Annotated in this window: 40 protein-coding genes and 1 tRNA gene (1 of these 41 cut by a window edge); 20 read left to right on the forward strand and 21 right to left on the reverse strand. The window is 39.0% G+C overall.

Features of this window, described 5'->3' with window-relative positions; all coding sequences use genetic code 11:
- Positions 1-414: 414 nt before the first annotated feature.
- The 3 genes from DXB63_RS14390 to rsmA form a co-directional block, all read right to left on the reverse strand.
- Entirely contained in the window at positions 415-2,271 is a 1,857-nt protein-coding gene (locus DXB63_RS14390) for a DUF349 domain-containing protein (RefSeq protein ID WP_122127104.1), read from the reverse strand.
- A 136-nt stretch (positions 2,272-2,407) separates the two neighbouring features.
- Positions 2,408-3,748 carry a magnesium transporter gene (gene mgtE, locus DXB63_RS14395; protein WP_122127105.1) on the reverse strand — a complete coding sequence of 447 codons (1,341 nt, stop codon included), beginning with the start codon at positions 3,746-3,748 and terminating at the stop codon, positions 2,408-2,410.
- Positions 3,749-3,751: 3 nt separating this feature from the next.
- Positions 3,752-4,561, reverse strand: a complete 810-nt coding sequence (gene rsmA, locus DXB63_RS14400) for a 16S rRNA (adenine(1518)-N(6)/adenine(1519)-N(6))-dimethyltransferase RsmA (protein WP_122127106.1) — start codon at positions 4,559-4,561, stop codon at positions 3,752-3,754.
- 104 nt (positions 4,562-4,665) lie between these two features.
- Here rsmA and DXB63_RS14405 point away from each other — a divergent pair, with 104 nt between their 5' ends.
- From DXB63_RS14405 to meaB, 5 genes are all read left to right on the forward strand, one after another.
- A complete protein-coding gene (locus DXB63_RS14405; protein WP_122127107.1) occupies positions 4,666-5,655 on the forward strand; it encodes a lysylphosphatidylglycerol synthase transmembrane domain-containing protein in 990 nt (329 codons plus the stop codon).
- Positions 5,652-7,112 (forward strand): aminoacyl-histidine dipeptidase, encoded by a 1,461-nt coding sequence (locus tag DXB63_RS14410; protein WP_122127108.1) that lies wholly within the window; start codon positions 5,652-5,654, stop codon positions 7,110-7,112. The genes DXB63_RS14405 and DXB63_RS14410 overlap by 4 nt, the downstream gene beginning before the upstream one ends.
- A gap of 435 nt (positions 7,113-7,547) precedes the next feature.
- Positions 7,548-13,406 (forward strand): alpha-2-macroglobulin family protein, encoded by a 5,859-nt coding sequence (locus DXB63_RS14415; RefSeq protein WP_122127109.1) that lies wholly within the window; start codon positions 7,548-7,550, stop codon positions 13,404-13,406.
- Positions 13,407-13,512: 106 nt separating this feature from the next.
- On the forward strand, positions 13,513-14,583 hold the full coding sequence (locus DXB63_RS14420; RefSeq protein ID WP_369869633.1) for a DUF1573 domain-containing protein: 1,071 nt from the start codon (positions 13,513-13,515) through the stop codon (positions 14,581-14,583).
- Positions 14,584-14,596: 13 nt separating this feature from the next.
- Positions 14,597-15,697 carry a methylmalonyl Co-A mutase-associated GTPase MeaB gene (meaB, locus tag DXB63_RS14425; protein WP_122127111.1) on the forward strand — a complete coding sequence of 367 codons (1,101 nt, stop codon included), beginning with the start codon at positions 14,597-14,599 and terminating at the stop codon, positions 15,695-15,697.
- Positions 15,698-15,977: 280 nt separating this feature from the next.
- Here meaB and pfkA read toward each other — a convergent pair whose 3' ends face one another.
- The 4 genes from pfkA to porQ form a co-directional block, all read right to left on the reverse strand.
- Positions 15,978-16,958: a 6-phosphofructokinase gene (gene pfkA, locus DXB63_RS14430; protein WP_122127112.1), complete on the reverse strand. Its 981-nt coding sequence runs from the start codon at positions 16,956-16,958 to the stop codon at positions 15,978-15,980.
- Between the two features lie 100 nt (positions 16,959-17,058).
- On the reverse strand, positions 17,059-17,949 hold the full coding sequence (locus tag DXB63_RS14435; protein ID WP_122127113.1) for a 4-hydroxy-3-methylbut-2-enyl diphosphate reductase: 891 nt from the start codon (positions 17,947-17,949) through the stop codon (positions 17,059-17,061).
- A gap of 3 nt (positions 17,950-17,952) precedes the next feature.
- The gene (gene cmk / locus DXB63_RS14440; protein ID WP_122127114.1) at positions 17,953-18,648 is read right to left on the reverse strand and encodes a (d)CMP kinase; all 696 of its coding nucleotides are present in this window, start codon (positions 18,646-18,648) and stop codon (positions 17,953-17,955) included.
- Positions 18,649-18,668: 20 nt separating this feature from the next.
- Entirely contained in the window at positions 18,669-19,640 is a 972-nt protein-coding gene (gene porQ, locus DXB63_RS14445) for a type IX secretion system protein PorQ (protein WP_122127115.1), read from the reverse strand.
- A gap of 256 nt (positions 19,641-19,896) precedes the next feature.
- Between porQ and DXB63_RS14450 the strand changes: the two genes are divergently transcribed.
- The 9 genes from DXB63_RS14450 to DXB63_RS14490 all read left to right on the forward strand — a co-directional run bounded on the left by DXB63_RS14450 (position 19,897) and on the right by DXB63_RS14490 (position 25,854).
- Positions 19,897-20,580 (forward strand): energy transducer TonB, encoded by a 684-nt coding sequence (locus DXB63_RS14450; RefSeq protein ID WP_122127116.1) that lies wholly within the window; start codon positions 19,897-19,899, stop codon positions 20,578-20,580.
- An 87-nt stretch (positions 20,581-20,667) separates the two neighbouring features.
- Positions 20,668-21,642, forward strand: coding sequence for a polyprenyl synthetase family protein (locus DXB63_RS14455; RefSeq protein WP_122127117.1), 975 nt, complete (start codon positions 20,668-20,670; stop codon positions 21,640-21,642).
- 8 nt (positions 21,643-21,650) lie between these two features.
- A complete protein-coding gene (locus DXB63_RS14460; RefSeq protein WP_122127118.1) occupies positions 21,651-22,340 on the forward strand; it encodes a hypothetical protein in 690 nt (229 codons plus the stop codon).
- Between the two features lie 6 nt (positions 22,341-22,346).
- Positions 22,347-23,129: a TatD family hydrolase gene (locus DXB63_RS14465; protein WP_122127119.1), complete on the forward strand. Its 783-nt coding sequence runs from the start codon at positions 22,347-22,349 to the stop codon at positions 23,127-23,129.
- A 170-nt stretch (positions 23,130-23,299) separates the two neighbouring features.
- Positions 23,300-23,387 (forward strand) — tRNA-Ser (locus DXB63_RS14470).
- A gap of 74 nt (positions 23,388-23,461) precedes the next feature.
- Positions 23,462-24,274, forward strand: a complete 813-nt coding sequence (locus tag DXB63_RS14475) for a MotA/TolQ/ExbB proton channel family protein (protein ID WP_122127120.1) — start codon at positions 23,462-23,464, stop codon at positions 24,272-24,274.
- Positions 24,275-24,285: 11 nt separating this feature from the next.
- Positions 24,286-24,762: a hypothetical protein gene (locus tag DXB63_RS14480; RefSeq protein WP_122127121.1), complete on the forward strand. Its 477-nt coding sequence runs from the start codon at positions 24,286-24,288 to the stop codon at positions 24,760-24,762.
- 37 nt (positions 24,763-24,799) lie between these two features.
- On the forward strand, positions 24,800-25,390 hold the full coding sequence (locus tag DXB63_RS14485; protein ID WP_122127122.1) for a biopolymer transporter ExbD: 591 nt from the start codon (positions 24,800-24,802) through the stop codon (positions 25,388-25,390).
- A complete protein-coding gene (locus tag DXB63_RS14490) occupies positions 25,390-25,854 on the forward strand; it encodes a biopolymer transporter ExbD (protein ID WP_122127123.1) in 465 nt (154 codons plus the stop codon). The genes DXB63_RS14485 and DXB63_RS14490 overlap by 1 nt, the downstream gene beginning before the upstream one ends.
- Before the next feature lie 48 nt (positions 25,855-25,902).
- Here DXB63_RS14490 and DXB63_RS14495 read toward each other — a convergent pair whose 3' ends face one another.
- Together DXB63_RS14495 and DXB63_RS14500 are read right to left on the reverse strand one after the other, a co-directional pair.
- On the reverse strand, positions 25,903-26,445 hold the full coding sequence (locus tag DXB63_RS14495) for a GNAT family N-acetyltransferase (RefSeq protein WP_122127124.1): 543 nt from the start codon (positions 26,443-26,445) through the stop codon (positions 25,903-25,905).
- A 15-nt stretch (positions 26,446-26,460) separates the two neighbouring features.
- Positions 26,461-27,744: an IgA Peptidase M64 gene (locus DXB63_RS14500; protein WP_122127125.1), complete on the reverse strand. Its 1,284-nt coding sequence runs from the start codon at positions 27,742-27,744 to the stop codon at positions 26,461-26,463.
- Positions 27,745-27,972: 228 nt separating this feature from the next.
- Between DXB63_RS14500 and DXB63_RS14505 the strand changes: the two genes are divergently transcribed.
- Positions 27,973-28,455: an Lrp/AsnC family transcriptional regulator gene (locus DXB63_RS14505; protein WP_122127126.1), complete on the forward strand. Its 483-nt coding sequence runs from the start codon at positions 27,973-27,975 to the stop codon at positions 28,453-28,455.
- On the opposite strand, the gene DXB63_RS14510 is transcribed toward DXB63_RS14505, so the two are convergent.
- From DXB63_RS14510 to DXB63_RS14540, 7 genes are all read right to left on the reverse strand, one after another.
- A complete protein-coding gene (locus DXB63_RS14510) occupies positions 28,452-28,946 on the reverse strand; it encodes a dihydrofolate reductase (protein WP_122127127.1) in 495 nt (164 codons plus the stop codon). The genes DXB63_RS14505 and DXB63_RS14510 overlap by 4 nt on opposite strands.
- 19 nt (positions 28,947-28,965) lie before the next feature.
- Positions 28,966-29,760: a thymidylate synthase gene (locus tag DXB63_RS14515; protein WP_122127128.1), complete on the reverse strand. Its 795-nt coding sequence runs from the start codon at positions 29,758-29,760 to the stop codon at positions 28,966-28,968.
- A gap of 297 nt (positions 29,761-30,057) precedes the next feature.
- A complete protein-coding gene (locus DXB63_RS14520) occupies positions 30,058-30,819 on the reverse strand; it encodes a LytTR family DNA-binding domain-containing protein (protein WP_122127129.1) in 762 nt (253 codons plus the stop codon).
- Positions 30,816-32,852 carry a histidine kinase gene (locus DXB63_RS14525; RefSeq protein ID WP_122127130.1) on the reverse strand — a complete coding sequence of 679 codons (2,037 nt, stop codon included), beginning with the start codon at positions 32,850-32,852 and terminating at the stop codon, positions 30,816-30,818. The genes DXB63_RS14520 and DXB63_RS14525 overlap by 4 nt, the downstream gene beginning before the upstream one ends.
- 359 nt (positions 32,853-33,211) lie before the next feature.
- Complete coding sequence (locus DXB63_RS14530; protein ID WP_122127131.1) at positions 33,212-33,541, reverse strand: DUF5056 domain-containing protein; 330 nt, start codon at positions 33,539-33,541, stop codon at positions 33,212-33,214.
- Positions 33,525-34,073, reverse strand: coding sequence for an RNA polymerase sigma factor (locus DXB63_RS14535; protein ID WP_122127132.1), 549 nt, complete (start codon positions 34,071-34,073; stop codon positions 33,525-33,527). The genes DXB63_RS14530 and DXB63_RS14535 overlap by 17 nt, the downstream gene beginning before the upstream one ends.
- Positions 34,070-34,744 carry a DUF6249 domain-containing protein gene (locus DXB63_RS14540; RefSeq protein WP_122348303.1) on the reverse strand — a complete coding sequence of 225 codons (675 nt, stop codon included), beginning with the start codon at positions 34,742-34,744 and terminating at the stop codon, positions 34,070-34,072. The genes DXB63_RS14535 and DXB63_RS14540 overlap by 4 nt, the downstream gene beginning before the upstream one ends.
- A gap of 143 nt (positions 34,745-34,887) precedes the next feature.
- Here DXB63_RS14540 and DXB63_RS14545 point away from each other — a divergent pair, with 143 nt between their 5' ends.
- Complete coding sequence (locus DXB63_RS14545; protein WP_122127134.1) at positions 34,888-36,300, forward strand: rRNA cytosine-C5-methyltransferase; 1,413 nt, start codon at positions 34,888-34,890, stop codon at positions 36,298-36,300.
- 609 nt (positions 36,301-36,909) lie between these two features.
- On the opposite strand, the gene DXB63_RS14550 is transcribed toward DXB63_RS14545, so the two are convergent.
- From DXB63_RS14550 to DXB63_RS14560, 3 genes are all read right to left on the reverse strand, one after another.
- Complete coding sequence (locus tag DXB63_RS14550) at positions 36,910-38,547, reverse strand: ABC-F family ATP-binding cassette domain-containing protein (protein WP_122127135.1); 1,638 nt, start codon at positions 38,545-38,547, stop codon at positions 36,910-36,912.
- 309 nt (positions 38,548-38,856) lie between these two features.
- A complete protein-coding gene (locus tag DXB63_RS14555; protein ID WP_122127136.1) occupies positions 38,857-41,100 on the reverse strand; it encodes an inorganic phosphate transporter in 2,244 nt (747 codons plus the stop codon).
- A gap of 91 nt (positions 41,101-41,191) precedes the next feature.
- Positions 41,192-43,243, reverse strand: a complete 2,052-nt coding sequence (locus tag DXB63_RS14560; RefSeq protein ID WP_122127137.1) for an RNA degradosome polyphosphate kinase — start codon at positions 43,241-43,243, stop codon at positions 41,192-41,194.
- A gap of 82 nt (positions 43,244-43,325) precedes the next feature.
- On the opposite strand from DXB63_RS14560, the gene DXB63_RS14565 reads away from it, so the two are divergent.
- Positions 43,326-43,817 (forward strand): metallophosphoesterase, encoded by a 492-nt coding sequence (locus tag DXB63_RS14565; RefSeq protein WP_122127138.1) that lies wholly within the window; start codon positions 43,326-43,328, stop codon positions 43,815-43,817.
- 89 nt (positions 43,818-43,906) lie between these two features.
- Positions 43,907-45,046 carry a dTDP-glucose 4,6-dehydratase gene (gene rfbB / locus DXB63_RS14570; RefSeq protein ID WP_122127139.1) on the forward strand — a complete coding sequence of 380 codons (1,140 nt, stop codon included), beginning with the start codon at positions 43,907-43,909 and terminating at the stop codon, positions 45,044-45,046.
- A 69-nt stretch (positions 45,047-45,115) separates the two neighbouring features.
- Here the strand turns inward: rfbB and DXB63_RS14575 are convergent, their stop codons facing one another.
- On the reverse strand, positions 45,116-47,101 hold the full coding sequence (locus DXB63_RS14575; protein ID WP_122127140.1) for an OmpA family protein: 1,986 nt from the start codon (positions 47,099-47,101) through the stop codon (positions 45,116-45,118).
- 51 nt (positions 47,102-47,152) lie between these two features.
- Positions 47,153-49,255 carry a DNA topoisomerase 3 gene (locus tag DXB63_RS14580; protein ID WP_122127141.1) on the reverse strand — a complete coding sequence of 701 codons (2,103 nt, stop codon included), beginning with the start codon at positions 49,253-49,255 and terminating at the stop codon, positions 47,153-47,155.
- 443 nt (positions 49,256-49,698) lie between these two features.
- Between DXB63_RS14580 and DXB63_RS14585 the strand changes: the two genes are divergently transcribed.
- Both DXB63_RS14585 and DXB63_RS14590 read left to right on the forward strand, forming a co-directional pair.
- Entirely contained in the window at positions 49,699-51,285 is a 1,587-nt protein-coding gene (locus DXB63_RS14585) for a hypothetical protein (protein ID WP_147332293.1), read from the forward strand.
- 11 nt (positions 51,286-51,296) lie between these two features.
- Positions 51,297-57,671 carry the 5' portion of a SpvB/TcaC N-terminal domain-containing protein gene (locus DXB63_RS14590; protein WP_122127143.1) on the forward strand. The gene runs 153 nt beyond the window's last position, so only the first 6,375 of its 6,528 coding nucleotides appear in the window; it begins with the start codon at positions 51,297-51,299; the stop codon falls past the right edge of the window.

Here is a 57,671-nt window from a genome sequence, read left to right on the forward strand (position 1 = left end):
CTTCAAACATCCCGATGTTTTTTTCAATCAACCTGATGTTTTTAAAAAACATCAAGGTGTTTATAGGTGAAAAACAGTATAAAAAACAAATTACCCTCAAATAACCTTCAATCCTTCAGTTTACTAATTTGCGATTGATTATCAGTTTGTTGTCCTGAATCTTTTTCCTGAAAAAGATTCAGCCACAGGTGTGTATTAAGCAAACCTGCTGAATGATTCTATCTTTCAGGATAACTCATTCTGTATCAATGTGGAATCGGCAAGCTGAAGGATGAAGCTTATGGTCAATAATTGTTCTGAGAGTATAATATATCTATGCTTATCCCTAATAAATATTGGGACGAGACTGAAAAAAGGCCTATACGTATTGATTACGTATAAGCCTTCATCTGTCATTATAATAATTGCTTTATCTTATTCCTGTTTTAAAGATTCATCAATAACATCGATCTTTTTCTGAATCAGGTTAAGTTCATCTTTTAGCTTTTCTATTTTACGGCTTACTTCTGTTACCAGGCTATTACCTTTTTTAGAAGAAGCATTCAGGAAGCCAAGGTTGTTCTCGTAAGTTTGGATATCACTTTTCATATTTTCATAAGCACGAACTAACTTTTCGCGTTCACGATATAAGGTGTTGTTTTTATCCCCTTGTCCGGCTACATTGCTGATGCTTGATTTGAAATTATTTAAACGTCTGTTTGAAACATTTATGTGCAATCGTTCGAAGTGCTTGTCAACCAATGCATGATATTGTTTGTACAATTTATCTTTTTCTTTGAACGGAACATGACCAATGCTGTTCCACTCCTGCATAATTTCACGAATTAAAGTGCCGGCTTCTTCAGCTTCGATGGATTCGTCAAAAGAAGATAATCTTTCGATAAGAGCTTTTTTCTTTTCCATATTCTCCACTTCTTCGGTACGTTGTGAAGACGTAGCTTTATTCTTTTGTTCAAAGAAATAGTCGCATGCGCCGATGAAGCGTTTCCAAATAGTTTCAGAATACTTTTTAGGTACAGGACCTATCGTTTTCCATTCTTTTTGGATTTTGGTTAATGCATCGGCTGTCTCTTTCCAATCAGTGCTGTCTTTAAGAGCCTCGGCTTTTTCACAAAGTGCTTTCTTCTTTTCAAGATTTTCTGTTAATCCTTCTTTTATGGATTTGTAGAATTCACCTTTCTTTTTAAAGAAATCATCGCAGGTTGTACGGAAACGTTCGAATATTTTCACGTTCATCTTTTGTGGCGCAAAGCCTATTGTCTTCCATTTTGCTTGCAAGGCAATGACTTCTTGTGTCTTTTCCTCCCATGCGGCGAAAGTAGTAAGTTCATTGTAATCTATAGCTTCGACAATTTCACAGATAACTGTTTTTGCATCCAGATTGCGTTGTTCACTTTCTTTCAGCTCTTCGAAATGTTGTTGATGACGACGATTTACATTTGTTGAAGCCGTTTTAAAACGATTCCATATTTCATCTCTCAGTTCCTTGGCTACAGGCCCTGTATCACGGAATTCCTGGTGTAGTTTCTGTAACTGATGGAAAGCGGAAACCACATCCTGTTCATCAGCCAGTTTTTCTGCCGCTTCGCATAGACGAGTTTTTATTTCCAGGTTTTTCTTGAAATCATATTCTCTGAATTCATTGTTGAGTTTGATGATATCATAGAACTTTTCAACATATACCTGATAGCTTTTCCATAGTTCGCTTGCATTAGCAGCCGGCACGAGTTTTATCTCGTTCCACTGTTGTTGGAGCTTCTTGAAATCATTATATGCTTTATTGGCATCTTCAGGATGAGCGACAAGCTCTTTTAGTTTGTCGATGATGCTTAGTTTAATAGCAAGATTTTCTTCTTTTTGCTTCTCTTGTTCGGCAAGTATCGCATTCCTTTTTTCTTTGATGACCGTCATCAAGGATTTGAATTCAGCTTCTGTTTCATCAGCTTCCGGTTGGAATGCTTCCGGAGCACCACCCGCTTCTATAAAAGCTTTCTTTGCAGCTTCTTGGGCAGCTTTATGGAGTTTATAGAAATTTTGTTTTAGAGAATCAATTTCTTGCTTGTCTGCATTTTCAGCATCTTCTGCTATCTCTTTCAGTTTAGCAAGAATTTCTTCTTTCGACAATTTTTGAATAGTCACTGTCGGGTTATTTTCCACATTCGTTTCTTCTGAAGCTTCCGAAACAACTGTTTCCGAAACTTCGGCTAAATTTTTGTCTTCTTCTAATTTCCCTTGTTCCAAAGGTTGATTAGTGTCATGAGAGTCCATCATTGTTCAATCGTTTTTTAGTATAGGATTTGGCTCCTTATCGTATTAGCTTACAAATAAATAAAATAAAATCTTTACTTCATACTTTTTTGTCTTATTTTTTTTGATTTATCGTCCTATCAGTGCCAAATCGGGTTGTTTAAGATAACAAAACTGTGATTCCCATATAGAGCATCATGCCTATAATGTCATTTGTGATAGCGATAAACGGTCCTGTTGCGATGGCAGGATCTATTTTTAGCTTTTCCAGTGTCATTGGAACTAACGTGCCGAAGGTGGAGGCGAACATTACAACTGCAAAAAGGCTGATGGAAACAGAATAAGTGACGGTGGCTGTTGCTCCGAACCGGACAAAGTTGTAGATGTATACTAATAAGGAAATGATGCTGGCATTGATAAGGGCCACAATAGATTCTTTTGCAACTTGTTTATAAGTGTTTTTTGCATCGAGCGAGCTGTTGGCCAAACCTTGTACGACCAATGCGGAAGATTGTGTTCCCACGTTTCCACCTGTTCCTCCGATAAGGGGGATATACAGCGCCATTTCCGGATGTGCGGCAAAAGTGCTGTCGAAATTACCTAATATCATGGAATTGCCGATTCCTCCGAGCATACCGATAAGCAACCATGGGAGACGTGCGGAAGTCTGGCGGATTACACTGTCGTCTGTTTCTACGTCTTGAGAAAGACCGGAAGCCAACTGGTAGTCTCGTTCAGCTTGTTCACGGACTTCATCCATGACATCATCAACCGTGATGCGCCCTACGAGGCGTCCGATACTGTCGACAACAGGAATTGCAACAAGGTCATACTTCTCAATAGTCTGGACTACTTCTTCAATCGGGGTGTCTACACGTACGGAAATAGGATCTTTCTTCATCACGTGTTTCACTTTTGATACGGAAGGACTGGTAATCATTTTCTTCAACGGGAATACTCCACGCAGACGTTCATCATCGTCTACTACATATACATAGTAGATTTCGTCCATTTCCTCCGCTTGCAGACGCATTTCTTTCAGACATTCGGGCATACTCCAGTTCTCGTTTACGACCACCATTTCCGTACCCATGATACCTCCGGCAGTGTCTTCGTCGTATTTCAATAAGTCTACGATATCACCAGCCTGATCAATGTCTTCAATGTGTGAAAGAATTTCTTCCTGCTTCTCCTCATCCATCTCACGCATGATGTCCACAGCATCATCCGTATCCATGTGGTCAAGAAAGCGTTTTGCAATGGTTTCCGGCGGGAGAATATCAAGAAACTCTTTACGAACGTCCTCGTCCATCTCAATCAAGACGTCCGCTGCTGTATCATTGTCCAGTAACAGATAGATAAACCGTGCCTCTTGCGGGTTCAACTCATTGCAAAGCTCGGCAATATCCGCCGGGTGAAGGTCTGTCAGCAGTTCTTTAACTTTGGCTGCGTCTTTCTCTTCAATGAGCTCTTTGATGTTATCTACGTATTCTTCGTTCATCGTTTAGTCAATTGAGGGTTGCGGACTGAGGGTTGAAAGTGCTTTTTCAACCCGATTCGTCAAATCAATAAATTCCTGTACGGAGAGTTGCTCGGGACGCTTATTAAACAATGAGTCCGAACATATCTCGCAATCTTTGCCGAGAATTGGTTTGATAGAGTTGCGCAATGTTTTCCGCCGTTGATTGAAAGTTGTCTTAACTACCTGCTTAAACAGTTTTTCATCGCATCCTAATTCTTTGACGTTATTCCGCGTCATACGGATTACGGCGCTTTTAACTTTCGGAGGAGGATTAAATACATTCTCATGTACCGTGAAAAGATATTCTACGTGATACCATGCCTGTATCAGTACACTCAGGATACCATAGGTTTTGCTACCCGGACCGGCAGCGATGCGTTCGGCTACTTCCTTCTGAATCATTCCCGTACAACATGGAATCAATTCTTTATAATCCAGCATCTTAAAGAATATCTGACTGGAAATGTTATATGGATAATTGCCGGTAAGCACGAATGGATTGCCATTAAACAAACGCTCTAAATGCATTTTAAGGAAGTCGTCTTCTATGATATCATTTTCGAGTGAAGGATAATTCTCACGCAGATAAGCAACCGATTCGAAGTCCAATTCTACAACTTTTACGGGACGTTCCTTTGCTACGAGGAATTGAGTTAATACCCCCATGCCGGGGCCAACCTCCAAAATCGGGAGACCGGGATATGCGTCGACAGTATCTGCAATAGCTTGTGCTATCTTTAGATCTTTCAGAAAGTGCTGTCCCAGAAACTTTTTAGGTTTTACTAACTTCATCCTTGTCAAAATTTAATGGTTAATAGTATGCTGTTTGCATATATCCTGCTATCTTTGCAGCCTACAAAGGTATCAATAATACTTAAATTAAAGATTATACTCGGTTGAAAAAGATAATAAAAAAGGCATTTAAGGTCGTTTTGCCACTTGCTTTGGGTGGTTTCATCCTTTTATGGGTATATAAAGATTTTGATTTTTCCCGCGTTGGGGAAGTCTTGGAACACGGCATGAATTATTGGTGGATGCTGCTGACGCTTGTCTTCGGTGTTTTCAGTCATGTGCTTCGGGGGTGGCGATGGAAACAGACGCTCGCTCCGCTTGGTGCATATCCTAAGACAAGTGATTGTGTCAATGCTATTTTTGTTTCGTATGCGGCAAATCTGGTCGTACCTCGGATCGGGGAAATATCCCGTTGCGGTATCTTGTCTAAGTATGATAATGTCTCTTTTTCCAAATCTTTAGGGACTGTCGTTACCGAACGTTTAATCGATACGTTATGTGTAGCGTTGATAACGGGGCTGACATTAGTCTTGCAGATGAAGGTCTTTAAAAGTTTCTTCGCAGAAACCGGTACGGATCTGGGTTCTGTAACCCATTTGTTTACCACGGCGAGTTTCTACATTATACTATTGTGTGCGGTGGGTGTGATAATCCTCCTTTATTATCTGTTGCGTACACTCTCTTTCTTTGAGAAAGTGAAAGGTGTGGCGTTGAATGTATGGGAGGGAATACTGTCTTTGAAGAATGTGAAGAACAAACCTTTATTTGTTTTATATACCTTCCTTATCTGGCTTTTTTATTTCCTGCAGTTCTATCTGAGCTTTTATTGTTTTGGTTTTAGCAGTAATTTAGGCATAGAGGCAGGGTTGGTTATGTTTGTGGTCGGCAGTATAGCAGTGGTGGTTCCCACCCCGAATGGGGCAGGTCCCTGGCATTTCGCTGTCATATCCATGATGATGCTCTATGGAGTATCTAAGACCGATGCCGGAATTTTTGCCCTACTTGTGCATGGAATTCAAACTTTTTTAATAATTTTGTTGGGAATATATGGAGTAACGGCATTGTCGTTTACAAATAAAAAACAGAATGTATGAAAACAATTGAATCCTTAGATCCACAGAATGTGTGGAAGCATTTCTATGCATTAACACAAGTACCCCGTCCTTCGGGCTTTTTGAAACCTATTCAGGAGTTCCTGCTTAACTTTGGTAAGAGTTTAAAATTAGAATCTTTCATGGATGATGCCGGAAATGTAATCATCCGTAAGCCCGCTACTCCGGGTATGGAAAACCGTAAAGGGGTAATTCTTCAGGCACACATGGATATGGTTCCTCAGAAGAATAACGATAAAGTCCATGATTTTACTAAAGATCCGATTGAAACAATAATAGATGGTGAATGGGTAAAAGCTAACGGAACTACGCTTGGTGCCGATAATGGTATGGGTGTGGCTGCTATTATGGCTGTATTGGAAGATAACAGTTTGAAGCACGGTCCGTTGGAAGCCTTGATTACCGCAGATGAAGAAACCGGTATGTACGGTGCTTTCGGTTTGAAACCGGGCACAGTGAACGGTGAGATTCTTTTGAACCTTGACTCTGAAGATGAAGGTGAACTTTATATCGGTTGTGCCGGAGGTATGGATGTTACAGCTACATTACAATATAAGGAAGTAGAACCGGATAAAGATGATATTGCCGTTAAGGTTACTTTGAAAGGACTTCGTGGCGGTCACTCCGGTTTGGAAATAAATCAGGGACGTGCTAATGCCAATAAGTTATTGGTTCGTTTTGTTCGTGAGGCTATCGCATCTTATGAAGCTCGTTTGGCTTCTTGGGAAGGTGGAAATATGCGGAATGCCATTCCTCGTGAAGCGCATGCTGTATTGACTATTCCTGCTGAAAATGAGGCTGAATTGCTCGGACTGGTAAAATATTGCGAAGAGCTGTTTAATGAAGAATATTCAGCTATCGAGACACCGATCACTTTCACAGCGGAACGCGTGGAACTTCCGAAGGGAGAGGTGCCGGAAGAAATTCAGGATAACCTGATCGACGCTATTTTTGCTTGTCAGAACGGTGTGATGAGAAATATTCCTACTATTCCTGATACGGTGGAAACTTCCTCAAACTTGGCTATCATTATAATAGCCGACGGGAAAGCCGATTTCAAGATATTAGCCCGTAGTTCTTCCGATTCCATGAAAGAATTCCTGACTACCAGTTTGGAATGTTGTTTCTCAATGGCAGGCATGAAAGTTGAAATGACCGGTGGCTATTCCGGTTGGCAGCCTAACGTGGAATCTCCTATCCTTCATGCGATGAAGAAGTCTTATAAAGAACAATTTGGGGTAGAACCTGCGGTGAAAGTCGTTCATGCCGGATTGGAATGTGGTATCATTGGTGCCGTAATGCCTAATCTGGATATGATATCGTTCGGTCCTACGCTTCGTTCTCCTCACTCTCCGGCAGAACGTGTTCTGATCCCGACAGTCAAGAAGTTCTATGATTTCTTGGTGGCAACATTAGAGCAAACTCCCATGAAAGGATAATTGATTTATTCTTTTAAATGATATTGTAACTGAGACAGTCTCATCTTGAGGCGGTCTCAGTTTGTTTAAATACGTATTCATATAAGTAAGGGGCCGTTTCAAAGCCTCAATTACCACAAAAGCCCCGAAGTATTAGTCTCCCTCCCTTAAATAATTAGTCGTTGTATCCGTATCAATTACCTTTTTCACATAATGTGCAAATTGTCTTTCATAATATGTGCAAAATCTCTTTCTCGACTGTGAAAGATTACTTGCACAACTGTGAAAGAAGAAGTAGAGAAAGTCGAACAGGCTAGTTTTCCGGTGAGTGAGAGCTAAGCCGGATGTGTGTGCAGATTAATGTATTAGCCTTTTTTATCATTTAAACCATGCCATTTTCATTTATTATTTGTTATTTTGTTTATAATGTATTGATAATGAAATAATATAACGGATATGAAACAAAGACATTTGCTGGTTTTGGTGCTTTTCATGCTATCGGCAATGGTTGCACAAGCACAAACTTACGAGAAACTGTGGAAAGATGTAGCCCGTATGGAACAGAAAGACCTTCCTAAATCTGTGCTTGCGCTGACTGAAACGATTTATAGGAAAGCCATACAGGAAAGGAATGCTCCTGAAGCAATGAAAGCCTATTGGCAGGCAATGCAGTATCGCCAAATGGTGACACCTGACAGTATTTATACAGATATCAAGGGATTGGAACAATGGGCGCAAGAGACTAAAGAACCGTTGGATGCGGCTGTTTTGAACGCTATGTTGGGTGACTTATACGGGAGTATGCTTAATGGCGACCGATATAATCGTACTCCTGATTTGACAGCAGTCGATGGTTTTGCCGATGATATGAGAGAATGGGGGCGTGATGCTTATATTCGCAAGTCTTATGAGTATTTTATGCGTTCTTTGAAAGACGTGGACTTGTTAGGTAAAACCTCTGTGGATGCTTTCAGACCGATTGTGATAAAAGGTGATGCCTCCAAATACTTTCATCATGATATGCTCCATCTGTTGGGCATGACTGCCATTAATTTTTTAAGTGCAAACTCTTCGTATGCTGCTATGCAATACCCGCAAACAGGGCGTGCTGACACGCTTTCTTATTGGTCGACGGAATCTTTTCTGAAGTTAAAGATACCTCAGGCTTCTCAATATGATTATATGGCGGGGGTATTGCAAATCTATCAAACCATGTTGCGGTATTATTCGGAACATTCTATGCAGGACGCAGCATTGCTGACTGATATTGAGCGTCTTGCTTTTATGCAGAATAGTTTAATGTTGTATAGCAATGCCGGACAATCGGCATCTTCTCCTTATTATAGACAGTTACGTGCAATGCAGGAAAAGTATGCTTCGCAAGATGTTTGTGCGGAAGTGTATATACAAATGGCAGAGTTCTCCCGTAGCAGGTCGGATTTAGTGGAAGCATTGCGTTTAGCGCGTGAGGGTATCCGGAAGTATCCTCGTTATAACCGCATCGATGCTTTGAAGAATATAGAAAAGGGAATATTGAATCCTCGTCTGACCATTAATGTTGCTTCCCTAGTTTATCCGGGTGATTCTTTGTTTATGAAGATTTCTTATTGCAACTTACCATCTGCAATGATTACTCTTTATCGTGTTAATCTGCCTGCTTACTCGGAAAAGCTGTGGGATGTGCAAACTAAAGGTTTGCCTTCTTCCTGTCTGAAGCGGGTGAGTGCTGAAGAAATGGTATTTGATTCCACTCCGGATTATCAACTTAAAGATACCGTCTTTGGTCTTTCTGTACCCGAAGAAGGTATTTACTTGATAAAACTGTCATCTGACAGGAAAGATGTGTCTCCCGGTTATGACCTTTTGTATGTCTCTCGCCTAAAGGTGATTAGCATAGGGCTTCCTGACAATAAGATGGAGATAGTGGTTGTAGATGCACGAAGCGGTCATCCTGTACCAAACTCAGAAGTTACGTTATATAATCGGAAGAACAATCAGTTCACCCCTATAAACAACTATATGACAAATAAGAATGGCGTTGTTACGATCGGTAAACAGGAGTCCGGTGTTTATATTCAGGCGCGTAAGGACAATGATACCGGAATGCAGTTACAACGGATAAGTGCTTACTTTGTAAAAGGGAATAATAATGCAAAGCCGTATGAACGGATAAACTTGTTTACCGACCGCAGCATTTACCGTCCGGGACAGACCGTTTATCTTTCCGGTATCGCTTACCGGCAGGATGGCGATAGCACGAGTGTTTTGGCGGATAAATCCTATACTGTTCAGCTTTTAGACGTGAATCAAAAGAAAATAGCCGAGCACAGTGTACGTACCAACTCTTTCGGCTCTTTCTCCGGTGAATTCATGTTGCCTTCTCCTTGCCTGACCGGGCGTTATTCGTTGCGGGTAGATGATGTTTGGACAGATGCGAGCATTCAGGTAGAAGAATATAAACGACCTACTTTTGATGTCACTTTGCTTCCGGTTCAAGGAGCTTACGCAGTTGGAGATTCTGTTTGGGTGACAGGTGTAGCGAAGACTTTTTCGGGAGTTCCGCTTCAGGATGTCATGGTTAAATATCATGTAAATCGTTCTCCTGCCTTATGGCGATGGGAAGCCCGGCAGTATGGTATTGCTTCGGGAGAAGTGAAAACGAATGATAAAGGTGAATTTAAGATAAGAGTCTATTTGGAGCCGGACCAGAGTAATTCCGGATTGTCTGTCTGGTATAATAGTTTTATGGTAGAGGCCTCCGTAACGGATGTGGCGGGAGAAACCCAAAGCGGTAGCTTAAGACTAGCCGTGGGAAGCTCTTCTATGGTGCTCTCTGCGGATTTACCTGATAATGTGGAGAAAGAACAGTTTAATAAACTTGTTTTTTCTGCAGAGAACCTCGATCATCAACCCTTAACGGTGAAAGGTGAGTATGCCGTTTATCAGTTGCAGGACTCTCGATCTTCAGGAACAGATGCCGTCAGACAAAATCTCTATAATGGTGATGCAACGGGTAAAGTCGGCAAATGTCTTTTAAAAGAAACGTTTGTTTCGGGTGAAACATTTGATCCGATAGCTATTAAAGCATTGCCGTCGGGCAGATATCGTCTGGTCTTATCTGCAAAAGACAGCTTGGGGAAAGAAGCTGGGTATGAACAATACTTTGTTCTGTTCTCTATCAATGATAAGAAACCTCCGTTTGATATGCAAGACTGGCTCTATCTCCCCGACAATAAATTTGCACCGGGTAAGGATGCAACTCTTTTGTTCGGTTCTTCTGCGAAGGATGTGTATGTGTTTTATGATGTATTTTCCGGTAATAAGCGGTTGGATAGCCAACGTTTCTTATTGACCGATTCCATTGTAAAAAAGGTGTATCCTTATAAAGAGGAGTATGGTGATGGTATACTGGTATGTTTTGCTTTCGTAAAAGACGGTGTGCTTTGTCAGCAGAGTGCCCGTATCGTGAAAGCGCAGCCGGAGAAACGGTTGGAAATGAAGTGGAGTGTATTCCGTGATAAACTTCTTCCAGGACAGAAAGAAGAGTGGAGGCTCAATATCCGTTATCCGGACGGTAAACCGGCTAATGCAGAGTTGCTGGCAACAATGTATGATGCTTCGTTGGACAAGTTATTGAAGCATGATTGGAATTTTAATTTAAGTTTCTATCGTTCCACTCCTTCTGTCAGTTGGTATGGCGGTTATCCGAGCCTTAATTATCTAGGTTTATATTTCCCGTTGAAGTATTTGACAGTGGAGCTTTTAAGCTTTGACCGATTGATGATGGATGATCTCTTAATCTTAGGTTCTACCTTTAATGCTGTATCGCCTATAAAACGCGTCGGTTATTTGGCGGGAGCCTCCAAGGGTATGCGTACCAAAGGAAGCTATGATTATGGAGTAGAAGCAAATGTTATGACAGCACAAGAAGAGCTATTGACAGATGCCGCTCCGGAGTCTGCAGAAGAAGTTGAAGATGCTCCGGAATCGGCTGTTCGTACAGACTTTGCGGAGACGGCTTTCTTCTATCCGCAACTCCGTACCAATGCCGACGGAGAAGTTTCTTTCTCCTTCATATTACCGGAAAGCTTGACAGAGTGGAAGTTTATGGGATTATCCCATACCAAGAATATGGATTGGGCGAAGTTGACAGCGAATGCGGTTGCACGTAAGGAGTTTATGGTGTCGCCGAATATACCTCGCTTCGTAAGGATAGGCGACCATACATCGGTTGCTTCAAATATCATCAACTTAACCGATAAGACGATTTCCGGAACGGTTCGGATGGAATTGTTTAATCCGGTTGATGATAAGGTATTCTTTAAGCAGAAACAGACGTTTGCGGTAGAGGCGGGTAAGACGGAAGCGGTTACTTTTGCTTTTGATGTAAAAGATAATATGGATGTAATGGCGTGCCGGATTGTTGCGGATGGTGGTACGTTTAGTGACGGAGAACAACGTTATGTGCCGGTATTGACAGACAAAGAGTGGATAACCGAGAGTATTCCGATGACCGTTGTCGGTGAAGAGACAAAGACTTATTCCCTTGAAGGGTTGTTTAACAAAGGTAGTAAAACGGCAACAGACCGCAAACTGACCGTAGAGTTTACAGGCAATCCTGCATGGTATGCCGTACAGGCATTGCCTTCATTGAGTAATCCGACCAATGAAGATGCTATTTCATGGGTTTCGGCATATTACGCCAACAATGTGGCATCATATATCGTTAATGCCAATCCGCGTATTAAGGCTGTATTTGATGCATGGCGTGCACAAGGTGGAACGAAAGAAACTTTATGGAGCAATTTGCAAAAGAATCAGGAGCTGAAGAATATCTTGCTTGAAGAGTCGCCATGGCTGACCGAAGCCACGAATGAGGCGGAACAAAAGCAACGTATCGCTCTGTTATTTGATTTGAACAGACAACAGAGTGAGAATGCGGTTGCCATTAATAAGTTGCAAAGTTTGCAATTGGCTGACGGAGCTTGGACATGGTATAAGGGTATGAGCGGTAGCAGATATATAACCCAATATGTTGTGGAAGCGTTGGGACGTATGCAGGTATTGACAGGAAAACCTTTAGAAGGAGAGGCATTGGTTATGTATGACAAAGCATTTGCTTACTTGAATGATGAAGCTTTAAAAGAATATAAGTTAATGCAAGAGGCCGAGAGAAAGGGAGATAAAGATTGGTTGCCCTCCGAACTGACTGTTCATTACCTATATATATGTATGTTGACGGATGCTAAACTTTCTGCTGCCAACCGACGTGCGAATGCTTACTTTATTGATAAGCTGGCAAACTCCGTTGGACTTCAGACGATTTATGGTAAGGCACTTTCCGCTATTATCCTGGAAAAAGCCGGGAAGACAGTTGCCGCCCGTGATTTTATGGCTTCTTTGCAGGAATATGCGGTAGAAACAAAAGATATGGGTATGTATTATGATACCAAGAAAGCAGTTTATTCTTATTCGGCCTATCGTATTCCTACGCAAGTGGCTGTAATAGAAGCGATGGAGCTGGTTAGTAAAAACATGAAGGCAGTAGAACAGTTGAAGATATGGTTACTGATGCAGAAACGTACACAAGCATGGGATTCTCCTATGGCTACGGTGGATGCGATTTATGCACTGTTGAATCGCGGAACAAGTCTGCTTGACAATCAGGGGGATGTGAGAATCGTCCTTGGCAATAAAGTATTGGAGACTGCTACTTCTGCTAAGACGACTGCTCCCGGACTGGGTTATGTGAAGGAGACATTGACAGGAAAGGAAATCACTCCCAATATGAAAAAGATAACGGTGGAAAAGAAAGATGCCGGAGTAGCATGGGGAGCTGTTTATGCACAATATCTGGAAAATATGGACAAAGTAACTCAACAGGGTGGTCCGTTGTCCGTCGATAAGAAATTGTACATAGAGAAAATGGCTGACGGGCGTGCCCAACTTGTACCATTGGTCGATACAAGTGTTTTGCAGACAGGTGATAAAGTTGTAGTGCGTCTGGTAATCCGTACGGACAGAGATATGGACTTTGTTCAGTTGAAAGATGAGAGGGCGGCGTGTCTGGAACCATTGACCACCTTGTCCGGCTATCGCTGGCAAAACGGTATCGGTTATTATCTGGCAGTAAAGGATGCTTCCTCTGAATTCTTCATCGAGTCTCTGCGTAAAGGTACTTATACGTTGGATAGCACCTATTATGTATCCCGGGATGGTGAATACGCTACCGGTATTGCAACTATCCAGTCGGCTTATGCGCCTGAGTATTCTGCGCATACCGGTTCGAACCGTATTAAGGTTATAGAAAAATAGACGGGTAGAATGGGATATTAATGGAAAAACACTAAATTTGTCGGGTATTGAAATAAGAAGAAGGGCGGAATTGTTCCGCCCTCATATTAATGCTTTGATTATGAACTTGAAACAAATATTATCCGTATTTACTCTTTTATTGTTTTTTACGACGTTGACTCATGCACAACCCAAAATCTCTTTCAATGAAAAGGTACATGACTTTGGGACGATTATGTGGAATAGTCCTGTTACTGCCGAGTTTAAAGTAATTAATGATGGAAATAAACCGTTGGTTATAACGAAGGTGACAACTTCGTGCGGGTGTACGGTAGCCGGATGGACAAAGGAACCGATTATGCCGGGTACAAGCGGATTCGTAAAGTCTACTTTTGACGCTAAGGCCATAGGACGTTTCCATAAGACAGTAGGCGTCTATTGCAATGCGTCGAATACCCCGATTTATTTAACTATAAAAGGAACTGTTTCTACGGAAGTGAAAAACTATGATGCTTTTCCTTATCAGATAGGCAATATACGGTTAGATAGGATGGAAATAGAGTTTCCTGATGCAAATAAGGGCGATCAACCTGTGACGGAGATTAATCTGGTTAATACTTCGGATAAGCCTTATGAACCGGTTTTGATGCATCTTCCGCCGTATTTGAAAGCGGAAGCTGTTCCGGCCAAGTTGGGGAAAGATGGAATCGGGAAGATAAAATTAACGCTGGATTCTAAACATTTGATGAATTTGGGATTGACGCAGACTTCGGTCTATCTGGCCCGTTTCCCCGGTGATAAAGTGGGAGAGGGGAATGAAATTACGGTTTCGGCAGTGTTGTTGCCTGATTTCTCCCGTTTGACGGAGCAGCAGAAGCTGAATGCACCCGCCATTACACTTTCTGCTACGGAACTGAATATGGGAGCATTGGAGGCGAAGGACAGAGTGACTCATAAGGTTACGATTACCAATACCGGAAAGTCCCGGTTGGATATTAAAGAACTTCAGGTATTTAATCCGATTGTCAATGTTAGTTTGAAGAAGCGTTATATAGAGCCGGGAGCATCGACTACCTTGAAAATATCGCTTCGGGGTAAAGGATTGAAGAAATTGAAGTCTTCACCACGTGTACTGATGATAACAAACGATCCCGTACATCCGAAAGTAATGATTAAGATAAAAGCAACAACCAAATAAAAATCGATTAGCTATGGAACATCCCGAAAATAGTGAAGAATATAAGGGACTGACTGTCAATAAGGGAATAGAACAACCGTCTTCCGTAAATCCGTATCTGAAATTGCGCAAGCAGGCAAAAAAACGTGATTTGACGATTGCGGATTATGTAGACGGTATTGTGAAAGGAGATATTACGGTGTTAAGCCGTGCGGTTACTCTGGTAGAAAGTGTACGTCCGGAACATCAGCAGATTGCTCAGGAAGTAATCGAAAAGTGCCTTCCTTATTCCGGTAACTCTATTCGTGTGGGCATTAGCGGCGTTCCCGGTGCAGGCAAAAGTACCTCGATAGATGTGTTCGGGCTTCATGTGCTTGAGAAAGGCGGTAAGCTGGCTGTTCTTGCCATAGATCCGAGTAGCGAACGTTCCAAAGGTAGTATTCTCGGAGATAAAACCCGTATGGAGAAACTGTCTGTGCATCCGGATTCTTTTATTCGTCCCAGTCCATCGGCCGGCTCACTCGGAGGGGTTGCTCGTAAGACGCGTGAGACGATTATTCTTTGCGAAGCTGCCGGTTTCGATAAGATTTTTGTTGAAACGGTAGGAGTGGGGCAGAGCGAAACGGCTGTGCACTCGATGGTCGATTTCTTTTTGCTTATTCAACTTGCCGGAACGGGCGATGAACTTCAAGGCATTAAGCGCGGTATCATGGAAATGGCGGATGGAATCATTATTAATAAGGCGGATGGCAGTAATATAGATAAAGCCAAACTTGCGGCGTCACAGTTTCGTAATGCTTTGCATTTGTTTCCGGCTCCGGAATCCGGCTGGACTCCTCAGGTACTGACTTATTCCGGCTTCTATAATATAGGAGTAAAAGAGGTATGGGATATGGTATATGCCTATGTTGATTTTGTAAAGGCAAACGGCTATTTCGATTATCGTCGTAACGAACAATCCAAATACTGGATGTATGAGTCTATCAATGAACATCTTCGTGATAGCTTTTATCATAATCCGATTATCAATGAAATGCTTCCTGATTTGGAAAAACAGGTATTGCGTGGTAATGTAACCTCGTTTGTTGCCGCGAAGAAGCTGTTGGACACTTACTTCGCCGGGCTCAAGCAATAAATAATACGGAGGTAACGGTATTTCGTTCTTTATCTCTCAATCGTTTCACCCGGGGAAGCCTTGCGTTTAGGCCAGGTAAACCTGTCGTTTCCCCAAGGGCAAACGCAAGGCTTCCCCGGGTGAAACGATTGGACGATAAAGACGGTGAAATTGCAATATCAGGTCGATAGATTCAATTGGGGCTGATAATAAAAAACTTCACCCATTACCTTGTACTCTTTTGTGATAAGAGGCTTCGGTAAAAGGTGAAGAATCAAGATTATAGGATATATGCTTTTCTTTAGATAGATAGTTCGTCCAAAACACGGATGAGGCTTCTGTCTATCGTCTTGTCATTTTTAATGGCTTTGATAAATGGTACGTAAACAATCGTATTGTTTTGTATACCCACCATAATGTTACGTTGTCCTTCCATAATGGCTTCAATAGCAGCACAACCTAAACGGCTGGCAAGAATACGGTCGTGGGCAGTCGGGCGTCCGCCTCTTTGAATGTGTCCAAGAATGGTAACGCGTACGTCATATTGCGGATATTCGTTTTTAACACGTTCGGCATAATGCATTGCTCCACCGTCTTTCGGGCTTTCGGCAACAATAACGATGCTACTTTTCTTTGTCTTACGGAATCCACGGTTTATGAACTCTTCCAATTGGTCGGCATCCGTACGGTCTTCCGGTATGATAGCCGCTTCTGCACCGGAAGCGATGGCACTGTTCAGCGCAAGGAATCCGGCATCACGTCCCATTACTTCGACGAAGAAAAGACGGTCATGCGAGGTTGCCGTATCACGGATCTTGTCTACACATTCGATGATTGTATTCATGGCTGTGTCATAACCGATAGTGCTGTCTGTTCCATATAAGTCATTGTCGATAGTACCCGGAAGTCCGATACAAGGGATATTAAATTCTTCGCCGAAGATACGTGCTCCAGTTAAAGAACCGTCTCCACCGATAACGACCAAAGCGTCGATTCCTTCTTTCTGCATATTTTCGAATGCTTTCTGTCTTCCTTCGGGAGTTTTGAACTCTTTAGAACGGGCGGTTTTCAGTATAGTACCACCTTGCTGTATGATGTTGCTGACATTTTGAGTCTTAAAGTCTTCTATTTCTCCGGTTATAAGTCCTTCATAACCGCGATATATACCTTTTACCTGAAAACCGTTGTAGATAGCTGATCTGGTTACAGCACGGATGGCGGCGTTCATGCCGGGAGCATCTCCTCCTGAAGTTAAAATACCAATACATTTTACCGTTCCCATAATAACTCTTTTTGTTTTGATTATGGCTGCAAAGTTAAAAAAAACTCGGATAAGTTGTTCCGGTTCAGAAATAATATAGTCAGGGTACTAATAAAGAACGTTAATGTATTTCTTCGTCACTTATCGCGATTTGTTTTTTAATGTATCTTGATATTTCTTCCATTAACCATTTCGGGGTAGAGGTGGCTCCGCAGATACCTATAGAGCTGATACCATTTAATAACTTATTGTCTATTTCTTCCCGGCTGTCAATGAGATATGAATTCGGATTTACTTTCAGGCATTCTCCGAAAAGAACTTTTCCATTGGAGCTTTTCTTACCGCTGACGAAGAAAATGAGGTCATGTGCTGCCGCAAATTTACGGATGTTGGGCATACGGTTGGCTACTTGTCTGCAAATAGTATCGTAAAACTCAAAGGTTGCTTCGGGAGAAATATGTTCTTTTATATATGCTACAATCTCCTGAAAGCCTTCTAAGGACTTTGTTGTCTGTGAGTAAAGGCGTATATCACGGTTAAAATCCAGCTTTTTGACTTCGTCCAGCTTCTCGACTACAATGGCCTTTCCGTCGGTCTGTCCTACCAATCCCAGTACCTCGGCATGACCGTTCTTTCCGTAGATTACGATTTGTTTTTTTTGTATGTCGTCTTTTTGTTTGTATTCTTGCTTTATACGTTTTTGGAGTCTGAGCACCACCGGGCAGGTAGCGTCGATAATTTCAATATTGTTTTCTTTGGCAATCGTATAAGTTTCAGGTGGTTCGCCGTGTGCACGGAGTAAGACTTTGGCATTGCGTAGACGGCGAAATTCTTCATGATTAATGGTGATTAGCCCCATTTCTTTTAAACGCTCCACTTCTTTACTGTTGTGCACAATATCTCCTAAGCAGTAGAGTGTTTCTCCGCTAGTGAGTTCTTCCTCCGCTTTTTTTATGGCAGTTACCACCCCAAAGCAGAAACCCGATTCTTCATCTATTTCTACTTTTATCATTGATTAGGCTTTTTGAATTACTTCTTGGAATTTATCCATCAACCATTGTTTTTGCTCGGCAATGCTCATATGACTGTTATCCAGTAGAATAGCATCATCTGCCTGCTTTAACGGGCTTACCTCACGGTGTTGGTCGATATAATCGCGGCTCTCCACATTCTCCAATATCTCATTGAAATCAGCTTGCTGTCCTTTCTCTTTTAATTCGTCAAAGCGTCTTTGTGCACGTATTTGGGCGGAAGCTGTTACGAAAATCTTAAGTTCGGCATTAGGGAAAACTGTTGTACCGATGTCACGGCCATCCATAACAATACCTTTGGCTTCACCCATCTTTTGCTGTGCAGCAACCATTGCTTCACGTACAAATCCGACAGCACTTACCGGACTTACTTTAGAGGAAACTTCCATCGTTCTGATTTTATCTTCAACATTAATACCGTTCAAATAAGTGTCGGGACGATTTGTCTGAGTGTTCAGTTGGAAAGATATATGGATGTTGTCTATCTGTTTCTCCAGTTCTTTGGTGTTGACACTTCCGTCTTCCAAAAAGAGATTGTTTTCTATACAATATAGAGTGGCAGCCCTATACATAGCTCCACTGTCAATGTAGATATATCCTATTTCTTTGGCAAGATCCTTTGCCATTGTACTTTTGCCGCAAGAAGAAAAACCGTCTATAGCTATTGTAATCTTTTTCATGTCTTAATAAAATATTCAAATTACATTGTCATTGCTAGGTTAAAGAGGAAAGAGGAGCCCACCGAGTGATATTTAGCGTATGATGCTCCGAATTTAATCCTTTTGACTTGTATGCCCGCGCCGACGGTTAGTCCCGCCCAATGGGAGGAACCATCTATTTTCATTTCGTTGGCGCGCCTGCAATTGTAGCCCAAAGATATGTAAAAATTATCAGATGGATTGAAATCAAGACCAAAAACAAAGTGATTTAATAGAATGGTACCGAATTTTTGTTTTTCACCATCAGTCGTATAAGAAGATTGCCAGTTGTTCAGCATAGGCATAGTGATTGACAGACGAAAAGGGGCGTGTGCCAGTCTTTTACTGATACCTAATTGGATATCGACAGGTAGCTTCTCATGTTTTTCATCATAGGCAACTATCTGTCCTCCCAGATTCTTGAAAACGATAGAAGCGGAGAAATCGGAATTCTCATTATAATAATTCAGACCTAAATCTACTCCGATGGCAAAGGATGAGTATTCTTCGTATTTGGAATAGATCATTTTGGCTGTGACTCCACCACTCCAATAATCACTTAAATCATAATTGTATATCCCCATGAAAGCCATGTCTTTTGCAGAAAACTCACCTAAGATATTGTTTTCCGGATCTGTTTGTTTCATTTTACCATAACCAAAATATTGAGCAGCTACAGCCCATGCCGAACGGTCATTGATGACTTTTGAAAAAGCGGCACTACCAACTCCGACTCCATCCATATATACCATATAATTAAGGTTAAGGGTACGGTCGGCAACACAGGATAACAAAGCCGGATTCTGAAAGGCCATTGTTAAATCATCTTCTATCACAGATACATTCTCGCCACCTAAAGCTGCGGCATGTGATGAAATCGGTAACTTTAGGAAATTAAAGGTACTGGTTCCTTCTTGCGCTTGTAATCCTATATATATAAAGGAAAAAAGAATGATAAATAGAACTTTTTTCATTAATGTTGATAAAATTGTTGCCAAATATACGGCTATTTTAAAATATCTACTTTAAATTTGTAGCATAAATATTGGTCCTTGCTGCAATTTACATTTATAAGAACGTGAAATATTTTATTTTAGGGTGTAGAAAGGATTAAAAAATTAAAAATGGTTATGCGTTGGCACAAAAAAAATAGTGAAAGGAAAAGGTTATCTAAAAAAATGTGCTACATTTGCCCGAAAGTGAGAAACACATAAAAAATTATATTATAATATGGAAGTAAAAAAGTCGCCTAAAGCAGATTTGGAAGGTAAAAGAGGTACCTGGCTGTTAGTCGGTTACGTTATCGTCTTAGCTCTTATGTTCGTTGCGTTCGAATGGACTCAACGTGACGTTAAGGTTGCAACGGATTCGGGTATAGTTGACTTAGTTTTCGAGGAAGAGATTATTCCTATTACACAACAGGAAGAAATTAAAGCTCCACCTCCACCTGAAGCTCCTTCCGTAGCTGAAGTCCTGAATATCGTAGAGGATAATGCTGATGTACAAGAAACTGCAATTGCTACAACTGAAGAAACTGGTAAGGCTGTTGAAGTTAAGTATGTTCCTGTAGAAGTAGAGGAAGAAGAACCTGAAGAAGAAACAATATTTCAGGTTGTAGAAGTAATGCCGGAATTCCCGGGTGGTATGGCTGAATGTTTGAAGTTCTTAGGAAAGAATATCAAATATCCGACAATCGCTCAAGAAAATGGTGTTCAAGGTAGAGTTATCGTACAGTTTGTTGTAAACAGAGACGGTTCTATCGTTGACCCGGTTGTTGTACGTAGCGTTGACCCTTATTTGGATAAAGAAGCTTTGCGTGTGATTAAGAGTATGCCTAAATGGAAACCTGGTCAGCAAAGAGGTAAGGCTGTACGTGTTAAGTACACAGTACCGGTAACATTCAAATTACAGTAAAGAAATAACATGAATGTTTGTATAAAGTATGGGAGGCTGCTATATGCAGCCTCTTTTTTCTAAAATCCTTAATATAATTTCTATACCATGTTTACTGCTCTCCAATTATTGGATGATGTAAATTCATATATCTCCAAATTACAATATAACCGTACTCCGAAAGGATTATATGATCCGATAGAGTACGTGTTGTCTTTAGGTGGAAAACGCATTCGTCCCGTACTTATGTTGATGGCTTACAACCTATATAAGGATGATGTATCTACGGTGATGTCACAAGCCGTTGCTTTAGAAACTTATCATAACTATACGTTATTACATGATGACTTGATGGATCGATCGGATATGAGACGTGGAAAAGCTACGGTGCATAAAGTCTGGAATGAAAATACGGCAATACTTTCCGGAGATGCGATGCTTGTACTGGCATATCAGTTTTTGACAAGAAATACCCCGGCACATTTAGATGAAATTCTTGGGCTATTTAGTCAAACGGCCTTGGAAATTTGTGAAGGACAGCAGTTTGATATGGAATTTGAAACTCGTGAAAATGTTACGGCAGACGAGTATATTGAAATGATACGTCTTAAGACTGCCGTTTTATTAGCTGCCAGTTTGAAGATAGGTGCAATATTAGCAGGTGCTTCTACTGCGGATGCTGATGCTTTATATACATTTGGGATGCAAATAGGAATTGCATTTCAATTGAAAGATGATTTCCTGGATGTGTATGGAAATCCGGAATTATTCGGGAAAAATATAGGCGGAGATATCCTTTGCAATAAGAAGACCTTTATGCTAATAAAGGCTTTGGAACGTGCAGATGAAGCCCAAAGAAAAGAACTTTTGACTTGGATCTCCAAAGCTGATTATAATCCTTTAGAGAAAATTGAAGTAGTCACTGACCTATATGATAAAATAGGTATAAAGAATGTTTGTGAAAATAAGATGAGAGAACACTATATGCAAGGAATTGCCAGTCTTTTAGAGGTCAATCTCCCTGTAGAGAAGACACTTGAGTTAAAGAATTTTGCAGAACATTTAATGTACCGGGAAATGTAATTAGATTTATGCCCTACAGAAGATTACCTAATACGGATCAAGCCAGAATTAAAGCTTTAAGTATGGCTTTGGAAAAAGGAGATACATATAATCCGATTATTTCGTTGAATACATTGTCGGAGGCAAGGAGCTTTCTTTCTCGTTTTAAAGTGGCTCGGGCATATTATAAACAATGTTTGGAGAATCAAGTAAATTCCAGTAAAAAGTATCAGGGTAATGTTAAGAATGCTCGGTTGTACATATCTCATTTTATTCAGGTTTTGAATTTGGCAGTTATTCGTTCTGAAATTAAGGAAGAATATAAGGACTTTTATGGTTTGCCGAGAGAGAACTATAGCGTTCCGGATTTATCGAGTGAAGTTTCTGTTTTGGAATGGGGTGATAAAATCATTGCGGGAGAAAAAGAAAGACTTCGTCATGGTGGTGTCCCTATTTATAATCCAACGATAGCAAAGGTTATTGTACATTACGATATTTTTAAAGAAGGATACGAATGCCAAAAGAATCTTCAAAATATAACTAATCGTAGTTTGGAAAAATTAGCTTCTATGCGTGGAAGGGCTGATGAAATAATATTGGATTTGTGGAATCAAATAGAGAAGAGATTTGAAAACTTATCGGGTGAGGAACGATTGAATAAATGCCGGGAATATGGAGTTGTCTATTACTATAGGACAGGAGAAAAGAAACCGGAGTAGACGTTTATGGAATTCATAGATACACATTCTCATCTATTTTTAGAGGAATTTAAAGAGGACTTGCCTGAAGTTATTGAACGAGCAAAGAGTATTGGTGTTTCAAAGGTGTTTATGCCCAATATTGATAGCTCGACTATCAGTGATATGCTGCGAGTCGCATCTCAATATGCAGGCTATTGTTATCCGATGATTGGTCTGCATCCGACATCTGTGGAGGAAAATTATGAGATTGAGTTGAAGCAGATGAAAGAATTGCTTGATTTATCTAATAATTTTGTTGGGATAGGTGAAGTTGGTTTGGATTTGTATTGGGATAAGACTTATCGTATGCAACAAGAAAATGCATTTGTAACGCAATTACAATGGGCCATAGAGTATAAATTACCTCTGATTATACATTGTCGTGAAGCATTCGAAGAGTTATATGCTTTAATGCTTCCTTATATAGAAGATACTAATTTGAGAGGAATCTTTCATAGTTTTACGGGAACTAAAGCTGAAGCAGATAAATTATTGAGCTTTAAAAACTTTAAGTTGGGCATCAATGGAGTTGTGACCTTCAAAAAAACTATTTTGCCGGATGTGTTGAGAGATGTACCGATAAACCGGATCGTTTTAGAAACTGACTCTCCTTATTTAACTCCGGTGCCCAACAGAGGGAAACGTAATGAAAGTGCCAATGTGAAAGATGTTTTAAATAAGTTGGCTGAGATATATGAAATATCAGTCGAAAAGATGGCGGAATTAACAAATAAAAATGCTTTAGAGGTGTTTAAGGTAATAGAATGACGATGGGAAGATTTTAAAGTTTATTAATTTTGCACGTTTATCAAAGATTAAAGAGGAATAATGCTGTTTGGGACGAAAAAAAAGAATACATTTGTGCCTGAAATTATTTGGGATTCGCATTTTTTTTGTAATTTGCAGCCGATTTAAAAGGAATGATATCCTATTATAATGGAGAGATGCTCGAGTGGTTGAAGAGGCACGCCTGGAAAGCGTGTATACGCCTAAAGCGTATCGCGGGTTCGAATCCCGCTTTCTCCGCAATAATGCACTGAAATTAACAAGTAAATATAAAACAATAATTAATTAATTAATCTTAAAAAATTAGACACACAATGAAAAAGTTATTTGCAATTCTTGCAGTGATGGGAGTCCTGACATTTGGATCAACTCAGATAGCTTTAGCTCAAGATGAGGCTGCTGCAACAGAACAAACAGAACAAACTGCTCCTGCGGTTGAAGAAGCTACAACTGCTGAGGTAACTACGGCCGTTGCTGAAGAAGAAGGTGGTATCCATAAAGAATTGAAAACAAAATTCATTGAAGGTTCTGCATTCTTCATGAGTTTCGTTGCTATTGCATTGGTTATTGGTTTGGCTTTTTGTATTGAAAGAATTATCTATCTTAGCTTGGCTGAAGTTAACACTAAAAAACTTATTGCTGCTGTAGAAGCTGCTTTGGAAAAAGGTGATATTGAAGCTGCTAAAACAGTTTGCCGTAATACAAGAGGTCCTATTGCTTCAATTTTCTATCAAGGTTTGATGAGAATTGATCAAGGTATCGATGTAGTTGAGAAATCTGTTGTTTCTTACGGCGGTGTTCAAGCTGGTTATTTGGAAAAAGGATGTTCTTGGATTACATTGTTTATCGCAATGGCTCCGTCGTTAGGATTCTTGGGTACTGTAATCGGTATGGTTCAGGCATTCGATAAAATCCAACAAGTAGGTGATATTTCTCCGACAGTTGTTGCCGGCGGTATGAAAGTTGCCTTGATTACTACTATCTTCGGTTTGATTGTTGCTTTGATTCTTCAGTTGTTCTACAACTACATTCTTTCAAAGATTGAAGCTTTGACAAGCGAAATGGAAGATTCTTCTATTACTTTGCTTGATATGGTAATCAAATACAACCTGAAGTACAAAAAATAATTTTTAGAGAAATGAAAGTTAAAATTCAAAAAATATCAGGAACTGTCCTATATGTGATTCTTGCTATTACGCTTGTGATCTTAGGATTGTTCTTCTTTGGAGGTGAAGATGCAAACCGGATTGTTGCTGATCCGGAAATGTCTCAGCCTGCATATACTGATCCACTTATTTATTGGATATATGTCTTGATGGGCATAACTGTATGTGTTACGGTTTTAGCTGCTATCTTCCAATTTGTCAGCAATTTTATGGATTCTCCAAAAGAAGCAGTGAAGTCTTTAATTGGTATTATTGCTTTGGTAGTTCTTTTAATTGTTTCATGGTCAATGGGTAGTGGTGAAGCGTTAGTTTTACCGGGTTATGATGGTACTGATAACGTTCCATTTTGGTTAAAATTGACAGATATGTTCCTATATTCTATCTATTTCATGATGGGAGCATTGATTCTTTTGATCTTTGGATTTAGTATTAGAAAGAAATTTTTGTAATCATTGTCGGGTTACCGATAATATAAAAGAGTAAGTAATGGCAAAAGGAAAAAGAAGTGTACCCGAGATAAATTCGAGTTCGACGGCCGATATTGCTTTCTTATTGCTTATTTTCTTCCTTATCACTACTTCTATGGATACTGACCGTGGTTTGGCAAGACGTTTACCGCCTCCACCGGAAAAGGATCAGAAAATAGATGATATCATTGTAAAAGAGCGTAACGTTCTAGCTGTTCGTTTAAATTCAAATGATCAGTTGATGTGTGGTTCTGATTACATAACAATTAAGCAATTAAGACAGAGAGCTAAAGATTTTATTGCGAATCCTTATAATGACGAGAAACTACCAGAAAAGCATGAGAAGAATATTCCATATTTCGGTAAAGTCATGGTAACGGAGAACCATGTAATTTCTTTGCAAAATGACCGTGGAACCAGTTATCAGGCGTACATTGATGTACAGAATGAATTGGTCGCTGCTTATAATGAGTTGAGAAATGAATTAGCTCAGGAAAAATGGCAGAAAGATTATAATCAATTGGACGAAGAGCAGCAAAAAGCGATTCGTGAGTATTATCCTCAAAAGATATCTGAGGCAGAACCTAAAAACTATGGAGGGAAGAAGTAATGGGAAAATTTAATAAAACAGGTAAACGTGGAATGCCTGCTCTGAATACCTCTTCTTTACCTGACCTTATCTTTACACTGTTGTTCTTCTTTATGATTGTAACAACAATGCGTGAAGTAACATTAAAGGTTGAGTTTAAGGTTCCGACAGGTACAGAGTTGGAGAAACTGGAAAAGAAATCATTGGTGACGTTTATTTATGTAGGTAAGCCTACTGCTGATTTACGTAAGAAAATGGGTTCTGAAAGCCGTATTCAGTTAAATGATAAGTTTGCTGATGTTGCTGAAATCCAGGATTATATTACTCAGGAGAGAACAAGTATGAAAGAAGAAGACCAACCGTTTATGACCGTATCTTTGAAAATTGATAAGGAAACAAAAATGGGTATCGTAACAGATATTAAACAGGCACTTCGTCAGGCTTATGCTTTGAAGATTAACTATTCAGCGCAACCGCGTCAGTAATAGTTGGATTCTAAAATAATAAAAAGGAGGTTTTTATACCTCCTTTTTTCATTTATAATTCTCATCTACATTATATACATACTTGTATAGTTTCTTTTTAATAGGTGTGAAATCTGTTATTTCTTGATTTTGGTCATAAACCATAAGAAACATCGGTAATTTATTATCTTGTTTTCTATAAGGTGGTTGATAATATTCTTCTTGAATTAGTTTATATCCTATCCTCTTATAAAAGTTAATTCTCCTTTTACTCATTTCTGTTTCGGGAAGTTCTACTTCTAATACGATAGGAGCTGAAATTTGTTGGTTTAAATATTCCAATACTTTCTTTCCGTAGCCCCCATTTCGATAATCCGGAGAGATTGCAAAATGTTCTATATAATAGAAATCATTGAAGTTCCAGAAACTGACAATACCTATGGGAACATCATTCTCAAGGATGATATTATTATAAAACAATTCATTATTGTCAGTGAAATCTCTTTGTGTTTCTAGTTCCCGATGCTCTTCGGGCGGGAAAGCTGTCATTAATAACTGTTCTGCAAAAGCATATTCTTTATCACTGGTTCTAACCCTTTTGATTGAAATCATAAATTTTTCCTCTTTTTATTTGTCTGTATAAAATTTTATCATTCTTTTGATAGCTCTTTGGCATACCGGACAAAATGTTGTGGCATTATTTGTTCGCATACGGCAGTTGAATGCCGGTCTATAAATACCTTTGGCAGAATAACCACCACCTTCGTATACTCCTATTTTGTAAGGCTCTTTAGAATTTGGCGCTGTAGGAATAGGAATATTGTCGGGCAACATATCTTTCCATTTCTCTTCAAAGTTAACAAGAGTAGTGATATTTTGTTCCCATGGTTCCACATCAAAAGGATAAGTATCACTGAATACGTCTTGCTCGTAAAAATATTCATCAGCTAAACCTGCAAAACTATGGCCAAATTCATGGACGACAACCGGTAAGAAACTTTCATGATGCGCAGTTGTGAGGGTAAATGAGTTATAAATGCCTCCTCCTCCATATTTCTTTGTATTCGCTAAAATTATAATATGCTCATAAGGTATATCTGCAATCACATTATGAATAGCTTTCACTTGACGAGTAGTCAAATATCTATCGGAATAAAATGTGTTGAAGTGTGAATTAAATATGGTGTTTTTCCAAATACCTTTGCCGGGAGTACTGACACCGGAGTCTTTAGATTCACTAGCTACGGCTATAAAGTTGAATTTGTTTTTAAAACTTTTAAACGGTTCATAAGAAAGAATGTTTTCGCAGGCTTTTTGTGCATCTATATAAAAAGTATCCAATTCATTTTTTGTATATCCTTCTCCCAATATGACCACATCAATACAATCTTCCGGAGTTCCGTTCTTTATTATATATCTGTGCGGAGCGATGTCATCTGTACCTCTTTTATGTATTAATATGTCAGTAGGGTCTACAGTATGCGTTAGGCTTGTAGTCACATTTCCTCTGCTATCTTTTAATGAAACTTTAATATCGACGGCTAGAAGTGGATAAGGCAATAGATAAGTGTTTTCAAAACCTTTGGATATGGATTTTGCTTCGTCGGTTGTGAGCCATTCCTGAAAAAGAGTAGAGAAAGAGGTTCGATAAATTATAGTCCCGGTCTTTTTATCTTTCATTTCTATTTCTCCGTTTCCTTTTAACGGAAGGTCAGAAAGGTTGTGTCGTCTTCCTGCCCATGATGGCAATTGGGATAATTCATCTAAACTAATATACTGTTTATCCTGATTGCCTGAAAATATGTAATCAACCCGTAAAGTTTTATCTGAAAAGAAATCATTAAACTCTTGTGCGGTTGCTATACTTGATAGTAAGAGGCATACTAAAACTATTATAATATTGTTTTTCATATCAATGCATTTTCTACAAAGATATGATTTAGGAGGCATAGCTACAATTCTTTTGAGCATCTTTTACTTTTTGTTTAAGAAAGAAATCATGGAACTGTTATAGAAGTTGAAAAATGTGAGTTTATTCGATTATTATGTATAAAAGTTATGATTTGTGTGATTTATCCTTGGAAAAATAGTTAACTTTGCGAAAAATAGAGTATTAATTAAATTCTAGATTATAATTATATGGGACATCATCAATTAGATAAGTTAGATGAGCAGATACTAAAACTAATAGCAAGTAATGCGAGAATCCCTTTCCTGGAAGTAGCCCGTGCTTGTAATGTATCTGGTGCAGCTATCCATCAGCGCATTCAGAAGTTAACGAATTTAGGTATATTAAAGGGATCGGAATATGTGCTTGATCCGGAGAAAATAGGATATGAGACATGCGCTTATATCGGACTTTATTTAAAAGATCCGGAGCAGTTTGATACGGTTACTAAAGAATTGACTAAGATTCCGGAAGTAGTGGAATGTCATTTTACTACCGGACAATATGATATGTTCATTAAAATATATGCAAGAAACAATCATCATTTGCTGAGTATCATACATGATAAACTGCAACCGTTAGGTTTGGCACGTACAGAAACTTTAGTTTCTTTCCATGAAGCTATCAAAAGGCAAATGCCTATTTTGGATATTGAGGTGGATGAAGAAGACTAGATGTCTTTTTGATAATCGATAAAAATATAAGGGTAGAGATGTTTCTCATCTATGGAATGAGCTTCTCTACTTTTTTCTTTCCATATCTTTTCATCTATAATCGGGAAAAAAGCATCCGCTTCTTTGGTACTATCTTCAACTCTGGTTAAATAAATGCGATTGGCCAAATCCATTGCTTGTTTGTAGACACTTTCTCCACCGATAATAAATATTTCTTCTTCCGGATTGCAATGTCTTATAGCCTCTTCAAGTGAAGAGAAAATTTCGGCTCCGTCAAAATGAATGTCTTTTTGAGTGGATAAGACAATATTTCTACGGTTAGGTAATGCACCTTTAGGAAGGGATTCAAACGTTTTGCGTCCCATAATGATTGTGTGCCCGCTGGTTAAGGCTTTAAAACGCTTTAAATCATTAGGTAACCAATAAAGCAATTTGTTATTATTACCAATAGCATTGTTCTGTGAAACTGCTACAATTATAGATATATTCATATTTCAACCGGTTAATTCTTTAAACGGAAACTTCGCCTTTAATATGTGGATGCGGATCGTAATTGATTAACTCAAAATCATTAAATTTGAAATCAAAGATGTCTTTTACTTCAGGATTGATTTTCATCTGAGGTAGTGCACGGGGCGCGCGTGTCAGTTGCAGTTTTACTTGCTCCAAATGGTTTAAGTAAATATGGGCATCGCCCAAAGTATGTATGAAATCTCCCGCTTTCAATCCTGTGACTTGTGCCATCATTTGCAGCAATAAAGCATAGGAGGCAATATTGAACGGGACGCCGAGGAAAATATCGGCACTGCGTTGGTATAACTGCAAACTCAGTTTTCCGTCTGCAACATAAAACTGGAATAGGATATGGCATGGAGGAAGATTCATGTTGTTAATGTCGGCTACGTTCCATGCACTTACCAACATTCGACGTGAATCCGGATTATTCTTGATCGTTTCTACAACTTCTTTGATTTGGTCGATATGTCCACCGTTATAGTCTGGCCACGAACGCCATTGATAACCGTAGATATGCCCTAAATCTCCGTTCTCATCTGCCCATTCGTTCCATATTCTGACTCCATTTTCCTGCAAGTATTTGACGTTGGTATCCCCTTGCAGAAACCATAAAAGCTCATGTATGATGGATTTAAGATGGAGTTTTTTAGTCGTGAGACAGGGAAATCCTTCTTCCATGTTAAAGCGCATTTGATGTCCGAATACACTAATTGTGCCTGTACCTGTTCGGTCTCCTTTCTGTACCCCCTCGTTCAGGACTCTTTGGAGCAAATCAAGATATTGTTTCATGCTTATATTCTTTTGAGTTGCAAACTTACTAAAAAAAGATGTAAGTGCGAAAGATTTATTTTCGACTTACATCTTATTTTCCCATGTTTTTCACCTTCGCAGGTTTTGTTGCATGTTCTGCTTTTTAGATAAACTAAGAGAGTATTAATAATATAGTAATATCTGTGCTGTGTTATTGTGCTGTACAAAAGTAGATAATATTTCCTGGCTCTTAAAAAGCCGGAATCTTCTTACGTGTGTAAACGTCCTGTTTCGCTGTTTAAGCGGTAGATAATAATGTTTAAGCGGGACGTTTTTTTATATGATTTCCAAAGTCTCTTTTATTTTAGAGTAGTAGCGTTTGGACGCTTTAATGTCTATTTCTGTAAATGGTGGATAAAGCATACAGCGTAAAGTCTTATTTTCAATAGAAAGGAGGTAATCTACATTTAAGATAATGTCTTGGCTTACTTGCAGGAACGAGATACTAATGCTGAGTATCTCTTTTGCTGTCATATTAAGACGTAAACGGTGCACGCTGTAATCAGTCAACATCATTTGCCAGCAACGATGCTCGTTAAGATACTGAAAATAAAGAATGTCGGAACGGCGTAATAGCAATAGTCCGGTAATCGTTTGTAACGCGAATTTTCGGTCATCGGAGAGTAAACGACGCATGGATTGTTCAAAATTGATTCGCCCCATCTCTATCTCTTTTTTCACTCTCTTGATGATGTCTGCCAGTTCGTTGGGTTCATAAGGTTTTAATAAGTAATCGAAAGCGGATGCGCGCAGGGCATCTATCATATATTTGTCGAATGCGCTGTAAAACACGACGTAGAGATTGGAGTGGATGGACGAGCGAATTTCATTTAATAACTCTATCCCGGTGATCTTAGGCATTTCCACATCGAGAAACAGGAGGTCGGGTTGTTGCTTTATAATAATCTTTTTAGCTTTTTCCGAAGAGGTGGTTGTCTCGATAATCTGTATTTCCGGATATCGGGCAAGGTCTTTACTGAGTATTTCTATACAGCTGGCTTGGTCGTCGACGATTATTGTAGTAATAGACTTGTTCATAGGTTATAATTGTATTTGGCAGGAATAATGACTGACACTTTGGTTCCGTGCAGTTCGGTTGATAATGTTCCCAGATTCTCTATTTTGAATTCTATCTTTTGTTGGTTTTTAGTATTGAGCAAATCAATGGTGCGAAACAAAACTTTAAGACCTGTACCCGTTCCTTTGGCACTGTTGGCAAACCTGTCAGGATTATATCCCGTTCCATTGTCTTCGATATAAATAGATAGCATCTCGTTTGTTTCCGATATTTTAATTGTCAATGAATTATTATTGCCTTCTTTATAAGAATCAAAGGCGTATTTTATTGCGTTTTCTATCGGGATCTGCATGATCATTGAGGGAATCAAGGTTTGCATATCAACCTTTTCTGCCATTTCCCATTTGATAGTAGGAAATTCCTTGTTGATGCTTTGCTTTAAATCTAAAAAGTTACGAACTATTTCTATCTCTTCGGACAGTGTTATCGCTATTTTTTCAGAGACCAGCAAATTGTTACGTATGGCTTGTACCAACAAGTGCAAAGGTTTCACCAGTTCATCGTATGGACGGAGCGCCGGAATAACAACATTCAATACATTGAAGATAAAATGCGGAGAGATCCTGTTGCGTACATTTTCCATACGGAGCTTGATGATTGTAGCCATTTGCTTGACGTATCTTTGTTCGCGTTTTCTGCGTGCATAAATAACGGTCAGGATTACTGCCATTATAAAAATTACGAGTATGGATGTCAGTAAGATACTGATGTTACGGAATTGGAGTGCCTGAGTTTGGTTTTGTGCAATAAGAATATCACGTTTAAGTAATGTCGTATCCTGCCTGTACCGCGAGTCGATTTCTGCTATATAGTTGATAGCCTTAGTGTTGCGGATGGAATCATTGTATGATTGAACCTTTTTGTCATATTCATATGCCTTCCGGAAGTCTCCTTTCTTTGCATACAGTTCTTCCATTCGTTTATTGTGTAAATAGATGTAAGTCGGGTTTATTGTGGCAGTGTCATAAGGTTGCGATAATAGTTCTTCCGCCTTTTTGAGATTATTTTGATATAATGCCAATGATGCATATAGACCGTTGAAGTAAAATACGGTAGATTCGTCAGGATTGGAGGCGGAGAAATATTTGTTTGCTTTATCCAAATAGTGTAGGGCAGAGTCCGGTTTTCCCAATAATAAGTAAACTTCTCCTAAGTTACTGTCGGTTATCGCCCTGTATATTTGTTTTTTGAAGTTTAAGCTGATTCGGTTTGCTTTGTAGAACCAAGGTAATGCCTGTGCATATTGTTCGGTGATGTAATAATAATTGCCGCGTGTGTTTGCAAAGAAAAATTGTTCATACGGTGAAATCCTGTCAAATGCTTTCTCTGCTAGTTTATAGTAATGCTCAGCAAGCGAGTAGTTATCAATATCCGCATAAATACGTGCCATTCCGCAATAGATGGCATGGTTTAGTTGCTCTCCCATGTTTAGGGAATCAGAAGCAAATAAAGCCTTGCGATAATAGTAAGTTGCTTCGGGGAAGTCCCCGCTTTGTGCATAATTATCTGCAATGTTAATACATATGTCAGGTAGTTTACGTCGGTCGTCGGCATATGATAATGCGTGGTATGCCTTTAATAAGCAAACCAAAGCGGAGTCTCTTCTGTTTGTCTCTTGAAGCATGATTCCAAGATAGTTATATGCGTAGGCTTTCAATTCTGCGATCCTTGGTTTGGTGGAATCTTGCCGCAGGCAAAATGCCAGTGCTTCGTTATTCAGTAGGAAGGCGGAGTCCGTTTGATAATTATGATAACAGCAAAGCCCGGCAAACACAGTCAGCTTGTAATAACTGATACTGTCTGAAACACCCTTTCGGTTATCAAATAGTAAGTTTTTCATTTGCACCGGTTGGGATAGCATGGAATCTTTATAAAGAGAAATAATCGAATCTACATGACACACGTTTGTCTCTTTATATCCTTTTTCTGTACGGTGACAACAGCTTGCCAGTATGAGAAACAGGAGTAGGATAAGAGAGGTCTTTGCTTGCATGCTTTATTTGTTTTGGATTATTTAGCAAAGATATAAAAACTTGCAAACTTTTTAAGGACGGATTGGTAAATTCATAGGCATGAATATTTCTATCCTAAAGGGAGTCTAATGGATTTCTCTCTGATGTCTAAGCAAAATCTTCCTTATGAAGTTGCCGGAAGATGTAGTGCATTCGGTTGGAAGATGTAGTGCGTCAGGCATAAAGAAGTAGGGCGTTTTCATGCAAAAAGCGCGACAAATTTTCAACACACATAAGGACGATTCATGTCATAAGTTTTCTTTTTTTGAGTCTTATTTGAAGATAAGTCGCTGATAATGAACTCCGCGACAAAAATTCAGTAGGGGGTATAAAAAATAGATTATTCGATAGAACAAATTCTTTGTATACCCATACCGATGAGCACTACCGCAATGAGCTTTAAGTAATTTGGATTAATATCGGTGAGCTCGCTATGGATTAAAATCGTAATAGCCTCATGGAATATCCTGGTGAAAGCGTCAATGCCATCGAAGATGAAGAAAAGGGCGATGGCAATCCCTGAACAAAAGATGGTCCATATTGTTGCCAACTTCTTTCCGTAGCCGGGCAGTTTCCTCATAACTCTTCGCGAGAATCCGAAATCCTCTATTTCCTTTTTATTTTCTTTGAAGAACCGGTTTAATAATTTGTCATTATCTGTTTCTGTCATAACCATTTTGTTTTAAGTAATCGGATAGTTTTTCTTTTGCCCTGGCCAGATGTGATTTTACAGTACCTTGCGGGCAATTAAGTATTCCTGCAATTTTATCTATACTGAGATCTTCCATATAGAATAACGTAATGCAAGTACGTTCTGTTTCTTTCAGCGTTTTAAGTGATGCGTAAATATCTATCTTTTGTCCTATATTCTCTTGTTCTACGGAATATGTTTTGTCTACTTCCGAAGCATTCAGGTCTATGGCTTCTTTTCTACTGCGCACATAATCGTAGAAAATGTTGTAAGCGATCCTATAGAGCCATGTAGAAAAGCTGGATAAGTTCTTAAAAGATGCAATATTTGTGTATGCTTTTATAAAGGTTTCTTGGGCAAGGTCATCACTCAATTCGCCGTCGCCGAGTGTCAGGTTAAGAAAGAATCGGCGGATAGACGATTGATATTTCTTAACCAACATATCGAAAGCTGTGGTATTCTTGAATACCACAACCTGTGCAACTAACGATATATCATTGAGTTGGCTCATTCTTCCGGCTGATTTTCTGATTTTTTCTTAATGACCAACTCTGTATTACCGAATTCTGAAGAAGGCTCTCCGCTCGTTTTATTTTTTTGGATATTGATGAATTGTTCCTGAGACGGATGCTGGGTATTGTGTATGATGACTTGTCCGATTCCGATAAACATAATCATAAAACCGATGCAGCCAAGTCCGAATTCTCCGGTTATAGCCCAAAGGAAAATTCCTAAACCAACCCCTAAGCAAATATTGGTTATACCTTTTTTTATCAGACTGTCGTCTTTATCTGGTCTAACCGGTCCGAATAGCCCTTCGGGAATATCTTTCCCATTTTCCAAAGCCTTTGCTACAAGTTCGCATTGTACTTTTTTATTTTTATATCGGAATATAAAGATGATGAGTACAATGAGTACCGGTACACTCATACTACTTACAATGGCAACAAGGGGAATAATCGATTCACCGAACTCTCTTTCAAAATTACTTCGATGTGATTTTGGTTGCATATTTTCTGTTTGTGATATCTTGGTAGCTATAACTTCTACCAATGAATCAAGATCGGCAATGTGTTGCTCAGTGGTCTTTTCTGTAACGATGCTGTCTGCAACTTGGCTTTGAGCCATGCTTGTTATATAACCTGCGGTTATAAGTGCTAAGATAAGGATAAGCTTTTTCATTGTTATCGTTTTATTTGTTTCTTTATTTATTGTTAGACGTAATGACTGTTACATTTGGTTGCATAAACTTTATATTTTCTTCAAATTAAAGACAATTTCTCGTAAAAGATGCTATCTTTGTCAGGAAAAAGCAATAGAAACGTATGAGGTTACCTCGGGAATTTATAGAACGGACAAGTACCTTGCTGGGTAAAGACGAATATGAAAAACTGGAAACAGCATTGGAACAAGATTCTCCCACCAGTATCCGCTTGAATGCACGAAAGGCGGCTAATCATTCGGAACTCATGGGTTCTAAATTCCTGTCAGACCAAATTCCCTGGAGCTCTATAGGATATTATTTGTCTGATCGCTTGACTTTTACCTTTGATCCTTTGTTTCATGCCGGATGTTATTATGTGCAGGAAGCCTCATCCATGTTTATAGAACAGGTAGTGCGTAAATATGTAGATAAACCGGTGATAGCTCTTGATCTTTGTGCTGCGCCCGGTGGAAAATCCACACATTTGCGTTCATTACTTCCCGATGGCAGTTTGTTGGTCGCCAATGAAGTGATTCGTAACCGTTCACAAATATTGTTGGAAAATCTGGTTAAATGGGGACATCCGGATATTATGGTTACCAATAATGATCCATCGGATTTTTCTTCCTTAACAAACTTCTTTGATGTGATTCTAGCAGATGTTCCTTGTTCCGGTGAAGGTATGTTCCGGAAAGATCCGGGAGCGGTAGAAGAGTGGAGCACGGATAATGTCGATATTTGTTGGCAGCGTCAACGGAGAATAATCGCGGATATTTGGGATTGTTTAAACCCCGGAGGCATACTTATATATAGCACTTGTACATATAATGTAGAGGAAAATGAAAAAAATGTGTGCTGGATCAGAGATGAATATGATGCTGATGTCTTATCTATAAACGATATACCCCAAGAATGGGGAATAACGGGTAACCTGCTTAATGCTGATTTTCCTGTCTATCGCTTTCTTCCTCATAAAACAAAAGGAGAAGGATTGTTTATGGCTGTTCTTCGTAAACCCCAAGAAAATAGTATCTCGGAGCCAAAGCGCTTTATTGATAAAACTAAAAAGAAAGCTCAAAAGCCTGTACCTGTTCCAAATGAAGTGAAGGCCTGGTTATGCCGTCCGGATAATTATGTGTTTGAAATTACGGATATGGTTATTACTGCTTTTTCGAAAAGATATGTCGAAGAAATGAATGTAATACGGAAGCAATTGAAGGTTCTTCATGGCGGCATAGTAGTCGGAGAGATAAAAGGAAAAGACATTATTCCTGCCCATTCATTAGTAATGAATAGTGAGTTTGATCGTTCTGCATTTTTGGCATACGAGGTTACATATGAGCAAGCTATTTCTTATCTGAGAAAAGAAGCGATAACGTTAAATTCTGATATTTCCAAAGGCTATGTTTTGTTAACCTATAAGCATGTTCCGATTGGCTTTGTCAAAAATATAGGTAATCGTGCCAATAATCTTTATCCGAATGAGTGGCGTATACGAAGCGGGTATTTACCGGATGAAATAAAATGTCTATAAAATAGAATGCTTTAATATATTGATTATTAATTAGTCTGTACTGTTTCATATAAACATAGGACTAAATTATATAACAGCATTAACAATTTCGTTTGTATATATTTATATAATGAGTTCCTTTGTTTTAAAATAGCATTAATAAATATGGATTTTATTTTAAATCCGGGAATAGATATTAGGTAATACATTAAGAGAGGAGAATAAAACACATGAAAAGAAATGTTTGGGGATTTATAACTTCATCTAGACGGGATGTTTATTTTAAATTAGCTTTAAGACATTCTTCAACTCCATGGCGGGTATATAGTTTGGCTCATGGAAGATTTATCCGGACATCTAGGGATGCGAGAATAGCTAAAGATTTGGAGAGATTAGGTATAATTGAAGGTACGAAGAAATGGTGAGAGGAAAGAATAGAAAACCTTCCGTATATCTACTATTCTAATAAACTCATCCCGGTTGTGAATTTGTGACGGGTATGAGTCTGTTTTTAGGATTTAAATGTTACACCTTATCAGATACGAAATTAGAACGGAAGAAACAAATTGTCAAATGGAATCGACAAAACGATTGATTTTGTCGATACATTGATGTGATATGGAATGTGGATTATGCTTTCTTTTCCAATTCCTGCAGACTTTCCATCTTCTTGGTTTCCAGGAACTCATAGATACCGCAAAGGTGTTCCTTAACTTGCTTGTTACCGAATTCATAGACCTTTGTAACGAGGCCGTCGAGGAAGTCACGGTCGTGGGATACGACGATGAGTGTACCATCAAAATCCACTAACGCTTGTTTCAGGATGTCTTTCGTTTTCAGGTCGAGATGGTTGGTAGGCTCGTCGAGGATAAGCAGATTTACCGGCTCAAGCAAGAGCTTTATCATGGCGAGGCGTGTACGTTCTCCTCCTGATAACACTTTCACCTTTTTTGTGCTTTCCTCGCCTCCGAACATGAATGCGCCCAACAGGTCACGTATCTTATTACGGATGTCTCCCTTTGCCACGTCGTCGATCGTTTGGAATACAGTTAGATTCTCATCCAACAAAGAGGCTTGGTTTTGTGCAAAGTACCCGATTTGTACGTTATGCCCGAGTGTCAATATCCCCTCATGTTCTATTTCATTCATGATACATTTGACAAGTGTGGATTTACCTTCACCGTTTTTACCGACAAAAGCTACTTTATCACCGCGTTCGATGGTTAAGGATGCATTCTTGAACACCACGTGTCCGTCATAGCTCTTACCCACTCCGTCCATTGTTACAGGATAGCTTCCGCTGCGTGGGGAAGGGGGGAATTTCAGGCGGAGAGCAGAAGTGTCTTCTTCGTCTACTTCTATTAGTTCCAGCTTCTCAAGCATTTTTACACGGCTCTGTACTTGTAGTGTTTTGCTGTAAGTTCCTTTAAAGCGTTCGATAAACTCTTTCGTTTCAGCAATCATTTTCTGCTGATCCTCATATTGTTTTTGCTGTTGCTCACGTCTTTCCTTGCGTAGTTGCAAGTATTGCGAATAATTTACCTTATAGTCATAGATTCGTCCCATGGTGACTTCAATGGTGCGAGTCGTAATGTTATCCACGAATTTACGGTCGTGGCTGATTACGATAACCGCCTTTGCGCTGTTTATCAGGAACTCTTCCAACCATTGTATGGACTCAATATCAAGATGATTGGTAGGTTCGTCCAGCAAAAGTACGTCCGGTTTTTGAAGAAGTAATTTGGCCAGTTCGATACGCATACGCCAGCCCCCGCTGAAACTACTGGTCTGACGATTGAAATCTTCGCGTGTGAATCCGAGTCCCAACAGTGTCTTTTCCACATCTTCTTCATAATTGGTAGCGTCTATGGAGTAGAACTTTTCACTTATGGCAGATACGTGTTCGATTAATTCCATATAGGAATCGCTTTCATAATCCGTCCTCGTCTCCAGTTCTTTATTCAGACGTTCTATCTCGGCTTCCATTTCGTGCAAATGTGAGAAAGCCTGTGCCGCCTCTTCAAACACCGTTCTTCCGTCTTCCGTCATTAAATGCTGCGGAAGGTAGGCTATAACGCTGTCTTTGGGTGCTGATATCTTTCCTCGCGTAGGCGGTCTTACTCCTGCGAGAATCTTTAATAACGTTGATTTTCCCGCACCGTTTTTACCCATCAAGGCGATGCGGTCTTTTTCATTAATCACGAAAGATATGTCGCTAAAGAGGGTTGTTCCTCCGAATTCAACTGCCAGTCCGTCTACAGAAATCATATATGCTATATTGTTTTAGGGGCGCAAAGATAGTAGTTTTCCATTGCTTTTCAAAACTTCTTCAAGGCACTTCTGCTTTTCCTCTCCTTATATTTGATTCGTTTCACCATGGTGAACCTGTCGTTCAGGCATGGGAAGCCTGTCGTTTGCCCAAGGTGAAACGGAAGGTTCCGCCCGGCTGAACGATTCAACCATATAGACATTTGTTTTTATCAGGCGTTAAGTTCAATTACAAAGCGAGGGATCCACATGTTTTTATTTCATGTTTTGATACCTCGCTCCGTATTAAATATGTAAATCAAGATGTTTCTATTTCTCTTCCAGCTGGAACTTTCTGCTTACTTTCATTAAGTTAATGGTGTAGTTCACCACATTCTGGGCTTCCTGAATCATAGTCAGATATACCATGCTGACCTTGATACTGCCCGATTGGGTTTGAATACGCTTCAGCTCTTCACGCTTTAAGTGTGACAATTCGTTGTTCAGACGGTTAGCCCTCATCACTTCATCTGCCAAATTATCATAATTACCATTTTCAATCATGGTACGACAATCGTGGACGAAAGTACCGATTTCTTCTGATACGATGGAGAACTCAGCTTTTTGCACATTATCCAACGGATTGAAATTGTTGTCGATGTGTTCCAAACAAGGTTCGATCATGCGTCCGATACTGTAAACCAATTCGCTGGCAAAGTCATTGCCTTGGTAGTAATATAATCCTTTGTCGAGCACCATATTATTGTCCAGACGACTCATTGCAACCGTTCCGATACGTTTCATTTGCTTTATCTGTGTTTTTTCGAATTTAGTAGCACCCATCGCCTTACGCAATCCTCTAAGACTTTCGCTCATAAATGAAGTGACTGTGCGTGAGAAGTTTTCTTCCACATAGGTTAATACTTTCGTCAGTTCCTCGCGGGTGTGTATACGTAACAAGCCCAGAGCTTCATCGGAAGAATCCGTTTTCATTAATTGAGTGACGGTAGGATTTCCCGCTTGTTTCTTTTTCTTATTCTTATAGATTATCTGACTGCGTATGAGAGAGAAGGCAGCAACGCCTATTAAGACGATGATGGCTATTGTACCTCCGAAGTGTATGAATAGTGCAACAAAGAAACAGATGGTGAATGCAGCTCCCGCAGTAAGGAACCAACCGCCGATAACGCTAAGTACTCCGGTTATACGGTATACGGCAGAGTCGCGTCCCCATGCTCTATCGGCAAGTGAAGTACCCATTGCTACCATAAACGTCACATAAGTCGTAGAAAGAGGTAATTTCATTGAAGTACCCAATGCGATTAATAACCCGGCCAGTACCAAGTTTACGGATGCACGTACAAGGTCGAAAGCCGCACCGTCTGCAATGATTGCTTCATCTTTACGGAAACGAGTACCCATCCATGCTTTTGCGGGTGCCGGTATTATCTTTAGAACCGAATTGGATATGTTCATACTGATACGTACCAATGTGCGTGCTACGGGTGTACTTCCGAATACTTCTTCTCCTTCATCCTGGCGGGAGAGGTCTACGGATGTTTTGATAACCGCTTGTGCCTTCTTGGAAGTAACAAGTGCAAATACCATGATAATGCCCGCTGATACAAGGAAATACCAAGGTGTTTTGGCAGAACCGAGCAATGAAGTCATTAATAACGTATCCGGAGTGGCTCCGCTTTGCGTCGTCAAATCTATGTAAGAAGAGTAGCCGGCAAGAGGAACACCGATAAAGTTCACCAAGTCATTTCCTGCAAATGCCAAAGCTAAGGAGAAAGTTCCCAATAAAACGACAATTTTGAATACATTTACTTTCAGCCAATGCAGTATTTGCATCAGGATGGTGAAGAATACGAAACATCCGGTTATTAATAAAGGAGTATATGTATTGACCCATTCTTTCGTCTCCCCGGTCATAAATGAACTGTCTTTCAGACCTTTGATAAGCATAAAGTAGATGATGGCTGTGGTTGCGATGCCTCCGAATAATCCTATTGTGTAACGCGTATGTTTCTTGTAGTTGAATGTGAAGACCAAGCGTGCCAACCATTGTACTACCATACCGAAGAAGAATGCAACGGCAACAGAAATAAATATTGCCATAATGACGGAGAGCGCTTTATCTGTATTCAGATAATCACCCAGTCCGAGGGAATTGTCGGAATAGCTTTTTACCAAAGCAAGTGCGAATGAGCCTCCTAATAGTTCAAACACCATTGATACAGTAGTGGAAGTCGGCATTCCCATCGAGTTGAATAAGTCCAAGACAACGACATCCGTCAACATGACTGCTAACAGTATGCACATAATCTCCGCAAAATAGAAATGTTCCGGCTGATAAATGCCATGTCGTGCAATATCCATCATACCATTGGAGAAAGAAGCTCCGATAAGGATTCCTATCGCTGCGATGATGATGATTGTTTTAAAAGATGCAGCTTTTGCTCCAATCGCAGAATTTAAAAAGTTTACGGCATCATTGCTAACACCTACCATAAGGTCGAATACCGCCAACCCGAATAGAAAAATTACGATGATTAAATAAAATGTCTCCATATGAAATATTTATGTTCCGCAAAGGAAGAACATAAATATTTCAATGTTGTTGCGTGAATGTTACAGAAATATTACATCGTTAATTGTTATTCTATTTTTTTTGTTTGAGGTATTCATAAAAAGCATATTGCGCCCTTATTTTAGCTTTATCGTCATACTTGAATACATTGCGTAGATTTTCGTCTACCCAACAGGCCTTGCTGTTATCGTTTAGTTGGATTTCCAACATATCGATAATCGTTTGCTTGACATCTTTATCCAAAATGGGGGTCACGGCTTCAATACGGCGGTATAAGTTTCGCCTCATCCAGTCGGGAGAACCAAGATAAACCAACGGATTACCGTCATTGCCGAAGTACCAGATACGGGTATGTTCCAGGAAACTGTCCACAATGCGGGTTATGCGTATATTCCTACTATAAGGTTGACCGGGTTTTAAACAGCATATACCGCGGATTATTAAATCAATTTCCACTCCCGCTTCACTGGCACGATATAATTCGTCAATCAGGCTTGGGTCTTGCAAAGCGTTCATCTTTAGGATGATTCTACCTTTCTTTCCGTTCTTGGCAAGATTGACTTCCCGATGAATCATTCGCTTGAGTGAAGGGATCAGATTGAATTGTGCAACAAGTAATCTTTTAAATCTCGGTTCGGGATTCTTTTGTTCCAATACTAAGAAAAGATTGTGAAGGTCATTTACGATAATCTTATTGCATGTAAACAATCCGGTATCTGCATAAACTGTTGCTGTTTTTTCATTGAAGTTTCCGGTACTGATATAGGCGTAGCTCCGTATCTGTTCACCTGCTTGGTTATAACGTAGTATCAATGCAACTTTCGCATGAACCTTCAGTCCCGGTATGCTATAAATGATATTGATGCCGGCATGCTTCATCATTTCTGCGGTGGCAAGGTTGTTCTCTTCATCGAAACGGGCTTTCAGTTCAACAAAAACCGTTACTTTTTTGCCGTTCTGTGCCGCTGCTACCAGTGTGTTGATAACAGCCGAGTTTTCTGCTACCCTATATTGGGTTATCATGATTTCCTTTGTGGCAGGGTCATGAACCGCTTCATAAAGGAGATGAATAAAATGCTCGAAAGAATGGTATGGAAAGTTGATTAATAAATCTTTCTTTCTGACGTATTGGAAAATAGATTCTTTCTCGTTCAGGTAATTGAGCTTCATTGGTTTGGGCTTTTCGCTAACCTGTAATTCCTTGTTCGGATTAGGGAGATGGCTTAAATCTTCCAGATTCAGGTGCTTGTCTCCCGGAACTAATTCGTCAGGATTGATATTAAACGAGTTTCGTAGGAACTCCAGAAAGTCTTGTGGCATTTGGCGGTCATATACAAACCGGCATACAGCACCGATTTTACGCTTCTTTACTTTCTTCTTTACCTTTTCTACAATGTCTCCCGGCATGGAATCGTCAATTAAAATATCTGCATCACGTGATATTTTGAAACAATAGCTGCAATCCAGCACAAATCCCGGAAACATGCGACTGATGTTTGCTTTGATTATATCTTCCATAAACATCAGGTAATAATTGTCTTCATGTTTAGGTAGCTCAATGAAGCGTGGTACTTTGCTGTAAGGTAACTTGATAACGAAATAATAAGGTTGTTGCCGGGAATCGTCTTTTTTGTAGAGTCGTACGGCAAGGTATAGCCTGTTATCGCGCAAGAAAGTAATAATGTTTTCTTTCTCAACAGGAACCGGCTGTAAATAAGGGAATATCTCTTCTCTAAAGAAATTGCTGATAAATTCCTTGTGAAAACCTTCTACATGATTACAGCTTTGGTAAAAGATGACATGATTCTCTTTTAAAGCAGGCAGTATCTTATGTTCGTATATACGTATTCTTTCTTCCAGTTGATTGTTTACCTCCTCATTGATTTCTTTCAGGATTTCCTCCGACTGTTGGATTGACTCTTCATCGGTTTTCGCTCCGGAGATGATGGCTTTATGATCGGCCACACGTATTTGATAGAACTCTTCCAGATTGGAAGAATAAATGGATATGAAATTGATGCGCTCATAGAGCGGAAGGCTGTCGTCGTCGGCTTCGAGGAGCACGCGATAATTGAACGATAACCAACTAATATCACGTTTGAAGTATTGATATTCCTTTTCCATAATACCTCTTTTTATTTATTCATTTTTGTGATGAATCAATGCTGTAAATATAGTACATTTGTAGACAAAAACAACAAAATGTATGGTAAGAATTGGACTATTATCGGATACTCATGGATATTGGGACGAAAAATACGTTAAATACTTTGAAAATTGTGACGAAATTTGGCATGCCGGGGATATCGGTTCTTTGGAAGTAGCCCGGAAATTTATGGATTTCCGTCCGTTTCGTGCTGTTTATGGAAACGTAGACGGGCAGGATATACGGAAGCTTTTTCCACAAGTGAATCGTTTTACGATAGAAGGTGCCGAGATTTTAATAAAACATATTGGAGGTTATCCGGGTAAATACGATCCTTCTATTAGCGGAAGTATTTTGGTTCGTCCGCCCAAACTTTTTATTAGCGGGCATTCGCATATATTAAAGGTGAAGTTTGATAAGACGTTGGGTATGTTGCATATTAATCCGGGGGCAGCCGGTAAATATGGCTTTCATAAGGTTCGAACAATGGTACGTTTTGTTATAGATAATGGAGAGTTCAAGGACTTAGAAGTGATTGAGTTAGCCGAATAGCATAATATTTTGTAAAACTCTTGTCGGATAAGTTTTCTTTTCCGTACTTTGCATGGTGAAATAGTATTGAATATTAAGAAATAAGAGTTATGAAGACTTATTTAGTGACCGGAGCTGCCGGCTTTATCGGGGCAAATTATTTGAAGTACATTCTAGCCAAACACAGTGACATTAAAGTTGTAGTACTTGATTTACTTACTTATGCAGGTAATCTGGGAACTATTGCCGGGGATATTGACCATGACCGTTGTGAGTTTGTCAAAGGCGATATCTGTGATCGTGAATTGGCTGATAAACTTTTTGCACAGTACCAATTTGATTATGTTGTGAACTTTGCAGCCGAAAGTCACGTTGACCGTAGTATTGAGAATCCTCAACTTTTCCTGATAACCAATATTCTGGGAACTCAGAACCTGCTTGATGCGGCTCGTCGCTGTTGGGTTGTAGGGAAAGGAGAAGACGGATATCCGGTTTGGCGTGAGGGAGTACGTTTCCATCAGGTATCTACAGATGAAGTATATGGTAGTTTGGGTGCTGAAGGTTATTTCACAGAAAAGACGCCACTTTGTCCTCATAGCCCTTACAGCGCTTCAAAGACGAGTGCCGATATGATTGTGATGGCTTATCACGATACCTATAAAATGCCGGTGAGCACTACCCGTTGTTCCAATAACTATGGTCCTTATCACTTCCCGGAAAAGTTGATTCCGTTGATTATTAAAAACATATTGGAAGGTAAACAACTTCCTGTTTATGGAGATGGTAAAAATGTGCGTGATTGGTTGTATGTAGAAGATCATTGTAAGGCTATAGATTTGGTTGTCCGTCAGGGTAGAGTAGGAGAAGTCTATAATGTAGGCGGTCACAATGAAAAACAAAATATCGAGATTGTAAAACTAACAATCGCTACCATACATAAGATGATGACCGAACATCCTGAGTATCGTGAGGTGTTGAAGAAAAAAGAGTTGAAAGCAAATGGTGAAATCGACATCGACTGGATTAATGATTCGCTGATTACTTTTGTAAAAGATCGTTTGGGACATGATCAACGTTATGCTATCGATCCTGCTAAAATAACGAATGAACTAGGCTGGTATCCGGAAACGAAATTTGAAGTTGGTATTGTAAAGACGATTCAATGGTATTTGGAAAACCAGAAATGGGTAGAAGAGGTTACAAGCGGTGATTATCAGAAATACTACGAAAGAATGTATTCTGGAAGATAATTAGAATTGAGTACATATATAAAACGAAGAATTTATTAGCGTTACTTGAGGCTAATGAATTCTTCGTTTTTATTTATACATCTTATAAGTCGTTCTCAATACGGTAAACTCCGTGCGTCGGTTGATGGCATTACAAATCTCCTGTTGCTCTTCCGGTAGTGTTTTGATAAATTCTTCGGTTAGTATATCGCCGTCTTTTACAAATTTCAATTTCTCGGCCAAACGTTTGCGAATGACTTTCGGTTTGCTTTCTCCGTAGCCTTTTGCTGTCAGACGCTCTTTTTCTATGCCTCCGGCTATGAGATAATTGACTACTGATTCGGCACGGCGCTGAGAAAGACGCATATTGTAGTCGTCATTTCCTTTATAATCGCAGTGTGAACTAAGCTCGATTGTCACATGTGGATTGTCGTTTAATAATTTGATGAGTTCGTCTAATGCTTCGGTAGATTCTGGTGTGAGCGTTGCTTTATCAAATTCATAGAAGATATTTTCAATCAGAACCGGACGAGTTACAGATGATAGAGGGAATTGCAGTGTATATTCCTTGTCTTGCTCTATTGTATCAGTTTCCAGTTCCTGTTTGAAATTCAAGTAGCCTCGACAGCTTGCCATCATTACATAGCTTGTACCTCGTTTTAACTTTTTAGTGAATGAACCGTCCTTTTTGACGTTAACCTTTTCATTTGTGCCGTCTTTCCCTACAATATTGACAATAGCATCGGGCAATTCATACGCTTCCCTGTCATATACCCATCCGGTTACGGTATAGCTTGCTTCCGGTATTTCAAAAGTGAAAATATGATCCCATCCTCGTCCGTCACCACGGTTGGAAGAGAAAAAGCCTCGATAATGTTCGCCTTCAAATGTCATTCCGAAGTCATCGCCCGGCGAGTTCATTGGTGATTTCATGTTCCAGACTTTCCACGTCCCTTTTTTATCTTCTATGGCGCGGAAAATATCCAGTCCACCCATTCCCGGATGTCCGTTGGAAGAGAAGTAAAGAGTTCCGTTAGAACGAAAAGTCGGAAACATTTCATCTCCGGGAGTATTAATCGGTTCGCCCAGGTTCTCTATATATTCTATTGTAGAAGATGCACTTAATTTGGCGCGCCAGATGTCTAATCCTCCGATTCCTCCCGGCATATCAGATACGAAATATAACCATGCTCCATCCGGTGATACAGCGGGGTGGGCTACAGATGAAAGACTGTCTTTTGTAATTTCGCATTTTTGTGGTGATCCCCAATTAGCGCCTGTACGCTGTGAAACATATATTTCCGCGTAAACAGGAGAAGTTCCATCTTTACGGCAACGGGTAAAATACATGGTTTTCCCGTCTGGTGTAAATGCACAAGCACCATCTTCAAATTCACTGTTTACTTCAGACTCCAGCGGCTCAGGAGATTCCCATTGTTTTTTCTCATTCTTCTTTGCCATGAAAATATCCGTACTTTTCATTCCGGTAATAGCATTCAGATCATTACCTTTAGCCTGATCACGTGAAGAAGTCAGATAAATTTGGTCGAAATCGTCACCTGCGTACATAGGGGAATATTCCCCACGTCTTGAATTGAAAAGAGGGAAACGTTTTACAATATGTCGGGTGGGATTTTTCTTCCACTCCGGAGCCAGTTCGCAAGACTTTATTCCATTTTGTGCTAATTGGTCGTCCGGTTTGTAAGTAAGATAGGCTTCATAATTTTTGGCCGCATTCTTGTAATCTCCGTTTTTTAAATGCATATCTGCCAGCCGTAAGAATACGATGCTGTCTTGATACTTATATCGAATGGCATTCATATAGGCTCCTCTTGCCCGTAATGTGTAGTTTATTCGTTGGTAGCAGTCGCCCATTTTGTAGGCGATGACACCACGGCTTTTCCGTTGCTTGGGAGGGGTTTTGGAATAAGCTTTTTTATAATATTTTGCGGCGTCGAAATATTCCCCAAGGGCATAACTCTGTTCTGCCTTTTTCAGGCTTTTGCCTGCTCCGCATGAAATCAGCAGTAAAACGGAGAGTGCGAAAAGGGCTATATGACAGAGTTTTCGTTTCATTTATTCTATATAATAACTAAGAAAACAATGAATTATTGTAGAGGGACAGCGTTATTCATCAAATGCTTTTCTAAATGTACAGCCGTTTCTCCACTCCGAGCATCCATAAGCAGCTTTTCCTTTTATTATTGTACCCTTACCGCAAACAGGGCATTGTTTACCTTCCAAGTTATCTGTTTTGGAACTGTTTTCTGCTTTTGCAGCCTTTTTTGTTTTAGAATCGGCGGATTTCTTTTCTCGCTTTTTCGGTTCTTTTTTTGTCTCCTTTACCTTTATCGGCTCTTCTATGCTGATACGGCGGTTGGTATTGTCTCCAAGTACACTCATTACAATTTCGGAAACCATTGTTTTCAGCTCTTCAAGGAAAGTGCGGGCATCGTAGTTTTTCTTTTCGATTTCACGTAGTTTCTTTTCCCAGATACCGGTGAGTTCTGCCGACTTAAGCAATTCTTCATGAATAATCTGTATTAGTTCTACACCTGTGGATGTTGCAATCAGGTTTTTCTTTTCTTTGCGGATATAATGACGCTTGAATAAAGTTTCAATGATGGCTGCACGGGTGGATGGACGCCCGATTCCATTTTCTTTGAGGGCATCACGCAATTCATCATTATCTACTAGCTTTCCGGCAGTTTCCATTGCTCTTAATAAAGTTGCTTCGGTGTAAGGCTTGGGCGGTTGCGTCCATTTCTCACCCAAATCCGGCTGATGAGGCCCGCTTTCTCCCTTAATGAAATCGGGAAGAACACGCTCTTCATCACTTTCTTTTTCATCCACTTGCTCTTTGGAGAATATTATACGCCAACCCGGTTCCAAAATTTGCTTTCCGGTTACTTTAAATTCTATTTGGTCTACTTCGCCGAGTACAGTTGTTGTAGAAAATTTGCAATCGGGATAGAATACAGCAATAAAACGTCTTGCTACCAAGTCGAATACACGTTTCTCCATATCCGTTAGGTTCTGAGGGTGTACACCGGTGGGGATAATGGCATGGTGGTCGGTTACTTTGGTATTGTCGAATACCTTTTTACTTTTCGTCAATTTCGTTCCCTCCAAAGGTGCGGTCAATAATGCATAATCCTTTATACCTTTTAATATAGCAGGACACTTGGGATATATGTCATCACTTAGAAAAGTTGTATCTACACGTGGATAGGTTGTGACCTTTTTTTCATAGAGCGATTGGATGACTTTTAATGTATCATCTGCCGAGAAACTGAATTTTTTGTTGCACTCTACCTGTAAAGAAGTTAGGTCGAAAAGACGTGGAGGAAGTTCTGTTCCTTGCTTTTTACTTATATTCGTTATGCAGAATAACTTGTCTTTGATTCGTTCCAGAAGTGCTTCGCCGATAGCTTGGTCGGTGATGGGAGGGATTCCTCGGTTATCTGTTTCTTTGGCTTTTTTACTCGCATCTTTTTTCCCGCTTTCTTCTTCTGCCAACTCTTCTTCGTCTTTCTTGATGATGGCGGAGAAAGTCGTATTACGATAGATAGTCGATAGCGTCCAATATTGTTGTGGTTGGAAATTTTCTATCTCTTTTTGACGATTAACGATGAGTGCCAATGTTGGTGTTTGCACCCTTCCGATAGAAAGAACCTGGCGATTCTGCCCATATTTTAATGTGTAGAGCCTTGTAGCGTTCATGCCTAAGAGCCAATCTCCGATAGCACGTGTTAATCCTGCTTCGTAGAGTGATTGAAATTCCGATTGATCTTTCAATTTAGCAAAGCCTTCCCGAATGGATTCTTCTGTCAATGATGAAATCCATAAACGTTTTACCGGGCATTTGGCCCCTGCTTTTTGCATGACCCAGCGTTGTATCAATTCTCCTTCTTGTCCGGCATCACCGCAGTTTATAATTTCATCCGCATTCTGCATCAACTGTTCTATAACTTTGAACTGCTTTTCGATACCTGCATCATCAATCAGTTTGATACCGAAACGCGGAGGAATCATTGGTAAGCTGCCAAGACTCCATGATTTCCATGACGGAGAATATTCATGCGGTTCTTTCAGGGTGCATAAATGCCCGAAAGTCCACGTGACCTGATATCCGTTTCCTTCCATATATCCGTCTCTGCGGCTTCTTGCGCCCAGAATATCAGCAATATCCTTGGCTACACTCGGCTTTTCAGCGATGCAAACTATCATGATTCTCTTTAATTTTGGATTGCAAAGTTAATTAATAATGCGGATAACGAGTAATCTCCGGCTGTGTTTCATGTTTCTTTCGTCATTAAATATTTTCTAAGGATAAAGGTTGGTAATATTATTGTAATGTATAGAAAATTATAGATGATGTTTGAAAAATGCTTATATAAGTAGCTTAGAGCAGCTTTATATTAAAAAAGATATGTTTTTCTAGATGACGAAAAGTATGTAGATAAAAATATTTTAAAAATATTTTCTTGTTTTGTTTGCATATTATATAATCATATCCTATATTTGTTGCGTTGAAAAAACATGATAGGCTTAAGAATATATAAATTCATTTAGAGAGGAGATTCTATAACTTAAATAAAGTGGAATGCATAGCAGCTCCGATGACGGTAACCAATCCTTCTAGAATCTCCATCTTTTATTATTTAACTGATATGAAACCTTTTAACCGGAGATCTTTCTTGAAAAGTATGTTATATGGTATAGGCTTATCTGCTCTCGGAACTTTGCCTGCTACCCATTTGTTAGCCACTCCAACAACTTCTTTGTCTCCTAAGAATAGTAAAAAAGAGTTTTTGAAAGAATTTGAGAAAGCACGTATCCATTTTTTTAAGAAAGAATATAAAGATGCGGAAATAATTTATCGAAAGCTATTATCTGAAATACCAACAGATATTTCAGCTTATGATAATTTTAAAAAAGTATTAGGGGTGCAACATCGTACTTTGGAGATACTACCTTATTATAAGAAAGCGATTGAAAAGTATCCACGACGTGTAGACTTTTATGATAGACTGGCAAAGACATTAAGAGAAATTGCCACAGGTAATAAAAAATTGGAAACAGAATTGCAAAAAACAGAAGGTGATTTATTGTCTGCTTCCGTGGATTGGTATAAAAAAGCAATTCAGAAAGATTCTAGCAAAAAATTCCTTTATTTCGGTTTGCTAGATACATTGGACGCTGTCTCAGGTACTAGGTCTATTTCTCCAATGAGCCGTAATGCTTTATCTGTCCTTCCTGCCATGACAGACGAAGAACAACAACTAACGGCTCCTTATTTACAAGAATGGATGGCTAGAAAGAAACCGGAAATATATAGCACAAAAGCTCGTGCATTTTCGCTTCCTGCTATAAGTGCTCAAGATCGGTTAAGTTCTATATTGGATAAGGACAGACGCCCTTTGTATACTTTAGAAGAACAAGAATCACGTACACGTGAACTTATTAAAGTAACTAAAACAATTAAAACAGAGCAATATCAACAACTTTATATTCAAAAAGATTTCGAAAAACTGACAACATTAGCAATAGAAGTTCTACACGATGATGATAATGAAACTCAAATGTTGGGAGAAACGAGGGCTTGTCTGGTTAAAGAAAAAAAATGGGACTTGTTAGTGCAGTTATATGAGAATCGTGCTAATTCATATAAAGACTTTTGGACGCAATATGGACTGGCGGATGCTTATTTACATCGTGGTGAAGTAGCAAAAGGTGAAACGATCTTTAGTCAGTTAACAGAAAAATTTAAGTATCCCAATGGGAAACAAGTCGATGTTGTATATCGTGGCTTATCCAGAAGTGCAATCGCTAATGGTAATGTTACTTTGGCTAAAGAATATCTCCTAAAAGGTATGGAGAAAGTTAATGGTTTGGGAGGGGTTTCTTTGGCATTACTTTTTGCTTATACCGATTGTTTAGTGAAAGAAAATAACACAAAAACAGCAAAAGAGCTATTACGGAAGAAATTAGATATAGATTATTCTACAGATGTTTCGGATCCGATATTAAAGTATATAGCACCAAACTTAGAAACAAACCCCGAAGGGTATTATATGCATCAGTCTTATAACAAGAAAATAGCTATGAGTAAGAATGATCGCATTTCTATATTGTGTGCTATCGCTAAAATACAAAAAATAGAACAAGACACAGAAGGATTAAATACAACTTGTGCTGAAATTGAAACATTGAAACCGAATTATCCTTTCGTAAGACGAATAAAGTCGTTGTCATAAACTAATTAGCTATGAAAAAAAACATTTTTATATTAATAGGAGTACTATTTTTATTACCTATATATACATCTGCTCAAGTTATTATTTCAGAGGTTTTTTTTGATAGTCCTTTATATGAAAAAATGAAGCCTAAGATTGGAGTGGATTTAAAAGGCATTCATCATAATGGTGAGTTTGTAGAGCTATATAATAATTCATCGGCTCCGGTTGATATATCAGGCTATAAAGTGGGTGTGAAACTCTATGGATACGGTCTTTTTACTTTTCCCAAAAATACAGTTTGTAAGCCCAAAGAATGCATACTTGTTGCTTTTCAACATCCTAATTCTCCTGATTTTAAATTGGAATCTCTTTTTAAAGGATTAAATTGTAGGATCTTTTATCATTCTGCTTTTGTCTTGGGGAATCAAGGTAATTGCGTTAATTTAATGGATCGGAGCGGGCGTATCATATCTCAAATAGAATATAAAAAATTACTGTCTCGTAATTATCAACAGACAAGAAAATCTGTACATAGTAAAGGGCTTTTAGGAAATCTATTAATGGATATGCCTTCGCAATTTTATATTGGTGATGCCAATCCTGGTCAATATGATATTTCAAAGTCTGATTCTTATGATGTAGAACTAAAAGAGCTATTGCCAGAAAGTGCTCGAATTAGCAATACCTCTCAAGTTGTTGGAGAAATAAAATCTACAGCTTCTGTTACACCGACCGGGGCTGCGAATGTTGAAGTTCCTTTGACTTTTCCTTCGGGAATAAATGGGATGGAACCGAAATTGTCTATTGCCTATAATAGTCAGGGAGGAATAGGAATGTTAGGCTATGGTACCGAACTATCAGGTCTCTCTGCCATATCCAGAACCGAGAAAAGCAAATTCTTTGATGGAGAAAGAGAGAGGGTTAAGTTTAAAGAGGATGGTGCTTTTGTAATGGATGGGCAACGATTGATTAAAAACGCAAATGGTAATTATGAAACATATATTTATTCTCTTACAAAAATAGAGCCGATAGGCAAAATAGGTAATGGTCCTGCCTATTTTAAAGTGACTTCCCCACAAGGTGTTGTTGCAGAGTATGGCTTGGAGGAAGATAGCAGAATACAAACGGAAGATGGTTCTAATGTTTTGGCTTGGAAGATTAGCAAAGTTACAGACCTGAATGGCAATACGGTGCAGTATAAGTATACTACAGATAGGAGTCAGGGCTCTTATATCAAAGAGATCATTTATGGTGAAAATGGAGATATAAAAATCTCTTTTAATTATGTAAATAATAACATCCCTATATCTTCTTTTGTGGATGGTTCTTTTTTTAATGCAAATTTATTATTATCAGGAATAGCGGTTAATACAGGACAAACTCAATATGAAAAATATTCTTTTAATTATTCGAATACCCATTTAAGCAAGATATTGGAGCGTAGTATTAATGGGGAGGAACTTGCATTAAACTGTAAGTGGGGAGGTTTCACGGAAGAAAGTAAATGGGGAAAAATATTAGAGGTAGAAGAAAAAGGTAATAGTTATTTTGTAAGTGGTGATTTAACTGGAGATGGAAAAATAGATCTGGTTCGTTTTTATTCAAATAAAAATGATAATTATCTGGAAATATTTATTCAGGAAAATGGTGAATATGTGTTGAAACTACAAGAGCAGATTGTAGGAAATGGGCCTGAGTCAGTTTCTAGTCTGTTAGGACTTATTGATATGAATAATGATGGAAACGCTGAAATAGTCATTATCACACAGTCCAAATATAAATCTTTGGTAATGGCTAATATTCGTTATTATGATTATTCAGAGAATTTGGCTCCTAAGTTGGACAATGTTTTTATAGAGAGATTCGAGTTGGAAGCAGATGATGGAATATTACTTCCGGTTAATTTGGATAATGATGCAATTCCGGATTTTGTATTTGTAGGAAAAAATGGAAGATCTTTGTCTGAAAGTAGTGTTGATAAATCTTTGAAAACTCTTAATTTGTCTATTGGAGATATTGATAAGGCTATACCATTTGATTATGATGGAGATGGTATTAGTGAACTTTTGGTAAGAAGTAATGATAAATGGATAATTACTTCTATGGACAATTCATTGAGTAAAGAATTGATAAATGATGCTGATTATACCTTTGCCAAAGTGTTAGATATTAATAATGATGGGTTAGAGGATATTGTGTTTATATCAAAATATGCTGTGGCTAAATGTTTTATTAATAGAGGTAATTTGATATTCGATGAGAAAATTGTTGATTCTATTCAAAAATATATCTCTGATCTAATCTCTGAATATGCATTAGGCTTTGAATTAAAAGATATTGATATTTGTGGCTCTGATTATAATAATGATTCATATAATGACTTATTTGTTAATTTTGATTTAATATGGAATACTGTCGTTCCAGTACCGGGTGTTTTTCCTCCCATCTATCAGCCAGCAGAAGGTAAGAATAACATAATAATGAGGTTACTTGGTAATGGCAATGATTATAGAGCAGATTGTTTATCTAAACATGACTTATATGATCGACAGATTCTTTCTGATGATTTTGATAATGATGGCATTCAAGAGATTGCGGTCGTTATAAATGGAAATGAAATACAGAAATATGGAGCAAATGTTAGTAAACGGAATCTTTTATATAGTATAGATAATAATGGTATAACAAAGGTTATATTTGATTATGATTTTGCATCAAATAATGGTTTACATAATTGTCCGGTTAATATTAGTGAGGGAAATGTGCTCAGATATATAAATGTTCCTGTTCCATTAGTTAAAGAATTAGGAAAGCCTAACGGACAAGGGAAGATATGTAGTTCTACTTATAAATATTATAATGGGAGATATCATACAGATGGTTTAGGTATGCTTGGTTTTGAAAAAATAGAGCAATGTGAAACCGTTGAAGGCAATACTTCTAAAACGCTTACATCAACAGCTCTTGATAATTCTGTTTTTATTCCTTTAACTCAAAAAGTAATTTCTTATACCAATGGTATTAAAACGGCAACACAACAAGCGGGATATGATATCCGGGTGGGCGATGATAGAATTGTCAGAATGAATAAGACAAAAGATATTTCTATCAATGAATTAGATGGACTGGAAACAATAAAGACTTATGCCTATGATGATAAAGGTCGTCCCATAAGTGAAACGGAAACTTATGACGATGGTTCATATAAAAAAGTTGAGTATGGTAATTATGAAGAGAAGTATAATCAGCCTCAAACTGAAACTAAGACACAAAAACATTTTCAGGATGGGACAGTTTTTGTACAGCAAACAACTAAGGTATATGATGATAAATCAAATCTGATTTCGAGTATAGAATTTGCCAATACATCATCTCCTGTAACGACGACTTATGTTTACGATGATAAAGGACGGGCTTTGGAGAAAAAAACATCGGGTAAAAATGTTGAAGATGTAGCTGAATCTTATTCTTATGAATTAGTTGAGGGTAAAAGGAAAATAACAACTAGACAGGCATTGTCAACAACGGAATCATATTATAATTTGTTGACAGGTAACTTGGAAAAAGAATCAATCAAACTGACTAATGGCCCGGAAGCTCAGATAACTCTCTATTATTATGATGGATTCGGGCGTGAGACATCTGTCGTTTATCCGAATAATAAAATTAGCAAACAAACATTGAGTTGGAATACAGGTGGGAAAGGGTATTATGCAATAAAAAAAGAAATGACAGGCGAAGCTCCTGTTACTAAATATTTTGATGTCTTAGGACGGGAAATCTATTCAAACGTAAAGCAAGGTGATGTCAATGTAGAGAATGCTACTTTATATGATGCTTTCGGACGCAAGACGGCAGAGATAAGTATGCATCCCCGTAAATCCGGATGGACGAAATACGAATATTGTCGAGACGGACGTTTAGAATCTGTATTGACACATACCGGAAAAAAAGAAGTATATGAGTATAGAAAACGTAATATTATTATTCTTCGTAATGAAAAACGGTATTTAAAATCGCTGGATAGTTGGGGTAATATTTTGAATCAAACGGATCCGCTAGAGCTGACTATATATAATACTTATGCATCCAATGGACAGGTGGTAAGAACTTCTGTCGGCGATCATGAAATAACGATGAGCTATGATGATAGAGGAAATAAACTTTCCATGAATGATCCTGATATAGGCGTGGTGACCTATACTTATGATGGATATGGACGTGCTAAAACCTATTCGGATCCTAAAGGCAGTTATAAACTGACTTATGATAATTTAGGACGATTGAAACAGAAACTTTTCAGTACGGGGCGTGAAGTGAATTATACGTATGTGGATTCTGGTAATGGAGTTGGGCTGGTAAAAGAAGTTTCTGTAAAAGATGAGAGCAGGCAATCGTTTGAGTATAATAAGTATGGACAAATTTTGAAGAAGACAGAAACGATAGATAATCAACAATTTGTTTATTCCAATGAATACGATGCTTGGGGACGTCTGACTAAACATACAGCTCCGGGTAAATATGTTCTAAAATATGCATACGATGATAATGATGGCCGTTTGCTGAATGTACAAGACAATAACGGTAAAATACTATGGAAAAATGTAAGATACATACCGGGCAGGGAAGAAGTTTGTCAATACGGCAATCAACAGACTTATACCACTCTTTCCTCAGAAAATGAGTCGGAACGGATCCTGCGGTATACCAAGCAGGATGGTAGCACTTTATTGGAAATGAAGTACGGGCTTGATCCAATTCAGGGTAATGTTTTGAACCGTAATGAAAAGTATAACGGGAAAACGTTTACCGAACAATTCGAATACGATGAGATGGATCGGTTAATTGATGTATCCGGAAATTCTTCCATGCATATTTCTTTTGATGGAGGTGGCAATATTCTGAGTAAATCAGATATGGGAGAATATCGCTATAATGATGCAGTCCGCACACACGCATTGACCGATATTGAGAGTCCTTCTGATGTGTTGAAGAATTTGCCTGCACAAAAGATTGAATATACCGAATTCAATAAAGTCAGCTTGATAGAGGAAGGACACTATAAAATGTCATTCGTTTACAATGCTGATGAACAACGCATAAAGAGCGAACTGTATAAGTCCGGCTCTCTTATTCGAGTCATATATTATGGTGATGGCTATGAGAAACATATAAATGTTAATTCCAATATTAAAGAGTATACTTATTTAGATGCAGATGGGGGTTATTTCGGCATGCACTTAAGTAATAGCAGTGGTTATTGGTCTATTTCTTCATTGTATTATTTTCATGCGGATTTATTAGGTTCGTTGATTGCGATTAGCAATGGCAGTGGTAATATAGCGGAGCGTCGTAGTTATGATGCTTGGGGACGGCGTCGGAATCCTGATAATTGGAGTGATTATAAAAATGCCGGAACTTTAAATTTGACATTGATAGGTTATACCTTTCAAGAAGAAATGCCGGAGTTTAACCTTATTAATCTGAATGGTCGTTTATATGATCCTTTATTAGGGCGTATGCTTAGTCCTGATCCATTTATTCAAGATCCTGACAATTCACAGAATTATAATCGTTATTCCTATGCTTGGAATAATCCGATGAAGTATACGGATCCTGATGGTAATTTTATATTAGGCTTTTTTATTCCTGTAATTGGTAGTATTATTGATGGAGCTTTGTGGAATGCTGTAATGTATTCTATCCAAGCTAAATCGAATTGGAGTTTTGGCGGTTTTTTCCGGTCAATGACAATTGGTGCTATCTCTGCAGGCTTTGGTGTTGCTTCGGGAGGTACTGTTGGTGGTGCGGGATTCATTAGTGGTTTTATTAATGGTGCTGTAAGTGGATTTGTGGGAGGTCTAATTGGTGGGTCATTAAATGCTTGGGCTGATGGTGCTACATTTATGCAAGGGTTAAAAGCTGGTTTGAAAAGCGGCGGAATAGGAGCAGCAAGTAGTGCATTAATTGGTGGAGTAGTTGGTGGTGTACAAGCGTATAAAAATAGTGGTGATTTTTGGACAGGGAAAGGTACGGCTTTGGCTGATTACTCTTCCATTAAATCTACAACAAATAAAATAGAAGTAGGTGAAGGTATGGAATATTCTAATAAATATGCGAACGAATTTTCAGATAAAAGTTTTGGTAAGAATATTAAAGGTGTAAAAAGTTTAATTGCAGATGGTAGAATGCCTAATAACTGTATAAAAGATGGAGACTATGTGAAGGTTGGGAATGGATATGCAAATGGAATTACGGTTTCTCGTGGTATTGGGAAAGGAAGCGATGTTTATTTATTTAAGTCGGCTTTTATATCTAGAGAACAGTTGTATATGACAATGGGACATGAATATTTACATGCTAGATTTTATAATTTAGGATTAATAAATGGACGTGAACAACAT

The organism is Bacteroides sp. OM05-12 (assembly GCF_003438995.1).
Taxonomy (GTDB): Bacteria; Bacteroidota; Bacteroidia; order Bacteroidales; family Bacteroidaceae; genus Bacteroides.

Bases quoted from the DNA above. Each gene is read 5' to 3' on its own strand.
- DXB63_RS14535 (WP_122127132.1), bottom strand. From the start codon at position 34,073: ATGAGCCAACTCAATGATATATCGTTAGTTGCACAGGTTGTGGTATTC.
- DXB63_RS14480 (WP_122127121.1), top strand. From the start codon at position 24,286: ATGAAAGTTAAAATTCAAAAAATATCAGGAACTGTCCTATATGTGATT.
- rfbB (WP_122127139.1), top strand. From the start codon at position 43,907: ATGAAGACTTATTTAGTGACCGGAGCTGCCGGCTTTATCGGGGCAAAT.
- DXB63_RS14520 (WP_122127129.1), bottom strand. From the start codon at position 30,819: ATGAACAAGTCTATTACTACAATAATCGTCGACGACCAAGCCAGCTGT.
- DXB63_RS14585 (WP_147332293.1), top strand. From the start codon at position 49,699: ATGAAACCTTTTAACCGGAGATCTTTCTTGAAAAGTATGTTATATGGT.
- DXB63_RS14390 (WP_122127104.1), bottom strand. From the start codon at position 2,271: ATGATGGACTCTCATGACACTAATCAACCTTTGGAACAAGGGAAATTA.
- DXB63_RS14580 (WP_122127141.1), bottom strand. From the start codon at position 49,255: ATGATAGTTTGCATCGCTGAAAAGCCGAGTGTAGCCAAGGATATTGCT.
- cmk (WP_122127114.1), bottom strand. From the start codon at position 18,648: ATGAAAAAGATTACAATAGCTATAGACGGTTTTTCTTCTTGCGGCAAA.
- rsmA (WP_122127106.1), bottom strand. From the start codon at position 4,561: ATGAAGTTAGTAAAACCTAAAAAGTTTCTGGGACAGCACTTTCTGAAA.
- DXB63_RS14560 (WP_122127137.1), bottom strand. From the start codon at position 43,243: ATGGAAAAGGAATATCAATACTTCAAACGTGATATTAGTTGGTTATCG.
- DXB63_RS14495 (WP_122127124.1), bottom strand. From the start codon at position 26,445: ATGATTTCAATCAAAAGGGTTAGAACCAGTGATAAAGAATATGCTTTT.
- DXB63_RS14490 (WP_122127123.1), top strand. From the start codon at position 25,390: ATGGGAAAATTTAATAAAACAGGTAAACGTGGAATGCCTGCTCTGAAT.
- DXB63_RS14435 (WP_122127113.1), bottom strand. From the start codon at position 17,949: ATGATAAAAGTAGAAATAGATGAAGAATCGGGTTTCTGCTTTGGGGTG.
- DXB63_RS14525 (WP_122127130.1), bottom strand. From the start codon at position 32,852: ATGCAAGCAAAGACCTCTCTTATCCTACTCCTGTTTCTCATACTGGCA.
- DXB63_RS14505 (WP_122127126.1), top strand. From the start codon at position 27,973: ATGGGACATCATCAATTAGATAAGTTAGATGAGCAGATACTAAAACTA.
- DXB63_RS14540 (WP_122348303.1), bottom strand. From the start codon at position 34,744: ATGAAAAAGCTTATCCTTATCTTAGCACTTATAACCGCAGGTTATATA.
- DXB63_RS14550 (WP_122127135.1), bottom strand. From the start codon at position 38,547: ATGATTTCTGTAGACGGACTGGCAGTTGAATTCGGAGGAACAACCCTC.
- porQ (WP_122127115.1), bottom strand. From the start codon at position 19,640: ATGAAAAAAGTTCTATTTATCATTCTTTTTTCCTTTATATATATAGGA.
- DXB63_RS14465 (WP_122127119.1), top strand. From the start codon at position 22,347: ATGGAATTCATAGATACACATTCTCATCTATTTTTAGAGGAATTTAAA.
- DXB63_RS14515 (WP_122127128.1), bottom strand. From the start codon at position 29,760: ATGAAACAATATCTTGATTTGCTCCAAAGAGTCCTGAACGAGGGGGTA.
- DXB63_RS14500 (WP_122127125.1), bottom strand. From the start codon at position 27,744: ATGAAAAACAATATTATAATAGTTTTAGTATGCCTCTTACTATCAAGT.
- meaB (WP_122127111.1), top strand. From the start codon at position 14,597: ATGGAACATCCCGAAAATAGTGAAGAATATAAGGGACTGACTGTCAAT.
- DXB63_RS14555 (WP_122127136.1), bottom strand. From the start codon at position 41,100: ATGGAGACATTTTATTTAATCATCGTAATTTTTCTATTCGGGTTGGCG.
- mgtE (WP_122127105.1), bottom strand. From the start codon at position 3,748: ATGAACGAAGAATACGTAGATAACATCAAAGAGCTCATTGAAGAGAAA.
- DXB63_RS14545 (WP_122127134.1), top strand. From the start codon at position 34,888: ATGAGGTTACCTCGGGAATTTATAGAACGGACAAGTACCTTGCTGGGT.
- DXB63_RS14530 (WP_122127131.1), bottom strand. From the start codon at position 33,541: ATGACAGAAACAGATAATGACAAATTATTAAACCGGTTCTTCAAAGAA.
- DXB63_RS14475 (WP_122127120.1), top strand. From the start codon at position 23,462: ATGAAAAAGTTATTTGCAATTCTTGCAGTGATGGGAGTCCTGACATTT.
- pfkA (WP_122127112.1), bottom strand. From the start codon at position 16,958: ATGGGAACGGTAAAATGTATTGGTATTTTAACTTCAGGAGGAGATGCT.
- DXB63_RS14460 (WP_122127118.1), top strand. From the start codon at position 21,651: ATGCCCTACAGAAGATTACCTAATACGGATCAAGCCAGAATTAAAGCT.
- DXB63_RS14450 (WP_122127116.1), top strand. From the start codon at position 19,897: ATGGAAGTAAAAAAGTCGCCTAAAGCAGATTTGGAAGGTAAAAGAGGT.
- DXB63_RS14410 (WP_122127108.1), top strand. From the start codon at position 5,652: ATGAAAACAATTGAATCCTTAGATCCACAGAATGTGTGGAAGCATTTC.
- DXB63_RS14510 (WP_122127127.1), bottom strand. From the start codon at position 28,946: ATGAATATATCTATAATTGTAGCAGTTTCACAGAACAATGCTATTGGT.
- DXB63_RS14565 (WP_122127138.1), top strand. From the start codon at position 43,326: ATGGTAAGAATTGGACTATTATCGGATACTCATGGATATTGGGACGAA.
- DXB63_RS14455 (WP_122127117.1), top strand. From the start codon at position 20,668: ATGTTTACTGCTCTCCAATTATTGGATGATGTAAATTCATATATCTCC.
- DXB63_RS14485 (WP_122127122.1), top strand. From the start codon at position 24,800: ATGGCAAAAGGAAAAAGAAGTGTACCCGAGATAAATTCGAGTTCGACG.
- DXB63_RS14415 (WP_122127109.1), top strand. From the start codon at position 7,548: ATGAAACAAAGACATTTGCTGGTTTTGGTGCTTTTCATGCTATCGGCA.
- DXB63_RS14575 (WP_122127140.1), bottom strand. From the start codon at position 47,101: ATGAAACGAAAACTCTGTCATATAGCCCTTTTCGCACTCTCCGTTTTA.